This window comes from Xanthobacter autotrophicus (genome assembly GCF_029991245.1).
In the GTDB taxonomy this organism is placed as follows: domain Bacteria; phylum Pseudomonadota; class Alphaproteobacteria; order Rhizobiales; family Xanthobacteraceae; genus Xanthobacter; species Xanthobacter autotrophicus_C.
Genome location: NZ_JAIVFO010000003.1, coordinates 1 through 57671 on the forward strand (window position 1 = coordinate 1; position 57671 = coordinate 57671).

The 57671-nt window shown below is 65.9% G+C and carries 39 protein-coding genes, 1 tRNA gene and 2 pseudogenes (1 of these 42 running past the window's edge); 19 read left to right on the forward strand and 23 right to left on the reverse strand.

Translation table 11 applies throughout. The features are described from left to right. Positions 1–32: 32 nt before the first annotated feature. The 3 genes from K9U41_RS01280 (at position 33) to K9U41_RS01290 (ending at position 6574) form a co-directional block, all read left to right on the forward strand. Positions 33–947, forward strand: coding sequence for a 3-keto-5-aminohexanoate cleavage protein (locus K9U41_RS01280; RefSeq protein ID WP_282639096.1), 915 nt, complete (start codon positions 33–35; stop codon positions 945–947). A 201-nt stretch (positions 948–1148) separates the two neighbouring features. Next, complete coding sequence (locus K9U41_RS01285; protein ID WP_282639041.1) at positions 1149–5366, forward strand: amino acid adenylation domain-containing protein; 4218 nt, start codon at positions 1149–1151, stop codon at positions 5364–5366. Beyond that, entirely contained in the window at positions 5363–6574 is a 1212-nt protein-coding gene (locus K9U41_RS01290) for an MFS transporter (RefSeq protein ID WP_282639042.1), read from the forward strand. Before K9U41_RS01285 ends, K9U41_RS01290 begins: the two co-directional genes overlap by 4 nt. 245 nt (positions 6575–6819) lie before the next feature. Here the strand turns inward: K9U41_RS01290 and K9U41_RS01295 are convergent, their stop codons facing one another. The 5 genes from K9U41_RS01295 to K9U41_RS01315 form a co-directional block, all read right to left on the reverse strand. After that, positions 6820–7320: a TIGR00645 family protein gene (locus K9U41_RS01295; protein ID WP_282639044.1), complete on the reverse strand. Its 501-nt coding sequence runs from the start codon at positions 7318–7320 to the stop codon at positions 6820–6822. A gap of 193 nt (positions 7321–7513) precedes the next feature. Then, positions 7514–8401 carry a carbohydrate ABC transporter permease gene (locus tag K9U41_RS01300; RefSeq protein WP_282639045.1) on the reverse strand — a complete coding sequence of 296 codons (888 nt, stop codon included), beginning with the start codon at positions 8399–8401 and terminating at the stop codon, positions 7514–7516. 109 nt (positions 8402–8510) lie between these two features. After that, positions 8511–9362: a carbohydrate ABC transporter permease gene (locus K9U41_RS01305; protein ID WP_432715714.1), complete on the reverse strand. Its 852-nt coding sequence runs from the start codon at positions 9360–9362 to the stop codon at positions 8511–8513. 393 nt (positions 9363–9755) lie between these two features. Next, positions 9756–11069 (reverse strand): ABC transporter substrate-binding protein, encoded by a 1314-nt coding sequence (locus K9U41_RS01310; protein WP_282639047.1) that lies wholly within the window; start codon positions 11067–11069, stop codon positions 9756–9758. Between the two features lie 126 nt (positions 11070–11195). Continuing rightward, the gene (locus K9U41_RS01315; protein ID WP_282639048.1) at positions 11196–12272 is read right to left on the reverse strand and encodes an ABC transporter ATP-binding protein; all 1077 of its coding nucleotides are present in this window, start codon (positions 12270–12272) and stop codon (positions 11196–11198) included. Between the two features lie 317 nt (positions 12273–12589). Between K9U41_RS01315 and K9U41_RS01320 the strand changes: the two genes are divergently transcribed. The 3 genes from K9U41_RS01320 to K9U41_RS01330 all read left to right on the forward strand — a co-directional run bounded on the left by K9U41_RS01320 (position 12590) and on the right by K9U41_RS01330 (position 15889). Continuing rightward, the gene (locus K9U41_RS01320; protein ID WP_282639049.1) at positions 12590–13546 is read left to right on the forward strand and encodes a 2-hydroxyacid dehydrogenase; all 957 of its coding nucleotides are present in this window, start codon (positions 12590–12592) and stop codon (positions 13544–13546) included. 153 nt (positions 13547–13699) lie between these two features. Next, positions 13700–14581 (forward strand): protease inhibitor Inh/omp19 family protein, encoded by an 882-nt coding sequence (locus tag K9U41_RS01325; RefSeq protein WP_282639050.1) that lies wholly within the window; start codon positions 13700–13702, stop codon positions 14579–14581. Positions 14582–14971: 390 nt separating this feature from the next. After that, positions 14972–15889, forward strand: a complete 918-nt coding sequence (locus K9U41_RS01330; protein WP_282639051.1) for a TorF family putative porin — start codon at positions 14972–14974, stop codon at positions 15887–15889. A gap of 263 nt (positions 15890–16152) precedes the next feature. Here the strand turns inward: K9U41_RS01330 and K9U41_RS01335 are convergent, their stop codons facing one another. The 3 genes from K9U41_RS01335 to K9U41_RS01345 all read right to left on the reverse strand — a co-directional run bounded on the left by K9U41_RS01335 (position 16153) and on the right by K9U41_RS01345 (position 17134). After that, the gene (locus tag K9U41_RS01335) at positions 16153–16485 is read right to left on the reverse strand and encodes a DUF167 family protein (protein WP_282639053.1); all 333 of its coding nucleotides are present in this window, start codon (positions 16483–16485) and stop codon (positions 16153–16155) included. Between the two features lie 17 nt (positions 16486–16502). Next, on the reverse strand, positions 16503–16793 hold the full coding sequence (locus K9U41_RS01340; RefSeq protein ID WP_282639054.1) for a YggT family protein: 291 nt from the start codon (positions 16791–16793) through the stop codon (positions 16503–16505). 113 nt (positions 16794–16906) lie between these two features. Further along, positions 16907–17134 carry a hypothetical protein gene (locus K9U41_RS01345; protein WP_282639055.1) on the reverse strand — a complete coding sequence of 76 codons (228 nt, stop codon included), beginning with the start codon at positions 17132–17134 and terminating at the stop codon, positions 16907–16909. Positions 17135–17472: 338 nt separating this feature from the next. Between K9U41_RS01345 and K9U41_RS01350 the strand changes: the two genes are divergently transcribed. The 3 genes from K9U41_RS01350 to K9U41_RS01360 all read left to right on the forward strand — a co-directional run bounded on the left by K9U41_RS01350 (position 17473) and on the right by K9U41_RS01360 (position 20831). Further along, a complete protein-coding gene (locus K9U41_RS01350; RefSeq protein ID WP_282639056.1) occupies positions 17473–18426 on the forward strand; it encodes an acetyl-CoA carboxylase carboxyltransferase subunit alpha in 954 nt (317 codons plus the stop codon). A 243-nt stretch (positions 18427–18669) separates the two neighbouring features. Continuing rightward, positions 18670–19935, forward strand: a complete 1266-nt coding sequence (locus K9U41_RS01355) for a L,D-transpeptidase family protein (RefSeq protein WP_432715715.1) — start codon at positions 18670–18672, stop codon at positions 19933–19935. Positions 19936–19976: 41 nt separating this feature from the next. After that, positions 19977–20831, forward strand: coding sequence for an FkbM family methyltransferase (locus K9U41_RS01360; RefSeq protein WP_282639058.1), 855 nt, complete (start codon positions 19977–19979; stop codon positions 20829–20831). A 79-nt stretch (positions 20832–20910) separates the two neighbouring features. On the opposite strand, the gene secA is transcribed toward K9U41_RS01360, so the two are convergent. Next, positions 20911–23706, reverse strand: a complete 2796-nt coding sequence (secA, locus tag K9U41_RS01365) for a preprotein translocase subunit SecA (RefSeq protein WP_282639059.1) — start codon at positions 23704–23706, stop codon at positions 20911–20913. Positions 23707–24074: 368 nt separating this feature from the next. Between secA and K9U41_RS01370 the strand changes: the two genes are divergently transcribed. The 5 genes from K9U41_RS01370 to K9U41_RS01390 all read left to right on the forward strand — a co-directional run bounded on the left by K9U41_RS01370 (position 24075) and on the right by K9U41_RS01390 (position 36201). Further along, positions 24075–25370 carry an efflux RND transporter periplasmic adaptor subunit gene (locus K9U41_RS01370; RefSeq protein WP_282639060.1) on the forward strand — a complete coding sequence of 432 codons (1296 nt, stop codon included), beginning with the start codon at positions 24075–24077 and terminating at the stop codon, positions 25368–25370. A 28-nt stretch (positions 25371–25398) separates the two neighbouring features. Next, on the forward strand, positions 25399–28608 hold the full coding sequence (locus K9U41_RS01375; protein ID WP_282639061.1) for an efflux RND transporter permease subunit: 3210 nt from the start codon (positions 25399–25401) through the stop codon (positions 28606–28608). Between the two features lie 174 nt (positions 28609–28782). Next, positions 28783–32184, forward strand: coding sequence for a DUF2126 domain-containing protein (locus K9U41_RS01380; RefSeq protein ID WP_282639062.1), 3402 nt, complete (start codon positions 28783–28785; stop codon positions 32182–32184). A gap of 448 nt (positions 32185–32632) precedes the next feature. Next, the gene (locus K9U41_RS01385) at positions 32633–35200 is read left to right on the forward strand and encodes a circularly permuted type 2 ATP-grasp protein (protein ID WP_282639063.1); all 2568 of its coding nucleotides are present in this window, start codon (positions 32633–32635) and stop codon (positions 35198–35200) included. A 116-nt stretch (positions 35201–35316) separates the two neighbouring features. Continuing rightward, positions 35317–36201 (forward strand): transglutaminase family protein, encoded by an 885-nt coding sequence (locus K9U41_RS01390; protein WP_282639064.1) that lies wholly within the window; start codon positions 35317–35319, stop codon positions 36199–36201. 107 nt (positions 36202–36308) lie between these two features. Here K9U41_RS01390 and K9U41_RS01395 read toward each other — a convergent pair whose 3' ends face one another. Further along, positions 36309–37838 (reverse strand): malonate--CoA ligase, encoded by a 1530-nt coding sequence (locus K9U41_RS01395; protein ID WP_282639065.1) that lies wholly within the window; start codon positions 37836–37838, stop codon positions 36309–36311. 63 nt (positions 37839–37901) lie between these two features. After that, on the reverse strand, positions 37902–39272 hold the full coding sequence (locus K9U41_RS01400; protein WP_282639066.1) for a malonyl-CoA decarboxylase: 1371 nt from the start codon (positions 39270–39272) through the stop codon (positions 37902–37904). A 401-nt stretch (positions 39273–39673) separates the two neighbouring features. On the opposite strand from K9U41_RS01400, the gene K9U41_RS01405 reads away from it, so the two are divergent. Beyond that, on the forward strand, positions 39674–40348 hold the full coding sequence (locus K9U41_RS01405) for a GntR family transcriptional regulator (protein ID WP_282639067.1): 675 nt from the start codon (positions 39674–39676) through the stop codon (positions 40346–40348). 563 nt (positions 40349–40911) lie between these two features. Continuing rightward, positions 40912–40988, forward strand: a tRNA-Arg gene (locus K9U41_RS01410). 275 nt (positions 40989–41263) lie between these two features. Here the strand turns inward: K9U41_RS01410 and K9U41_RS01415 are convergent. The 7 genes and pseudogenes from K9U41_RS01415 to K9U41_RS01445 form a co-directional block, all read right to left on the reverse strand. Then, positions 41264–42103, reverse strand: a complete 840-nt coding sequence (locus K9U41_RS01415; RefSeq protein ID WP_282639068.1) for a universal stress protein — start codon at positions 42101–42103, stop codon at positions 41264–41266. A 44-nt stretch (positions 42104–42147) separates the two neighbouring features. Further along, positions 42148–42603 carry a hypothetical protein gene (locus K9U41_RS01420; RefSeq protein ID WP_282639098.1) on the reverse strand — a complete coding sequence of 152 codons (456 nt, stop codon included), beginning with the start codon at positions 42601–42603 and terminating at the stop codon, positions 42148–42150. A gap of 59 nt (positions 42604–42662) precedes the next feature. Continuing rightward, positions 42663–43376, reverse strand: a pseudogene (locus K9U41_RS01425) (MFS transporter); the annotation flags it as partial. 76 nt (positions 43377–43452) lie between these two features. Then, positions 43453–43668 (reverse strand): annotated as a pseudogene (locus K9U41_RS01430) (efflux transporter periplasmic adaptor subunit); the annotation flags it as partial. A gap of 266 nt (positions 43669–43934) precedes the next feature. Then, entirely contained in the window at positions 43935–44972 is a 1038-nt protein-coding gene (locus K9U41_RS01435) for a PDR/VanB family oxidoreductase (RefSeq protein ID WP_282639069.1), read from the reverse strand. Positions 44973–45026: 54 nt separating this feature from the next. Continuing rightward, complete coding sequence (locus K9U41_RS01440; protein WP_282639070.1) at positions 45027–45755, reverse strand: GntR family transcriptional regulator; 729 nt, start codon at positions 45753–45755, stop codon at positions 45027–45029. A gap of 13 nt (positions 45756–45768) precedes the next feature. Continuing rightward, positions 45769–46839 (reverse strand): aromatic ring-hydroxylating dioxygenase subunit alpha, encoded by a 1071-nt coding sequence (locus K9U41_RS01445; RefSeq protein ID WP_282639072.1) that lies wholly within the window; start codon positions 46837–46839, stop codon positions 45769–45771. Between the two features lie 462 nt (positions 46840–47301). Between K9U41_RS01445 and K9U41_RS01450 the strand changes: the two genes are divergently transcribed. Continuing rightward, complete coding sequence (locus tag K9U41_RS01450; RefSeq protein WP_282639074.1) at positions 47302–47910, forward strand: TetR/AcrR family transcriptional regulator; 609 nt, start codon at positions 47302–47304, stop codon at positions 47908–47910. Positions 47911–47973: 63 nt separating this feature from the next. On the opposite strand, the gene K9U41_RS01455 is transcribed toward K9U41_RS01450, so the two are convergent. From K9U41_RS01455 to K9U41_RS01475, 5 genes are all read right to left on the reverse strand, one after another. Then, complete coding sequence (locus K9U41_RS01455) at positions 47974–49473, reverse strand: benzaldehyde dehydrogenase (RefSeq protein WP_282639075.1); 1500 nt, start codon at positions 49471–49473, stop codon at positions 47974–47976. Positions 49474–49501: 28 nt separating this feature from the next. Further along, complete coding sequence (locus K9U41_RS01460; RefSeq protein ID WP_282639076.1) at positions 49502–50971, reverse strand: aldehyde dehydrogenase; 1470 nt, start codon at positions 50969–50971, stop codon at positions 49502–49504. Between the two features lie 539 nt (positions 50972–51510). Beyond that, complete coding sequence (gene gcvA / locus K9U41_RS01465) at positions 51511–52521, reverse strand: transcriptional regulator GcvA (protein ID WP_282639077.1); 1011 nt, start codon at positions 52519–52521, stop codon at positions 51511–51513. A 112-nt stretch (positions 52522–52633) separates the two neighbouring features. Continuing rightward, positions 52634–54067 carry an MFS transporter gene (locus K9U41_RS01470; protein ID WP_282639078.1) on the reverse strand — a complete coding sequence of 478 codons (1434 nt, stop codon included), beginning with the start codon at positions 54065–54067 and terminating at the stop codon, positions 52634–52636. 109 nt (positions 54068–54176) lie between these two features. Next, complete coding sequence (locus tag K9U41_RS01475; RefSeq protein WP_282639079.1) at positions 54177–55160, reverse strand: SphA family protein; 984 nt, start codon at positions 55158–55160, stop codon at positions 54177–54179. A gap of 1035 nt (positions 55161–56195) precedes the next feature. Between K9U41_RS01475 and K9U41_RS01480 the strand changes: the two genes are divergently transcribed. Together K9U41_RS01480 and K9U41_RS01485 are read left to right on the forward strand one after the other, a co-directional pair. After that, a complete protein-coding gene (locus tag K9U41_RS01480) occupies positions 56196–57320 on the forward strand; it encodes a thiolase C-terminal domain-containing protein (RefSeq protein ID WP_282639081.1) in 1125 nt (374 codons plus the stop codon). Beyond that, on the forward strand, positions 57317–57671 hold the 5' portion of the coding sequence (locus K9U41_RS01485; protein WP_282639082.1) for a Zn-ribbon domain-containing OB-fold protein. Its footprint extends 53 nt past the window's final position; 355 of the gene's 408 nt are visible here — the first part of the coding sequence; the start codon lies at positions 57317–57319; its stop codon lies off the right edge, out of view. The genes K9U41_RS01480 and K9U41_RS01485 overlap by 4 nt, the downstream gene beginning before the upstream one ends.

Below are 57671 nucleotides of genomic sequence, written 5' to 3' on the forward strand. Positions count from 1 at the left end.
CCCCCAAGGCCCCCTCCACCGCCTCCCGCAAGGTGGTGATCACCTGCGCCATCACGGGGGCGATCCACACCCCCACCATGTCGCCCCATCTGCCCATCACCCCGGACGAGATCGTCACCGAGGCCCTTGCGGCGGCGGAGGCCGGCGCGGCGATCCTGCACCTGCACGCCCGCAACCCGGAGACCGGCCAGCCGGACCAGACGCCGGAAGGCTTCGCCCGCTTCCTGCCGCGCATCAAGCAGGCGACCAACGCGGTCATCAACATCACGTCCGGCGGCAGCCCCTACATGAAGGTGGAGGAGCGCGTGCTGCCCGCCGCCACCTTTAAGCCGGAGGTGGCCTCCCTCAACATGGGCTCCATGAATTTCGGCCTGTTCCACCTCGCCGACAAGTACAAGGAGTTCAAGCACCCGTGGGAGAAGGCGCATCTGGAGAACACGCGCGACCTCGTCTTCCGCAACACCTTCAAGGATATCGAATACATCCTCTCCACCTGCTACGATAACGGCACGCGCTTCGAGTTCGAGTGCTACGACATCGGGCATCTCTACAACCTCGCCCACTTCCTCGACCGCGGGCTGGTGAAGCCGCCTTTGTTCGTGCAGTCGGTGTTCGGCCTGCTGGGCGGCATCGGCCCCCATCCGGAGGACGTGATGCACATGAAGCGTACCTGCGACCGGCTGTTCGGCGACAAGTATCGCTGGTCCGTGCTGGGGGCGGGGCGCAACCAGCTGCCCATTGCCGCCATGGCCGCCTCCATGGGCGGCAATATCCGCGTGGGGCTGGAGGATTCCCTGTGGGCCGGGCGCGGCAAATTGGCCACCTCCAACGCCGACCAGGTGAAGCTGGCGGTGAAGATCATCGAGGGCCTGGGCCTTCAGGTCGCCTCCCCCGACGAGGCCCGCCAGATCCTGGAGCTGAAGGGCGCCGACAAGACCAACATCTGACCTACCCCGGTGCCGGTTTCCACCGGCACCGGCCCGGCTGGCCCGAGAGCGGCTCTGAAAGTGAGCCGGATGGGGCGCGGAACGCGAGCTTGGCCACTTGATTGAACGCCGATTTCCTGCCTCAATCCGGCACCCGCCCCGCCGCCTGCCCCATCCAATCTCCGCGCGGCCGCGCTGCGCGCCAACATCGGGAACACCTCGATGAACGTCGCCACGGCCCCGATTCCGCTTGCCGTCGTCACCCAGCGCATCTGGCTGGAATGCAAGCGGGCACCGGACAGCTCGGCCTATTTCGTGCCGTTCGTCTATCGCCTGAACCCCGACGTGGACCCCGACCGGCTGGAGCAGGCCCTGCGCGCCACCATCGCCGCGCACCCCGCTTTGCGCTCGGTGATCCGCGAGGTGGATGGCAAGCCCTACCAGGTGGTGCTGGACACCCCGGCGCGGGTGCTGGAGCGCTCCGACAGCTGGGACTGGGCCATCACCCAGCCGTTCGACGTGGCGAACGGGCCGCTGTTCCGCTTCGTGCTGTGCGGCGACATCTTCGTCCTCAACGGCAGCCACATGGTGCTCGACGGCGGCTCCATCATGCTGCTGATGGAGGAGGTCGGCGCCCGCTATCACGGCGAGGCGGTGCTTGAACCCGGCCCCGGCCCGGCGGCGTGGGACGCCCACGAGCGCGCCTATCTGGAAAGCCCCGACCACGAGGCGGACCGCGCCTATTGGGTCGAGGCGCTGGCCCAGTCCGATTTCCACGCCGGCCTGCCGACGCGGCGCGAGAGCTACCAGGGCGAGAAGGACGGCAATCTCTATTTCTCGCTGCGCCTGCCGCAGATGAATGTCAGCCCGTTCATCACCACGCTGGCGCTGATCCAGGCGCTGATCCACCGCTACACCGAGCAGGAAATGGTGGCGGTGCTCTATCCCACGGACCTGCGCGGCAAGCCGTTCGCGCGCTCCATGGGCTCCTTCGTCAACACGCTCATCGCCACCGCCAGCTTCACGCCGGAGCTGACCTTCGCCCAGTTGGTGCAGCAGGTGCAGGAGCAGCGCCGCGCCACCCGCGAACATGACCGCCTGTCGTTCCAGGAGGTCATCGCCGGCCTGCGCAAGGCGCGCCCGTCCGACGGCATCCAGCTGCCCAACGTCTCCGTCTCCTGGGCCAAGCCCCTGTGGCCGTTCGCGCTGGGCACCCCGCTGCCGCTGGAGACGGTGGATTGCCAGAACGACCTCCTGTTCCTCGCCTTCGCCGAGGGCGAGCGGCTGGACGTGCGGCTGCAATACCAGGCCGCCCAGTTTACCCGCCGCTTCGCCGAGGAACTGGCCGCCCACCTCTCCCTGCTCGCCGATGCGGTGAGCGCCCAGCCGGACGCGCCACTGTCGAAGCTGAAGCTCGCCACCGAGGCGGAGGTGCAGCGGATCGAGACCGAGTGGACGCCGCCGCCGGCGCCCCGTCCCGATCTGCAACTGCTCCACGACGCCTTCTCCGACTGGGCCGAGCGCCAGCCGGAGGCCCCCGCGCTGCTGATGCGCGAGCGGGTGGTGACCTATGGCGAGATGGAGCGCCTGACCAACCGCATCGCCCACGGCCTGCGCCGGCGGGGGGTGAAGCCCAACACCCTGGTCGCGGTGATGATGGAGAAGGGCTGGGAGCAGGCGGTGGCCTGCATGGCCATCCTGAAGGCGGGCGCCGGCTACCTGCCCATCAATGCCGCCTGGCCGCCCGAGCGCATGGACGCCGTGAACGCGCAGGGCGAGGTGGATATCGTGCTGAGCCAGCAGCGCGTGCTGGACCGCCTCGGCCGCCCCGGCCTCGCCGTGGATGACGCCGCTTTGTGGGCGGACGAGCCGGACACCCGGCTGCCGTCCGTCAACGATATCGGCGACATCTGCTACGTGCTGTTCACCTCCGGCTCCACCGGCAAGCCCAAGGGCGTGACGCTGACCCATTTCTCCGTCATGAACAGCCTGCGCAACGCCAATGCGGAGCACGGCGTCGGGCCGGGCGACCGCTCGTTGCAGCTGTCCGATTTCAGCTTCGACCTCTCGGTCTATGACATCTTCGGCATGCTCTCCGCCGGTGCCGGCGTGGTGATCCCGGACGAGGACCGGCACCTGGAGCCGCCGCACTGGGTGGAGCTGGTGCGCCGCCATCAGGCCACCATCTGGCTGAGCGTGCCCATGTATGTGGACATGTGGGTGCAGTCGGGCGAGGCGCTGCCCTCCATCCGCGTGTTCATGATGGGCGGCGACAAGATCCCCACCGACCTGCCGGACCGCATGCGCCCGCTCGCCCCCGGCGCGGTGATCTGGAGCATCGGCGGCCCCACCGAGACCTCCATCTTCTCCAACTGGTACCGCATCGGCGCGGTGGACCCGATCTGGACCACCATCCCCTATGGCCGGGCCATGCCCAACCAGAAGATGCTGGTGCTTGATCCCGGTCTCAACCCCTGCCCGCCCTTCATGCCGGGACGGATCTTCATGGGCGGCGTCTGCCTTGCGCGGGGCTACTGGCACGATCCGGAGAAGACTGACGCCGCCTTCATCACCTATCCGGCCACCGGCGAGCGCATCTATTACACCGGCGACCTCGGCCGCTGGCTGCCCGACGGCCAGGTGGAATTCCTCGGCCGCGCCGACTTCCAGGTGAAGGTGAACGGCTTCCGGGTGGAGCTGGGCGAGATCGAGGGCGCCATCGAGGCCCTGCCCGGCGTGAAGGCCGCCATTGTGGATGGGCAGGACCAGCCCAACCGCAAGGGCAAGTTCCTGGTGGCCTATGTGGTCTTGGAGGGCGCGCTGGACGCCGCCGAGATGCGCGCCGCCCTGCAGGACAAGCTGCCCTATTACATGATCCCGCGGGTGTTCGTGCCGCTGGAGCGCATCCCGCTCTCGGCCAACGGCAAGGTGGACCGCAAGGCCCTGCCCCGTCCCGACGTGGCGCAGATGCCGGGCGAACTGCCCTACGTGCCGCCGCGCACCGAGACCGAGGCGGCGCTGGTGGACATCTGGCAGGCGGTGCTGAAGCATGAGCCGGTCGGCATCCACGACAATTTCTACGCGCTGGGCGGCGATTCGCTGCTGGCGGTGCAGCTCGGCATCAAGGCGCGGGAGGTGGGGCTGCCGCTCGATCCCACCGCGCTCCAGCGCACCCCCACCATCGCCGAGCTGGTGCAGGGCCTTGCCCCGGTGCGGGCGGTGGATGCGGGCGAGGCCACCGGCGACGAGCCGCTGTCGCCCATGCAGCGCTATTATTTCAGCTGGGCGAGCGAGCGGCCGCAGCAGTTCAACGTCTCCGCCGTGTTCCGCTGCGCGCTGGAGCCGGAGCGGCTGCGCGAAGCCCTGAAGACGCTGGTGGCGCACCACGACGCCCTGCGCCTGAGGTTCCATGACGGCCGGCAGTATTATGTGGAAACCGGCATCGAGGTGCCGCTGGAGTGCGCCGACATCCCGCTGGCCGAGGTGGCCGCGCGGGCGGCGCAGATGCAGGAGACCATCGACATCGCGCAGGGCCCGATCATGCGCGCCGGCCTGTTCACGACCGAAGAGGGCCAGCGCCTGGTGCTCATCTGCCACCATCTGGTGACCGACGGCCTCTCCTGGGGCGCGGTGGTGACGGACCTGCAGCGGGCCTATCTAGGCCAGCCGCTGGCGCCGGCAGGCGGTACCTACAAGGCGTGGGTGGAAGGCCTCATCCGCTACGCCGCCACCCCCGAGGCGGAGGCGCAATTCCCCTACTGGCTCGAGCAGCAAGGCCCGACCTTCACCCCCGACAGCGACCAGCCCGGCGCCCGGCAGCGGGACATCGTCACCTTCCAGAGCGTGATGCTGGAGGAGACGCCGCACAATCCCTACGAGCGCGTCGCCGCCGCTTTGGTGGAGGCTTCGGGGCAGGATCGCCTGATGTTGCATGTGGTGGGCCACGGGCGCGAGCCGGTGGTGGAGGGGGTCGATCCCACCCGCATCTGCGGCTGGTTCACCACCCATACGCCCATCGTGCTGTCGGGTAGCCTTGCGGACGTGGCCGGCCAGCTGCACGCCATGCCCCGGCACGGCATCGCCCATGGCGCGCTGCGCGCCTATCATCCGCGCGGGGCGGAGCTGGCGGTGCAGGACCAGGTCAAGATCCTGTACAATTTCTTCGGCGAGACCTGGGACGCCAGCTTCCACGGCGCGGTATTCGAGAAGCCGGAAGACGAGCTGCTGTACCTCAAGAACCACGCCTTCGCCGACAACCCGGCCGACTTCTGGCTGTATCTGGTCGCCGTCATCCATGAGGGCAAGCTTCAGGTGCGGTTCCAGTACTCGTCCGTCAACTACAGGGAAGAGACGATCCGCGGCCTCGCCGACCGGATGCGGGAGAGCCTGAAGGCGCACCTCCACGATCCTGTCGCCGCGCCGGTCACCGCGCCGGCATGATCGCGCTTTATCTGCTGATCCTGGTGGATTCCATCAGCGCGACGGTCATCATCCCGCTGCTCGGGCCGCTGCTGATCGATCCTGCGACGCTGGTGTTCCTGCCGGAGGCGTCGCTGCCCCTGCGCAATTTCGTCAGCGGGCTGCTGGTGGCGACCTATGTCTTCCTGATGCTGTACATGGCGCCGGTGCTGGGGCGCCTGTCGGACCAGTGGGGCCGCCGCCCGGTGCTGTTGCTGTGCGGGGCCGGCGTGCTGCTGGGCAATCTTCTGGCCGGCCTCGCCATCGACCTGCACCTGCTGCCGCTGCTGTTCCTCGGCCGGCTCATCGGCGGCGCCACCGCCGCCGCCCAGCCCACGGCCCAGGCGGCGCTGGTGGATACGGGCAGCAACAAGGCGCGGCTGCTGAGTTACAGCATGCTGTTCTCCTCGCTGGGCTTCGTGCTCGGCCCGGTGGTGGCGTCCGGCCTGTCGACCATCTCCTTCTCCGCGCCGCTGCACCTGTGCACGGCGCTGACGCTCGTCGCCCTGGTGCTGCTGTGGACCGGCTACCGGGAAGAGGACAAGCCCGGGCGCAAGGTGGACTGGTCCACCATCTCCCTCTTCGAAGGGGTACGCTGCTTCCGCGAGGCGGCGGGCGACAAAGCGGTGCGCGGCATCCTCGGCGGCTTCCTGCTGATGCAGGTGGCGTGGGGCAGTTTTTTCGTCTTCGTCTCGGTCTATCTGATGGCCGCGCCCGGCCTGCGGCTGAGCCTGCACCAGGTGGGCGCCTTCATGTCCATCATGGGGATCGGGTTCTGCATCTCCAACGCCTTGGTGCAGCCGGCCCTCTCCGAACGCTTCGGCATGCGCAGCCTCGCCGTGGCCGGCCTTGGCTTGAACGCGGCGACCATGGTGGCGTGCCTTTTGCTGGGCTCGGCCTACCAGGCCTACGCGGCGGCGCTGATTGCCGGCATCACGGTCAACATCGCCTATCCCTCCATCGTGACCATGCTGTCGGATCGCGTGCCCCCGGATCGGCAGGGCTGGATCCTGGGCATGGTCGGGTCGGCGGCGGCCATGGGGTGGGGGATTTCGTCGGTGATCTCTGGCGCCCTGGGCGGGCTGGGGCAGGCCCTGCCGGTGATGCTGGCGGCAGGGCTGATGGCGGGAGCCGCGCTGGCGATGACCGTGGCGGGCTCGGGCGGGACCACAGCCGGGACGCCCGACTGACCGCGTCCGGGTGTCTTCTCATGCCAACGGCTCCGGCCTTTGACCGGCACTGAAGCGGGTTTGATCCACACCTCGGGCGTTTCCGAATTGTGGATCTTGACACCGGTTCCGGCGACGGCCGGAGCCGGGCGCCGCGTGCCTTATACCATCGGCCTCGGCCTTTGACCGATGCCAAGAGGGTGACGCTCAAACGCCGCGCGGGCTTGGCCAAGGGCCCATGAGCCAAGCTCAAGGACTAGGGGGTATCAGTGCTTGTTGTTCGAGAGCTTGTCGGACCAGGCCAGGACGAGGCTCGACCCCACGAACACCACATGGATGATGACGAGCCACATCAGCGTGTTCTCGTTCATCCCCTTGTCAAGGTTCATGAAGGCCTTCAGCAGCTGGATCGCGGAAATGGCGACGATGGAGGCCAGCAGCTTTTGCTTGAGGCCGGTGAAATCCACCCGCGTCATCCATTCCGGCCAGTCGGGGTGGCCTTCGGGATCGATCTTGGAGACGAAGTTCTCGTAGCCCGAGAAGATGACGATCAGCACCAGGTTGCCGGTCAGCGTCAGGTCCACCAGGGCGAGGATGCCGAGGATGGTATCGCTCTCGGTGGCGCCGGTGGCGTGCGTCACGAAATGCAGCAGCTCGTTGCCGAACTTGAACAGCAGCACCAGCAGGGAGATGACGAGGCCGAGATAGAACGGCGCCATGATCCAGCGGCTGCGGAAGAGCACCGACTCGATCGCACGTTCCAGCATCGTCCCAACCCCTCCGTCCTTGCCCGCGGGAGACCTCGACCCGAGGCCCGCGTGGTGCCGCGCTGCAGCAAGGCCCAAAGGGGTGCCACGGTCGCGGCCGAAGGGCAAGCGGGCAAAGCTTCGCAGGGGCAGCTTTGCCGGCCGCGGGGACCGCCGATGCCAAGGTGGCCGGGGGTCCCCGCGGCGATGGGTCCTATTCCTTCACCGCTCCGGTCATGGACGACACGTAATAGTCCACGAAGAAGGAGTAGAGGATCACCACCGGCAGCGAGCCCAGCAGCGCGCCGGCCATCAGCGAGCCCCATTCATACACGTCCGAGCGCACCAGCTCGGTGAGCACGCCCACCGGCACGGTCTTGTTCTCCGACGACTGGATGAAGGTGAGCGCGTAGATGAACTCGTTCCACGACAGGGTGAAGGAGAAGATGCCCGCCGAGATCAGCCCCGGCACCGAGAGCGGCAGCAGCACCTTGATGAGGATCTGCCAGCGCGAGGCGCCGTCCACCAGGGCGCATTCCTCCAGCTCGAACGGGATGGAGCGGAAATAGCCCATGAGCAGCCAGGTGGAGAACGGCACCAGGAAGGTGGGGTAGGTGAGGATGAGGGCGAGCTTGGTGTCGTAGATCCCGAGCCCGAAGATCATGATGGCGAGCGGGATGAACAGGATGGAGGGCGGTACCAGATAGGCGAGGAAGATGCCGAGGCCGACCCAGCGCGACCCGTTGAACCGCAGCCGCTCGATGGCATAGGCGGCGAACACCGAGGTCACCAGCGAGATGATGGTGGCCGCCACCGAGATGTAGATGGTGTTCCACAGCCAGCTCGGATAGGAGGTCTCGAACAGCAGATACTTGATGTGCTCAAGCGTCGGCTCCACCACCCAGAGCGGCGAATAATTGTTGTAGTCCGTGAGCTGGTAGTTCGGCTTGATGGCCGTGATCGCCATCCAGTAGAACGGGAACAGCAGCACGAAGACGAACACGAGCAGCGGCAGGATGACTGTGACGAGCCGCCGGGGCAGGCTGTCGAGATAGCTCATGCCCGTGGAATTATCGGTCATCTGTTCGGGAGCGTGGGTCATGGCGTTGTCCTCGACGCGGGCGCGGCGCTTTCCCTCACCCGCATGCGGGTGAGGGTCGGGGAAAGGAAGGGTCGGGAGGGGCCGGTGCCGGCCGGGCGGGGCGTCGCCATCAGTCGGCTCCGCCCTGCTGCCACTTGCGGCGCTGCAGGCCGAAATAGCTGAACAGGATGGCCCCCAGCAGGAACGGGATCATGGCCACCGCGATGGCCGCGCCCTCGCCCAGCGAGCCGCCGGGAATGGCGCGCTGGAAGGAGAGCGTCGCCATCAGGTGGGTAGAGTTCAGCGGCCCGCCGCGGGTCAGCACGTAGATGAGCTGGAAGTCGGTGAAGGTGAACAGCACCGAGAAGGTCATCACCACCGCGATGATGGGCGAGAGCATGGGCAGCGTGATGTAGCGGAAGCGCTGCCAGTTGGTGGCGCCGTCCAGCGTCGCCGCCTCGTGGAGCGAGGGCGAGATGGTCTGCAGGCCGGCCAGCAGCGAGATGGCGACGAAGGGGATGCCGCGCCACACATTGGCGGCGATCACCGAGGCGCGGGCGTTGGCCACGTCGCCGAGGAAGTTGATGGGCGCGGAGATCAGCCCCATCTTGATGAGCGCCCAGGAAATGATCGAATACTGGCTGTCGAAGATCCACCAGAAGGCGATGGCCGAGAGCACGGTGGGCACCACCCACGGCAGCAGCACCACGGCGCGGAAGAAGGCCTTGAACGGCATGTTCTCGTTCAGGAGCAGCGCCAGCCACAGGCCGAGCGCGAACTTCAGGATCGAGGCCGCGACCGTGTAGAGGATGGTGTTGAACACCACCAGCCAGAACAGGCTGTCGCCCATGAGCGACGCGTAGTTCTCCAGGCCGATGAAGACACCGGGGCTACCGATCCGCGTGTCGGTGAAGCCGAGCCAGACGCCGAGCCCCAGCGGATAGGTGAGGAAGAACAGCAGGAACACGGCGGCCGGCAGCATGAAGAGGATGCCGATCACATGCCGGCCCTGGCCGATGCCGGCCCAGAAGGACCGTGAGGGGGACGGCTCGGTCGCAGTGACGTTGGCCATGGAAGGGATCTCCGGAGGGTCTTTGCTTCTGGCCGCTCCCCTTCGCGGGAAGGGGACAGCGGCGCGGCTTTTGGCCAGCCGCCTCAGCGTTTCGGGGAAAGCCCTCTCCCGCTTGCGGGGGAGGGGTGGGAGGGGGCGCACCTCAACGCCCGCTCCCGCCTTGCCGGGTTCGCTCCCAGCGGATGCTCCCAAAGGGATGCTCCCAAAGGGATGCTCCCAAGGGGGGCTCCCAAGGGAACCGAAGCCGGAACCGTCCGGCTTCGGGCGGGAGAGGCAGGCCGCCGAGGAGAAAGGCTCCCCGCCTCAGCGGTAGATGCGCTCGGCGCGCTGCTGGGCGCGCTTGGCGGCGTCTTCCGGGGTGCGCTGGCCGGTGGAGGCTTCCGCCACCATGTCCACCACGATCCAGTCCGCCATGGCCGCCGCCGACTTGGGCCCGAGCGGACCGGCATAGCCGTTGGGCTGGAGGGTATCGGAGGCCCTGGAATAGGCGGCGTGGATGGGCTTGGAGGTCCACACCGGGTTGCTGGCGAACGCCTTCAGCGTCTGGCAGCAATAGGCGCTCGCGCCGGTCAGCCAGGCGTTGTACTGCGGCGCGTCGAACATGAAGGACAGGTAGGCCTGCGCCGCCTTCGGATACTTGGTGTACTTGAAGATGCAGGCCTGCGTGGTCTGGTGCAGTTCCACCGATTTGCCCACCGGCCCGATGGGGAAGTTGGTGGACCGCATGTCCGCCGCCATGTCGGCGAGCTTGGGATCGTTGGCCGCCGCGTAATAGACCGACACGCCGTTCGCCGTCACCGCCAGGTCGCCGGCGATGAAGGCGCGGTTGTTGTTCACGTCGAGCCAGCTCTCGGTGCCGGGAATGAAGGTCTTGTACAGTTCGGCGGCGTAGCGCAGGCCGGCGACGGTCTCCGGCGAGTTGAGCACCACCTTGCCGTTCTCGTCGACCATGCGGCCGCCATGGCTCCACAGGATCCAGTGGCAGTAATTGTTGCCGTCGCCGACCCCGTGGCCCAGCGTGAAGCCCATGGGGTGGTTGATGGCCTTGAGCGCCTTGCCCAGCTCCAGCAGGCCCTTGGTGTCCTTGGGGAACTCGCTGAAGCCGGCCTGCTTCACCCAGCTGTCGCGATAGACCACCGCGTTGCCGATGGTAGCCAGCGGCAGGGCGACGAAGCGCTTGTTGACCTGGGCATAGACCTCGTTGCCCGGATAGTAGCCGCCGTACTTCGCGGCAAGGCCCTGGGCGAGGTCGGTCACGTCGAGCAGCTTGTCGGGATACTGCTGGGCATCGTCGAACCAGACCCAGACCATGTCGGGGCCGGAGCCCACGTTCGCGGCCACGGCGGCCTTGGGACGGATGTCCTCCCAGCTTTCCTTGTCGATGCGCACCTCGATGCCGGTGGCCTCGGTGAACTTCTTGGTATTGGCGATCCAGGCATCCTCCTCGCCCTTCACGAAGGGCGACCAGCGCAGGAGGCGCAGGGAGGCGCCGGGTTCCGGCTCGAACTTGGGCATGGACTGGCCGAGGGCCGGCGTGCCGCCCAGGAAGGGCAGGGCCATGCTGCCGGCTGCGAGACCGGCGCCGCCCATGAGCACGTCGCGTCTGGAAAGGGTCATGTGTCTTCCTCCCGTGAAGATGCGTTTATTCTGGCGTGCGGGCAGTTCTGGTGCGGCCCTGGCATTGTAGATTGGCGTCGCCGGGCCGTCTTTGCTGCCGTCCTGAGTGTGACAGGCTTGAGTGTGTCAGAGGCGCTGGCCGGTGGCCTCGTCAAAAAGATGTGTGAGGCCGGGTTGCGGTGCAATGTGGATCACCTCGCCGGGGGCGAAGGATAGGCGCTCGCGGAACAGGCAGGTGATTTCCTGGCCCTTCTGGCCAGCCTCGCCGAGGCGCGCCACCACGAGGATTTCCGAGCCGGTGGGCTCGGTCACCACCACCGTGGCCGGCACACCCTGGGCATCGAGCCGGATGTGCTCGGGCCGAAGGCCGTAGACCACCGCCTGGCCGTCGGTGAGGCCGGGCGCGGCGGGCAGGGGCATCTCGACGCCGCTGTCCGTCACCAGCCGCGGGTCCAGGCCAAGGCGCACCTTGCCCCTGACGAAGTTCATGGAGGGCGAGCCGATGAAGCCGGCCACGAACTGGTTGGCGGGCTTGTCGTAGAGGTCGAGCGGGGCGCCGATCTGCTCCACGATGCCGTCGTGCATCACCACGATCTTGTCGGCCATGGTCATGGCCTCGATCTGGTCGTGGGTGACGTAGACCGTGGTGGTCTTCAGCCGCTGGTGCAATTCCTTGATCTCGGTGCGCATCTGCACGCGCAGCTGGGCGTCGAGGTTGGAGAGCGGCTCGTCGAACAGGAACACCTGCGGGTCGCGCACGATGGCGCGGCCCATGGCGACGCGCTGGCGCTGGCCGCCGGAGAGCTGGCGGGGGTAGCGGTCGAGCAGCTTCGTGAGGTTGAGGATCTCCGCCGCGCGCTTGACCCGCGAATCGATCTCTTCCTGGGGCGCTTTGCGCAGCTTGAGGGAGAAGCCCATGTTGGCCCCCACCGTCATGTGGGGGTAGAGCGCGTAGTTCTGGAACACCATTGCGATGTCCCGTTCCTTCGGCGGCATTTCGTTGATGACGCGGTTGCCGATGAGGATCTGGCCGCCGGTAATGTTCTCGAGCCCCGCGATCATCCGCAGGAGGGTGGATTTTCCGCAGCCGGAAGGTCCCACGAGCACCACGAATTCGCCGTCGCGAATGCTGACATCCACCCCGTGGATGACAGCCGTCGCGCCATAGGCCTTCTTCACACCGCGAATGTCCACGGTCGCCATGAAGCGTCCTCTCCCTCGTGTTCGCCAGCGCGCCGGGCGGATATCCGTCCGCCTTCAACGTCGCGCGTGATCTTCATTCTGTTTCTTGGGTCCCTTTGGGGAACCTTACGCCCGTTTCGTGACGCGGCGCGATCATGGTGAAAGCCGCAGCCGGGATCAAGAGGGAATTTAAAACGATTGAACTTTCATTGAACGCCCCCGTGCGATGGGGCTAAACAGGGGTTGCACCCGGCCGGCGCCGGGATACCTTGCGACCGTTTCCCTGGCCCTCGGCATGGGTCCTGGGCCAGATCCGCCAGTGGGAACAGAGACCTGCCATGACCGATCAAGCCCGCCCCGCCGTCCTCCTGACCGGCCCCGTGATGGAGGAGGTGGTGGAGCGCCAGCTCGCCGCCCGCTTCGACCTCCTACCCCTGGACGGGCTTTCCGACGCCACCGCCGGCGCGGTGTGCGCCCTTGCCACGCGCGGCAAGGGGCGGGTGGACGAGGCGCTGATGGCGCGCCTGCCCAATCTGCGGATCGTGGGCAATTTCGGCGTCGGCTACGATACGGTGGATGCGGTCGCCGCCGCCCGGCGCGGCGTGATTGTCACCAACACGCCCGATGTACTGAACGAGGAGGTGGCGGATCTCACCCTCGGCCTGCTGCTCGCCACCGTGCGGCAGATCCCCCAGGCCGACCGCTTCGTGCGCGACGGCCGCTGGCTGAAGGGGGCCTATCCGCTCGGGCCGACCTTGCGCGGGCGCACCGTGGGCATCGTCGGCATGGGCCGCATCGGCAAGGCCATCGCCCGGCGGCTGGACGCTTTTGGGGTGCCGGTCGCCTACCACAGCCGGCGCCAGCAGCCGGACGTGGACCGGCCCTATTACGCGAGCCTGCTCGACATGGCTCGCGACGTGAGCGTGCTGGTGGTCATCGTGCCCGGCGGGGCCGCCACCCGTCATCTGGTGGATGCGGCCGTGCTCGCCGCGCTGGGGCCGGACGGCATTCTCATCAACGTTGCCCGCGGCACCGTGGTGGACGAGGCGGCGCTGCTCGACGCGCTGCAATCCCGGGCCCTCCTGGCCGCCGGCCTCGATGTGTTCGAGCAGGAGCCCCATGTTCCGGAGGCCTTCTTCGGCCTCGACAACGTGGTGCTGCTGCCGCACGTGGGCTCGTCGACGCACCATACCCGTGCCGCCATGGGCCAGCTGGTGGTGGACAACATCCTTGCCGTCATGGACGGCAAGGGGCCGCTGACCCCGGTGGCGGAGACCCCCTGGCCGAAGGCGTGAAGCGCGTTTCGGCGGCCCGTCCGGGCCTGGAAGGGCGTGTGGTCTGTCTGGCGGACGCGGGTCACCGGACCGCGATCGCGCTCTCGCGCCGGGGGGTGAACCGGCACCCCGAAAGTGGTAGCGTTTGGGCTCGTGTTCGGCATCGAGGGCAGGATGGCTCGACGGCATATGGGTCTTGCGGCGATGCTGGTGCTGGGCGCGCAGATGGGCGCCACGCAGCCGGGTGCCACCCACGAGCGTGCCACTCAGGTGCGCGTCACTCAGGTGCGCGCCGACGCCGTCGGCGCGGGCATGGGTCCGGTCCTGGCCGGCGCCCAGCTGGCGCAGCGTGGCGATGCGCCGCCGTCCGGCCCCACAGCGCCTGCTGCGGCGCCGCGTCCGCCGGCCCCTCCGCGGCTCGATCCCGCGGTGCGGGACGCCGGTGCGCGGCTCGCCGCACCGTTTCGGCTGGCCAACGCCGACGGCTCTCGGTCCTGTCCCTTCGCGCTGAAGGCGGAGCCTGCCGGACCGGGGCTTGCGGTGGAGTTTGATCGGCAGGCCTGCGCCATCATCGGCTTTTCCGCGCAGGTGGCAGCCTGGCTGCCCGACCCCTCCGGCTCCCTGCGCCTGCTCAACGCCCAGGGCCGCACCGTGGCGGAGTTCACGGAAGCCACCAACGGCAGCTACGAAGCGCTCAGGGAAGGCGACGGGGTCTATTTCCTCGCCAATCCGGCGGCCGCCGACGAGGACACCGGGATCAAGGTGGAAGAGGTCGTGGGCGAATGGGACCTCGCCCGGCAGGCGGGCACGCCGGTGTGCCGCTGGACCCTGCTGGACCAGCCCGCAACCAAGGGTAATGGCAAGGCGCTCGCCATCGCGTCGGGGTGCGATGCGGCGCTGCTGCGCTTCGGCCCCGTGGCGTGGGACATCGAGGGCGGCAATATCCTGGTGCGGGGCGACACCGACACCGCCGTGATCCGCTTCGCGCGGCAGGAAGACGGGGGCTGGGCACGGACCCCGGAGCGTGGCCGGCCGCTGCTCATGAGCCGGCCCTGATATCACCGGCCCATGAGCGGGTCTCATGGGCCATGGGCCAAGCCCGCGCGGCGCCCGGTCCTGGCAGCAGCTGGAACCCGTCTTAAGATCCGCTTTCCGGATACCCCCCGTCCGCAGCGACTCGCTGTGGCGCCGACGCGTCACCGGCCAGGGCATGGCGTATTAAGATACCTTTTCAGGGGCCTTCAAAGTCCTCCAGCGTCATATGTTTTTCGTGTCAGGAACCGGTGCCATAGCCGTTTCACCGGAGTGCGTTGCATCTTCGCAACACAGAAATCCAGCATTCATGCGGGTTTGCCCAATTGGGTAGCAACTGCTGCCTGAATTTTCCCATTGGACATGAGGCAGCAACCTGATTTTTATCAATCTAAATCGCTGCGGGGTACCGTTATGAAGAAGTTTGCAGTCGTTGCCGCCTCTCTGCTCCTGGCCGGAGCCGCTAACGCGGCCGACCTCAGCTCGCCGATGCCGGCGAAGGCTGTTCCGGCTCCCGTGGCTCCGCTCTGGGATATCGCCTTCGGCGTGACCGGTACGTCGGACTACCTCTTCCGCGGTATCAGCCAGACCAACAATAACCCCGCCATCCAGGGCTTCGTCGAGCTGCAGCTGTTCGACTGGGTGTACTTCAACGTGTGGGCGTCCAACCAGAACTGGGTGAACACCACCATTGACGGCCTGGGCTACAGCAACGGCAACAGCTCGCTGGAAGTCGATTTCGCGGGCGGCCTGCGCCACACCTGGGGCAACTTCGGCCTCGACGTCGGCGCGGTCTACTACACCTATCCCGGCAGCAGCTCCAGCCTTGACCCGTTCACCGGCCTGAACACCGGACCCGGCTCCAGCGACTTCAACTACTGGGAAATCTATGCCAAGCCGACCTACACGGTCGCGCCCTGGCTGACCCTCGGCCTGAACCTCTACTGGACCAGCGACTTCGCTTCCACCGGCACGGACGGCACCGCCCTTTCGGGGACCGTGAAGGTTCCGCTCCCCTCCTTCGGCCCCGGCGAAGCCTTCGGCTGGTATGCCTCTGGCGAGTTCGGCCATCAGTGGCTGTCCACCAGCGCCTACAATTATGAGGTCAGCTACCTCTTCACGGACCTGACCTACATCCAGACCATCCCGGGCTATAACTGGTGGAACGTGGGCGTCGCCTTCACCTACAAGGCCGCCACCCTCGACCTGCGCTATTCCGGCACCGACCTGAGCGATGACGATTGCGGCTTCATGATCAGCAACGTCAACGCCTGCGGCAACAAGTTCCTTGCGACCCTGTCGTTCGCGACCTCGCTGAACGCCCTGAAGTGATCTGAACCCGCGTCCCTGACGCCTGAAGGCGCCGCGCCAACCGCGCGGCGCCTTTTTCTTTGTCTCTCGCCTTCTTTGTCCTCTCACCGTGGTAGGGCCGACCCGTTGAGGGCATGGACGCCCACATGGCCCGGACACTTCGTATTCCAACGGCCTCGGTCGCCAACCGGCAGCGCCCGGCGGACCTTGGTCGGCGCCAGGCCGGCTTGACCAACGGCCCATGCTCCGAGCGCTCCGGGACCCCCGGGCCTATTTCCGCCCGCCTATTTCCGCCCCTTGCCGGCGGGGGCCGCCGCGGCCTCGGTGAGGGCAGCGGCCAGCGCGGTCGCGTTGCCGGCGATACGGAACGTCTTCACCCGGGCCGTGGCGCCGGAGGTGAGCCTGACCTGGGATGCGGCCACGCCTGCCGCCTGGGCCAGCACGCGGGTGACGGCCGCCGTCGCCGCGCCGTCCTCCGGCGCGGCCTTGACCCGGATCTTCAGGACAGCGCGGCCATCGGACAGTTCCGCGACGCCGTCGAGGGCATCGCGGCCGCCCCGCGGGGTGGCGCGCACGCTCACCTCCAGGCCGTCGGGCAGGAGCTTCAGGAACGACAACAGGCCCCGCCCGCCCGTCAGAACGCGATGGGGTAGATGTAGTAGGCGATGACCCGCTCGATGAAGAAGATGATCAGGATCAGCACCATGGGCGACAGGTCGAGGCCGCCGAGGTTGGGCAGGACGGAGCGGATGGGCGCGAGCACCGGCTCGGTGATCCGGTACAGGAACTCGCCCAAGCCGCGGACGAACGAATTGTGGGCGTTCACCACGTTGAACGCCACGAGCCAGGACAGCACCGCCGAGGCGATGAGCAGCCAGACATAGAGCTGAAGAACGAGAAGGATGACGTCGAGCAGCGCGCGCATCGCAGGAAGGGTCCCCGGGGAGTTGCGCGTCAGCAATAGCCCCCCGAGGCGGTTCCGAACAAGGCCGCAGGCCGTCGCGGCGGCCCGGATGGAGGTTTCCCGCCGGACCTGCGTCAGCCCGTCGCGTCCCCGTCCCGCGAGCGGCCCGGCTCCGAGAGGGCGCCGGTGCCGGGGGTGCGCTCGGGATCCATCAGGTGAGGCCGGGCGTGGGGACCGGCGGCGGGAAAGTCGTAGTCCGGCGGTGGCGCCGCAGGGGCCGGACCGCGGGAAACCGGCGCGCGGCCCGGCTTTGCGGCCTTGGGCGCGCTCTGCCTTGGAAGGGTGTGTTTGTGGGCGGCCATGGCTGCCTCCATGATGTGACCATGATTGGAGACCAACGCTCTTGCCGCCCCTTCCGTTGCAGTGCCGAATGCGAAAGCGGCGGCATGGCCTTCACGTTTAGGAGGGGTCACGCTTTAAAGGGGTTTTGGCCGGTGCCGGGGCTGACCGCCGCGACCCCGGAGCCTCTGCTCCAGCGGTGACGACCCATGACGTGCCCGGCTTGCGTGCCACCCTTGAATTGCCGCCCTTGAATTGCGGCCCTTGACGTGCCGGCCTTGACTTGCCGACCCGGCGCGGGCAGCTTCCGGCCCCGTGGGCGGCACCGGCAAGGGGCCTCCTCCAACCTTTACGGACCCTCATGCGCAGCTATCTGGACTTCGAGAAGCCGGTCGCCGAACTCGAGGCCAAGGTGGAAGAGCTGCGCGCGCTCGCTTCCGCCGGCGATGGCGTCGTCATCACCGACGAGGTGCAGCGGCTCGAGACCAAGGCCCGCGAGGCGCTCCTGGCCCTCTACGCAAATCTCACCCCCTGGCAGAAGACGCTGGTCGCGCGGCATCCGCAGCGGCCCCATTTCGCCGATTTCGCCAAGGGCCTGTTCGAGGATTTCACGCCGCTCGCCGGCGACCGCAAGTTCGGTGAGGACGAGGCCATCATCGGCGGCTTCGCCCGCTTCCGCGGCGAGGCGGTGTGCGTGCTGGGCCACGAGAAGGGCTCCACCACGGAAACCCGTATCCGGCACAATTTCGGCATGGCGCGCCCCGAGGGCTACCGCAAGGCGGCGCGCATCATGGAGCTGGCCGACCGCTTCGCCATCCCGCTGATCTCGCTGGTGGATACCGCCGGTGCCTACCCCGGCATCGGCGCCGAGGAGCGCGGCCAGGCCGAGGCCATCGCCCGCTCCACCGATGCCTGTCTCGCGCTGGGCGCGCCCAATGTGGCTCTGATCATCGGCGAGGGCGGTTCGGGCGGGGCCATCGCCATCGCCACCGCCAACAGGGTGCTGATGATGGAGCACGCCATCTACAGCGTGATCTCGCCGGAAGGCGCGGCCTCCATCCTGTGGCGCGACACCGCGAAGGCGCAGGACGCCGCCACCAACATGAAGATCACGGCGCAGGACCTGCTGAAGTTCGGCATCATCGATGCCATCGTGAAGGAGCCGCCCGGCGGTGCCCATCGCGATCCGGAGGCCACCATCGCCGCCGCCGGGGATGCCCTCGCCGAGGCGCTGTCGCAGCTCGCCGGCCTTGACGGCTCCGAAGTGCGCAAGGCGCGGCGTGACAAATTTCTCGCAATCGGCCGGTCGCTTTAACCATGAACGCACGGCAGGCGGCCAATGCCGGCCCGGCATCTCATCTTGGCCGTATTTGCCTTATTTTCTGCAGGCCTGTCCAGGCGGCGGCAACGCTGCGCGGGGCTCGTGAGGATGCTAACGCATCATCAAGGGGAAGGGGCTAACCCTGTCGGTCCATGTGGCCGGTACGGACCCAGGAGTTGCGCGGTGAACCGTTTCGCGTCGAACCGTCCGTGGGCGACGTTCTCGTCCCGCATCCGCATGGTGGCCCTGGCCGCCACCGCAGCGCTCGCGCTCGCCGCCTGCAACCAGACCGACGAAGTGGCGCGCAAGGCCAACAAGCCGCTCACGCCGGAAATGGTGTCCCTGATCGCGAAGAAGGACATGTCGCCGGCGAGCCCGATGCTCGTGCGCATCTTCAAGCAGGAAGCCGAACTCGAAGTGTGGAAGGCCACCTCCGACGGCTCCTATGCGCTGCTGAAGACCTACCCCATCTGCCGCTGGTCGGGCGAACTCGGCCCCAAGGTGCGCATGGGCGACCGGCAGGCGCCGGAGGGCTTCTACACCATCACGCCCGGGCAGATGAACCCGAATTCCAACTACTACCTGTCGTTCAATCTCGGCTTCCCCAACGCCTTTGACCGCTCCTACGGGCGGACGGGCGAGTTCCTGATGGTGCACGGCGACTGCTCGTCGGCTGGCTGCTACGCCATGACGGACGAGCAGATTTCCGAGATCTTCTCGCTGGCGCGGGAGAGCTTTGCCGGCGGCCAGCGCGCCTTCCAGGTGCAGGCCTATCCCTTCCGCATGACGCCGAAGAACCTCGCCCGCCACCGCAACAATCCGAACATGGCCTTCTGGCGCAACCTGAAGCAGGGCTACGACCACTTCGAGGTGACGAAGCAGGAGCCGAAGGTGAACGTGTGCGGGCGCGCCTATGTGTTCGACGCCGAGGCCGTGCCCGGCCGCAGCTTCGATGCCAACGCGTCCTGCCCGCCCTACCAGGTGCCGCCGCAGGTCGCGTCTGCCGTGGCCGAGAAGCAGCACAGCGACGAGGCCCAGGTGGCGGCGCTCACGCCGTCCGCGCCGCTGGCGCCGGTGCGCACCAATGCGGACGGCGGCATGCACCCGGTGTTTCTCGCCAAGCTCAAGGAGCGCGAGAGCGGCCAGATGTCGTTCGCCGAGGCGCCCGGTACGCTGCCCGAACACGTCAACCCGCCCAAGATGACGCCTGAAAAGGTGGCCCTGGACAGCGAGGCGGCGGTGGCCCCGGTGGCGACGGCCAGCGGTGCGGCTGCGGCGCCGGCCGCCCCGACCCAGACCGCAGCAGGTGCTCCCGTGCCGCCGGTCCGGCCTGCCACCGCACCCGCCGCCCAGCCGTCCGGGTCCGCGGTACCGCCCCGTTCGGACAAGTCAGCCGCGGTGGGACGCAAGCCGGCAACGCTTGCCTCCGCAGCCGGCATGATGCCGTCCGGCACGCTTGCCGGCGCAGCGTCCAGTCTGCCTACGAACAGTTTCTCCCCATAGGACTGCCGGCGCGCCCGCGTCGGTTTGCGACGGAGGCCGCCTTGACCAATCCATACATTTGCCAGTTGCGCGCCCTGCTGGCGCCCGAGCGGCTGACCGCCGTGGTGGATGTGGGGGCGAACCCCATCGACGGCGAGCCGCCCTACAAGGCCATGCTTGAGCTGGGGCTATGCCGCGTGGTCGGCTTCGAGCCGCAGCCGGACGCCCTTGCCCGGCTCAACGCGGCGAAGGGCGCGCTCGAGACCTACCTGCCCTATGCCATCGGCGCCGGTGGATGGCAGGTGCTCCATGTCTGCCAGTCCCAGGGGATGACCAGCCTCTACGAGCCGGACCCGCTCGCTCTCGCCGCTTTTCCCGGTTTGGCCGAATGGGGCCTGGTGACCAGCCGGGTGGCATTGGAGACGCGTCCCCTGGCCGCAGTGGACGAGATTGCCGACCTTGATTTCCTGAAAATGGATCTCCAGGGCGGTGAACTCGCCGTGATCGAGACCGCCGGGGCGCTGCTCGACCAGGCGGTGTGCGTGCAGGCGGAGGTCTCCTTGATCCCCCTCTACAAGGGCCAGCCCGCCTTCGGCGCGGTCGACCTCGCCCTGAGGGCGCGGGGCTTCGTCCCGCACATGCTGGCGGCAATGAGCCGGCGCATGATCCTGCCGCTGCAACGGCCGGACCGGTTCGCGGCCATCAACCAGATCGTCGAGGCTGATGCAGTCTATGTGCGCAATTTCATGGCGCCCGACGCCATGAGCGCCGAGCAGCTGAAGCAACTTGCCCTCGTCGCCCACCACGTCTACCGCTCATACGACCTGGCGCTCAATTGCGTGGACCATCTGGCCGCCCGCGGCGTGGTCCCGGCCGATGCGACCACGCGCTATCTTGCGATGATCCCGGCGGGCTGAGGGCGGCGCACCGCTGCGCCGGCCATGCTGATGGTTCGTCTGCCGCGCCGCCCGGGGCGCTGCCTCCGCTGGCCGCCCGTCAGCCGAAGCGGCCGTGGCAGTGCTTGTACTTCTTGCCGGAGCCGCAGGGGCAGGCCTCGTTGCGGCCCACCTTGCCCCAGCTCTCGGGATCGTTGGGATCGCGCTCGGCCACGGCGAGGTCGCCGGACAGGAGCGGTTCCGGCCGGCTGCCCAGCGCCGCGCCGGAGAACGCCATCTCGTCTTCCCCGGTGAAGGGGTCGGTATGATGGGCCTCCATCAGCGGCAGCTCTTCCGGCATGGGCTGCTGGGTCACGATCTCCACCCGCATGAGCTGGGCGGTGACCACCTCCCGCAGCCGGTTCAGCAGCGCGGAGAACAGGTTGAAGGCTTCCGACTTGTATTCGTTGAGCGGATCGCGCTGGGCGTAGCCGCGCAGGCCCACCACCTGCCGCAGGTGGTCGAGCATGCCGATATGCTCGCGCCAGAGATGGTCGAGGGTCTGGAGGAGAATGGACTTCTCCACATAGCGCATGATGTCCGGCCCGTACTGGGCGGTCTTGGCCGCCATCAGCTCGTCGGCACGGCGGATGATGCGCTCGGTGACCTCGGGGCCGGCGATGCCCTCTTCCGTGGCCCAGTCCTTCACCGGAAGGTCGAGGGCGAGCGTCTCCTTCAGCGCGGTGTCGAGGCCGTCCACGTCCCACTGCTCGGGATAGGCGTTCTCGGGGATGAACTTGGCCACGGTCTCGGTGATGAGGGCATGGCGCATATCCTCCACCGTCTCGGCCACGTCCTCGTCGTTCATCAGCTCCACGCGCTGCTCGAACACCACCTTGCGCTGGTCGTTCAGCACGTCGTCGTATTTGAGGACGTTCTTGCGCATGTCGTAGTTGCGCGCCTCGACCTTCTGCTGCGCCTTCTCCAGGGCCTTGTTGATCCACGGATGGATGATGGCCTCGCCTTCCTTGAGGCCGAGGCGCTGCAGCATGCCGTCGAGCCGGTCGGACCCGAAGATGCGCATCAGGTCGTCTTCCAGCGACAGGAAGAACTTGGAATGGCCGGGGTCGCCCTGGCGGCCGGAGCGGCCGCGCAGCTGGTTGTCGATGCGCCGGCTCTCGTGGCGCTCGGTGCCGAGCACGTAGAGGCCGCCGGCCTCCAGCGCCTTCTGCTTCAGCTCTTCCACCTCGGCGCGGATCTTGGCTTCCGCCGCGGCGCGCTCGGCGCCTTCGGGCAGGTCCTTCAGCTCGATCTCGATGCGCATGTCCGCCGAGCCGCCGAGCTTGATGTCGGTGCCGCGGCCGGCCATGTTGGTGGCGATGGTGATCGCTCCCGGCACGCCCGCCTGGGAGACGATGTAGGCCTCCTGCTCGTGGTAGCGCGCGTTCAGCACCGCGAAGCTCTTGCCGGAGCGGTCGTTGATGAGAAGTTCGCGGCCGCTGAAGGCGGTCGGGTCGGAAAAGTCCTTCTGCCGGAAGCCGGCCTGCTTCAGCAGCTCGGCCAGAAGCTCGGACTTCTCGATGGAGGTGGTGCCCACCAGCGCCGGCTGGCTGCGCTCCGCGCACTCCTTGATCAGCTCGATGATGGCCGCGTACTTCTCGCCGGCGGTGCGATAGACCTCGTCATCGTCGTCGATGCGGGAGATGTGCACGTTGGTGGGGATCTCCACCACCTCGAGCTTGTAGATGTCGGCGAATTCCGCCGCCTCGGTGTTGGCGGTGCCGGTCATGCCGGACAGCTTCTCGTAGAGGCGGAAATAATTCTGGAAGGTGATGGAGGCCAGCGTCTGGTTCTCGGGCTGGACCTGGACGTGCTCCTTGGCCTCCAGCGCCTGGTGCAGGCCTTCCGAATAGCGCCGGCCCGGCATCATGCGGCCGGTGAACTCGTCGATGATCACCACTTCGTCGTTGCGGACGATGTAGTCCTTGTCGCGCTGGAACAGGGTGTGCGCGCGCAGGGCCTGGTTCACGTGGTGGACCACCGAGACATTCTCGATGTCATAGAGGGAGTCCGACTTCAGCACCCCCGCCGCGCTGAGCATCTGCTCCATCTTTTCCATGCCGGCTTCGGTCATGGAGACGGAGCGCTGCTTCTCGTCCACCTCGTAGTCTTCCTTGGCGAGGCGCGGAATATAGGCGTCGATGGTGTTGTAGAAGTCGGAGCGGTCGTCGAGCGGGCCGGAGATGATGAGGGGCGTGCGCGCCTCGTCGATGAGGATGGAATCCACCTCGTCCACGATGGCGTAGAAATGCGAGCGCTGGACCATCTGGCCGCGCTCGTACTTCATGTTGTCGCGCAGATAGTCGAAGCCCAGCTCGTTGTTGGTGGCATAGGTGACGTCGCTGGCATAGGCCACGCGCCGCTCGTCGTCGTCGAGCCCGTGCACGATGATGCCGGTGGACAGGCCGAGGAAGCGGTAGAGCCGCCCCATCCATTCGGCGTCGCGCTTGGCGAGGTAGTCATTCACCGTCACCACATGCACGCCCTTGCCGGCCAGGGCGTTGAGATAGACCGGGAGGGTGGCAACCAGCGTCTTGCCTTCGCCGGTCTTCATCTCGGCGATGCCGCCTTCATGCAGCACCATGCCGCCGATGAGCTGCACATCGAACGGGCGCATGCCCAGGGCGCGCTTGGCGCCTTCGCGCACGGTGGCGAAGGCGGGCACCAGCAGGTCGTCGAGGGTCTTGCCCTCGGCCAGCTGGCGGCGGAAATCGATGGTGCGGGCCCGGAGTTGATCGTCCGAGAGGGCTTCCAGCTCCTGTTCCAGCGCATTGATGGCCTGAACGCGGGGACGGTATCCCTTCACCCGGCGATCGTTCGCGGAGCCGAAGAGCTTGCGGGCAAGTCCACCTAACATGGGTTGTGTCTCTGTTCCGATCCGTCAGGTCACAAGGAGGGCGGAGACGAGCCGCCGGACCCTCCGGAAAATGATGCGCCGTTGGACACCTTCAATGCGGCGTCAGCAAGTCCGAAGGGACGGGGCCGGGCGCAGCGGCAATGCGCGCAGCCCAGATCCCGCTCCTCAAGTCCCGCTTCCGTTTATCGGGCAGCGTGCCACGCGGACACTTATGAACGGGTCAGGGCAATGTCAATGCGAGCGGCGGCCGCCGCGGCCGTTGCCGTTAGGTCTTCAGGCCGCGGGCGCGGTTCAGCCCATTCCCCTCATGGACACGTCATGACCCGGTGCTTAGTATCCGGCGCAACTGCGATATGGGGGAATGCGGTATGGTGGGGGGGATCGGGGTGTCCGGCGGGCTGCGCCACGGCATGGTGGCGCTTGGCGCGGCTTTTCTGCTCTCGGCCTGCGAGGAAAAGAATACCTACGTACCGCCTCCCCCCGCTGCCGTTACCGTTGCCCCCGTTCTGGAGAAGCCGGTCACCCGCTTCCTCGAGCTGACCGGCAATACCGCCGCCATCAATTCGGTGGACTTGGAGGCGCGCGTCCAGGGCTTCCTCACTGAGATCAACTACAAGGACGGCGCCCTCGCCAAGAAGGGCACCGTTCTGTTCGTGATCGAGCAGGACCAGTACAAGGCCCAGGTGGACCAGGCCAAGGCCCAGCTCGCCGCCAACCAGGCCGCGCAGGTGCAGGCCGAGGCCGAATTCAACCGGCAGGCGCAGCTCGCCAAGCAGGACTTCGCCTCCCAGGCCACCCTCGACCAGGCCCGCGCCAAGCGCGATTCGGCGGTGGCCGAGGTGGCGAACGCCCAGGCCTCCCTGGTGCTGGCCCAGATCAATCTCGGCTATACCCAGATCACCGCGCCGTTCGACGGCGCCGTCACCGCCCACCTTCAGGACGTGGGCGCGCTGGTCGGCTATGGCGGCCCCACCAAGCTTGCCACCGTGGTCCAGCTCAACCCAATCTGGGTCTGGTTCACCCTGAGCGAGCAGGAAGTGCTGCGCATCAAGGAGCACCTCGCCAGGCAGGGCCGCTCGCTGGTTTCCCTCACCCGCGACGTGCCGGACCTCGACATCGAGATCGGCCTCCAGACCGAGACCGGCTATCCCCATCAGGGCAAGATCGACTATGTGGCGCCGCAGGTGGACCCCAACCTCGGCACGCTGACCGTGCGCGGCTTGTTCCAGAACGACGATTTCGCGCTGCTGCCGGGCCTGTTCGCGCGGGTGCGGGTGCCGCTGGGTGCGGCGCAGACCACCGTGCTGGTGCCCGATGCAGCGCTCAACGCCAACCAGCTCGGGCCCTATGTCCTGACTGTGAGCGCCGACAATGTGGTCTCCCAGACCCAGGTGACCCTCGGCCAGCTCCAGGCCGACGGGCTGCGCGCCATCCAGACCGGCCTGAAGGCCGGCGACCGCATCATCATCAGCGGCATCCAGCGCGCGGTGCCGGGCTCCAAGGTGAAGGTGGAGGAGGGCACGATCGTCGGCATCGCGCCGCCCGCCATCGACCTGGGCAACAAGCCGCTGGCCAAGCCTGCCGGCGTCGCGCCCGCCGATGCCCCCGCCAAGGCTGCGCCCACGGTGCCGCCGTCCGCGGCACCTTCGACACCGAAGAACTGACCCGCTCTCGAAGAAAGAGGCTGCGCCCATGGTATCGCGCTTTTTCATCGAGCGGCCGGTCCTCTCGAACGTGCTCGCACTGGTCTTCGTGCTGATCGGGCTGGTCTCGCTGTCGCGGCTGCCGGTGTCGCAGTATCCCAACATCGTGCCGCCCACGGTCTCCGTCTCGACCTCCTATCCGGGCGCCTCCGCCAAGACCATGATCGACACCGTCGCCCTGCCCATCGAGCAGCAGGTGAACGGCGTCGAGGGCATGCTGTACATGCAGTCGTGGTCGGCCTCCGACGGCACCTACACGCTGGTCGTCACCTTCGAGATCGGCGCCGATCCCAACATGGCGCAGGTGCTGGTGCAGAACCGCGTCAACATCGCCCTCGCCTCGCTGCCCACGGCGGTGCAGGCGCAGGGCGTCACCATCCTGCAGAAGGGCACCTCGATCCTCGAGTTCGTGACCCTGATCTCGCCGGACGGGCGCTATGACGGGCTGTTCCTGAACAATTACGCCATCATCAACATCCAGAACGAGCTGGAGCGTGTCGAGGGCGTCGCCAACGTGGGCATCTTCGGTGCCGGCACCTATGCCCTGCGCATCTGGATGGACCCGGACCGCATGCAGGCCTTCGGCCTCACTCCCCAGGACATCTCCAACGCCATCCAGAAGCAGAGCCAGATCGTCACCCCCGGCCAGCTCGGCATTCCGCCGGCGCCGGACAATGCCGCGTTCCAGTATACGGTGAACATCGCCGGCCGCCTCGACGACGCCAAGGACTATGAGAACATCATCGTCAAGGTGGACAATTCGGACGGCGGCCGCATCGTCCGCATCCGCGATATCGGCCGGGTGGAGCTGGGCGCGCAGAGCTATTCCAAGGACTTCACCCAGGACAACAAGCCCGCCGCCGGCATCGGCATCTTCCAGCTGCCCGCCGCCAACGCCCTCGACGTGGCGGCGCGCGTCTCCAAGAAAATGGAGGAGCTGAAGAAGGACTTCCCAGAAGGCCTCGAATACAGCATCCCCTTCAACACCACCCTGTTCGTGTCCGCCTCCATCGACGAGGTCTGGAAGACCCTGTTCGAGGCGGCGCTCCTGGTGCTGGTGGTGATCCTGCTGTTCCTGCAGGACTGGCGGGCCACCCTGGTGCCGGCCACCACCGTGCCGGTGACCATCATCGGCGCGTTCGCGGCCATGGACGCCATGGGCTTCACCATCAACCTGTCCACGCTGTTCGCCATCATCCTGGCCATCGGCATCGTGGTGGACGACGCCATCGTCATCGTGGAGGGCGTGGCCCGCCACATCGAGGAGGGCATGGCGGGCCAGCCGGCCGCCGAAAAGGCCATGGACGAGCTGTTCGGCCCGGTGGTGGGCATCACGCTGGTGCTCATGAGCGTGTTCCTGCCGGCCTCGTTCATTCCCGGCCTCACCGGGCAGATGTTCAAGCAGTTCGCGCTGGTCATCGCCGCCACGGCCTTCATCTCGGCCATCAATGCGGCGACGCTGAAGCCTACCCAGTGCGCCCTGTGGCTGCGCCAGCCGGTGCCGCCGGAAAAACGCAACGTCATCTTTCGCGGCTTCAACAAGATCTACGCCAGGGCGGAGCATGGCTATGCGGGCCTCATCTCCCGCATGGTGCATCACTCCAAGCTCATGGTGATCATCGCCCTGGGGCTCATGGGTGTCGCCGCCTACGGCCTCACCCGCGTGCCCACCTCCTTCCTGCCCATCGAGGACCAGGGCTATTTCCTCGCCCACGTGCAGCTGCCGGACGCCTCGAACCTCAACCGCACCAAGAAGGTGATGGCGGATGTCAGCGATCGCATCCGCAAGGTGCCGGGGGTCGAGACGGTGCTCGCCATCTCCGGCATCTCGGTGCTGGACAATTCATCCACGCTGGCCAATGCGGGCGTGACCTACATCACCCTGAAGCCGTGGTCGGAGCGCTATGCCACCACCGGCCAGGACCTGCTCTCGCTCTACATCAACCTGAACAAGGCGGTGGCGGACGTGGTGCAGGCGGAGGTGCTGATCCTGCTGCCGCCGGCCATCCAGGGCATCGGCAACGCCGCCGGCTTCACCATGCAGCCCCAGCTGCGCAACGGCAATTTCGACTACCGGCTGCTGGAGCAGATCACCACCTCCATGGTGGACAAGGCTTCGGCCCAGTCCGCCCTCCAGCACGTCTCCTCGTCGTTCCGCGCCGGGGCGCCGCAGGTGGAGGTGGAGGTCAACCGGGTCAAGGCGGAGACGCTGGGAGTCACGGTGGGGCAGGTGTTCGACACCATCTCGTCCTATCTCGGCTCCACCTACGTCAACCAGATCAACAAGTTCGGCAACGTCTTCCAGGTCTATGTGCAGGCCGAATCGGGTTATCGCATCACCCCGACCGACCTCACCAACCTGAAGGTGCGCACACCCAAGGGACAGATGATCCCGCTGGGCACCCTCGCCACCGTGAAGATGGTGCAGGGCCCGCCGCTGATCTCCCTCTACAACCTGTATCCCAGCTCCACCGTGGTGGGCGGCACCGCCGAGGGCTTCTCCTCGGGCCAGGCGCTCTCGCTCATGGAACAGATCGCCACCGCGACGCTGCCGCCGGGCACGGGCTTCGAGTGGACCGCCATGTCCTACCAGGAGAAGGCGGTCGGCAATCAGATCTACTACGTGTTCGGCCTCGCCATCCTGCTGGTCTATTTCGTGCTGGCCGGCCAGTATGAGAGCTGGATCCAGCCCATGGCGGTGATCCTGGCGGTGCCGCTGGCGCTGCTCGGCACGGTGGGCGCGCTGGTGGGCCTCGGCATCTCCAACAACCTCTACACCCAGATCGGCCTGGTGCTGCTGATCGCCCTTGCCTCGAAGAACGCCATCCTGATCGTGGAATATGCGCGCGAGAAACGGGCGGAGGGGATGGACATCATGGATGCGGCGGTGGAGGCCTCGCGGCTCCGGTTCCGCCCCATCCTCATGACTTCGTTCGCCTTCATCCTGGGCGTGCTGCCGCTGGTGTTCGCCACCGGTGCCGGTGCCAATTCCCGCAAGTCCATCGGCATCGCCGTGGTCTCGGGCATGCTGGCCTCCACCTGCCTCGCGGTGCTGTTCGTGCCGTCGTTCTATACGGTGCTGCAGCGGTTCGAGGAGAAGATGAAGGGCCGGAAGAAGCCCGCGGGCCATGCGCCGCCCGAGCCGCCGGAAACCCCCGCAGCTGATGCGGGGGTGCCACCCGCGCCCGCATCTGCCTGATCGGGGCGCGACGGTCCTGCCGAAACCCGTGACATCTGCCCATTGTGCGGGCAGATGTCGCCGCAAAGTCGCGCTTTCTCCCTATAACGGCCTTGTCTAACCTTGGCCGGAAACCGCCCACCCCACCCCTTGGGCTGCCCGTAAGGCCACAGCCCGCAGGACCAGGTGCCATATATGTCGATCCTCGCGAGCCTGCATCACGTTACGAGCTACAAGTACGAGCGCCCGGTCACCATGGGGCCGCAGACCATCCGGCTGCGTCCGGCGCCGCACAGCCGTACCGAGATCCCAGCCTATTCGCTCAAGATTTCACCTGCCGAACATTTCATCAACTGGCAGCAGGACCCGTTCGGCAACTGGCTCGCGCGCATCGTGTTCCCGGAGAAGGTGGAGGAGTTCAAGGTCGAGGTGGACCTCCTCGCCAAGCTCGACGTGCTCAATCCGTTCGACTTTTTCGTCGAGGACTATGCCGAGAATTTTCCCTTCACCTACACCCCCGAGCTGAAGGCGGAGCTGGCGCCCTATCTTGAGCTGGAGAACGAGGGCGCCCCCTTCGACGCCTTCGTCGCCGGCGTCTCGCTCGAGCCGCGCCGCATCGTGGATTTCCTCGTGGAGATCAACCAGCTCCTCCAGAAGGAGATCGGCTACGTCATCCGCATGGAGCCGGGCGTCCAGACCCCGGACGAGACCCTCACCAAGAAACTCGGCTCCTGCCGCGACACCGGCTGGCTGCTGGTGCAGGTGCTGCGCCATCTCGGCCTCGCCGCGCGATTCGTCTCCGGCTACCTGATCCAGCTGAAGCCCGACGTGGCGGCCCTCGACGGCCCCTCCGGCACCGACGTGGACTTCACCGACCTGCACGCCTGGTGCGAGGTCTATGTGCCGGGCGCGGGCTGGATCGGCCTCGACCCCACCTCGGGCCTGCTCTGCGGCGAGGGCCACATCCCGCTCGCCGCGACCCCGCACTACCGCTCCGCCGCCCCCATCACCGGCTATCTGATGGAGAAGACGGAGACCGAGTTCGGCTTCGACATGAGCGTCGCCCGCGTGGCCGAGGCGCCGCGCGTGACGCTGCCGTTCTCGGACGAGACCTGGGCCGCCCTCGACGAGCTGGGCCAGAAGGTGGACGAAGACCTCAAGGCCGGCGACGTGCGCCTGACCATGGGCGGCGAGCCCACCTTCGTCTCCATCGACGATTATGAATCGCCGGAGTGGAACACCGAGGCCCTGGGCCCGCAGAAGCGGGTGCGCGCCGACGACCTCATCCGCCGCCTGCGCAGGCGTTTCTCCACCGGAGGCGTGCTGCATTACGGCCAGGGCAAGTGGTATCCGGGGGAGACGCTGCCGCGCTGGTCGTTCGACCTGTTCTGGCGCAAGGACGGCCAGCCCATCTGGACCCGCGAGGACCTGATCGCGGACGAGAAGGTGGATTACGGCGCCACCGCCGCCGATGCCGAGCGGTTCTGCAAGGCCGTGGCCGAGAAGCTTGCCGTGGGCGAGCAGTTCGTGCACCCGGCGTTCGAGGACAACATCTATTTCATGTGGAAGGAGCAGTGCCTTCCCGAGAACATCGCCCCCGGCGACGAGCGCATGGCCGACGAGGTGCAGCGCCGCATGCTGGCGCGCACCTTCAACCAGGGGCTCGCCAACGCCACCGGCTCGGTGCTGCCGCTGGCGCGGGTGCGGACGCCGCAGGGGTCGGTCTGGCGCTCGGAAGCCTGGACCTTCCGCCGCGAATTCCTGTTCCTGATCCCCGGCGAGAGCCCGATCGGATACCGGCTGCCGCTGGAATCCATGCTGTATCTGGCGCCCACGCGCTATCCCTACATCGTGCCCACCGACCCGTTCGAGCCGCGCAACCCGCTGCCCGACGCCGAGGCCTTCACCGGCCGCTACCGTGGCGAGCCGGCGGGCGATGTTGTCGGTGAGCCGGCGAGCGATGCCCGCGAACGCTATCGCATCGCGCCCCGCACCGAGGCCTACGGCACCGGCGAGCGCGCGCAGGAGCTGGTGCGCCAGTATCTCGCCAAGAATTCCACCCAGGTGTTCACCGAGGACACCCGCACCGCGCTCTGCGTGGAGCCGCGGGGCGGGCGCCTGTGCGTCTTCCTGCCGCCGGTGGAGGTTCTGGAAGACTATCTGGATCTCATCGCCGCCATCGAGCAGGTGGCCATCGAGCTGAACACGCCGATTCATTTCGAAGGGTATCCGCCGCCGTTCGACTACCGCCTCCACCTGATCCGCCTGTCGCCGGATCCGGGCGTGCTGGAAGTCAACGTCCATCCGTCGGATACTTGGGAAGGCTGCGTCGAGATCACCCGCATCCTCTATGAGGAGGCTCGCCAGGCGCGTCTCGGCACCGAAAAGTTCATGGTGGACGGCCGCCACACCGGCACCGGCGGCGGCAACCATGTGGTGGTGGGCGGCGCCACGCCCGCCGACAGCCCGTTCCTTCGCCGTCCGGACCTGCTGAAGAGCCTGCTGCTGTTCTGGCAGCGCCATCCTTCCTTGTCCTACATGTTCTCGGGCCTCTTCATCGGCCCCACCTCGCAGCATCCGCGGGTGGACGAGGCGCGGCACGACAGCCTCTACGAACTGGAGATCGCGCTCTCCAAGATCCCGCTGCCGGGTGCCGAGGTTCCGCCGGCCCCCTGGCTGGTGGACCGCCTGCTGCGCAACATCCTGGTGGATGTCACCGGCAACACCCACCGTACCGAAATCTCCATCGACAAGCTCTATTCGCCGGACGGCCCCACCGGCCGCCTGGGCCTCGTGGAGTTCCGCTGCTTCGAGATGCCGCCGGACTGGCGCATGAGCCTGGCCCAGCAACTGCTGCTGCGTGCCCTCGTTGCCCGGCTGTGGCACAAGCCGGTCACCGGCAAGTGCGCGCGCTGGGGCACCATCCTCAACGACCGCTTCATGCTGCCCCATTATGTGTGGGCCGATTTCGTGGACGTGCTGGAGGACCTCTCGGACGCCGGCTACAGCTTCGATCCGGAGTGGTTCCGCGCCCAGTTCGAGTTCCGCTTCCCGGCCTATGGCAAGGTGCAGCGGGGCGGCGTGGACGTGGAGATCCGCCAGGCGCTCGAATGCTGGCACGTGCTGGGTGAAGAGGGCGTCGTCGGCGGCACCGCGCGCTATGTGGACTCCTCGGTGGAGCGCCTGCAGGTGAAGGTGGAGGGCTTCAACCCCGCCCGCCACATCGTCACCTGCAACGGGCGGCGGCTGCCGCTGGCGCCGACCGGCCGCAACGGCACCTTCGTCGCGGGCGTGCGCTACAAGGCGTGGCAGCCCTGGTCGGGCCTGCATCCCACCATCCCGGTCCAGGCGCCGCTCACCTTCGACGTGGTGGACACCTGGAGCGAGCGTTCGCGCGGCGGATGCCGCTATAACGTGTCGCACCCCGGTGGACGCAGCTACGAGACCTTCCCGGTCAATTCCTATGAAGCCGAGGCGCGCCGCCTCGCCCGCTTCCAGGATTACGGCCACACGCCCGGCACCACGCCGGTGCCGGAGGAGAACGCGCCGGACGAGTTCCCCACCACCCTCGACCTGCGCCGCCCCATCGGCGCCTAGGCTCCCACCGGCCGCAGCTGCGCCCCATCGCCATCCCCGCAAAGGGAGGCGATGGGGTTCGGTGCCGCGGGTTTGCCCGTGCGGTCCGGTGTCGGCCGGACCAGGCGGGAGACACGATGGGATGACCCACCTGGCGGGTTGAAAATTGAATAAAAACAAGAGGCTGGTGCATCGATCGCTCGGATCGCTCCCGTCTGGGCGGGCGCGCATTGGCCTGCAACCCGGCCTCTTTCGGCACACCGAAGGCCGGTCAAACCCGGGGCCGGCCGAGGTGTCCCGCGCAGGAGACGTTCTCGACCTCCTCCAAAGAAGAGTGCATCCGGCGTCGGGGCGGTCATAATGGGGTGTTCGGGAACGCCGGGCACCGTGAGCAGGCTGCCATCGGATTGCGGTGCAATTTGATCGGTAAAATGTTCTCTTCTCATAGGTTTAGAGGCGGATTGAGATTTTGGACGGAATCGCTGCGGACATTCCGCCCAAAACGCATCCGGCCGTGGAAGGGGTGATCGTGTCGGGGGCCGAGCAGCGGAGCGAGGTGTTCGAACGGGCGGCGGCGGAAAGCCTCATCGGAGGCTACCGGACCCTGCCCGGCATCCGCGACGAGATGATGGACCAGGACGGCCAGCCGCGCCGCCACTGGATGCCCTTCCTCGCTGCCCTCGCGGAACTCGGCTCCGAAGAGCTGCGCCGGCGCTTTTCCGCCGCCGACCGCTACCTGCGCGATTCGGGCGTCTTCTACCGCGTCTATGACGATACCGGCGGCGGCGAGCGGCCCTGGTCGCTCAGCCACATGCCGCTGCTCATCGAGGACGCGGACTGGCAGGTGCTCTCCGCCGGCCTCATCGAGCGCGCCGAACTGCTGGAAGTGGTGCTCCAGGACCTTTACGGCGCCGGCCATCTCGTCGCCGACGGCGACCTGCCCGCCGCCGCCGTGGCCGGCAGCCCCGAATTCCTGCGGCCGCTGGTGGGCATCAAGCCCGAGGGCGGGCGTTTCCTGCGGGTCTATGCCGCCGATGTGGGGCGCGGTCCGGATGGCCGCTGGTGGGTGCTGGCGGATCGCACCCAGGCGCCATCGGGCGCCGGCTATGCGCTGGAGAACCGCCTCGCCTCCACCCGTGCCCTGCCGGATGTGTCGCGCAACCTCAACATGCAGCGGGTTGCCTCCTTCTTCCAGGCGCTGCGCACCTCGCTGATGAAGCTCGACCGGACCGGGGAGGGGCGCATCGGCCTGCTCAGCCCGGGTCCGCTCAACGAGACCTATTTCGAGCACGCGCTGCTGGCGCGCTATCTCGGCTTCCTGCTGGTGGAAGGCGAGGACCTGACCGTGCGCGGCGACACGCTCCATGTGCGCACGGTGGCGGGGCTGCGGCGCATCGACGTGCTGCTGCGCCGGCTCGATGCCGATTTCGCCGATCCGCTGGAGCTGAATTCCGGCTCGCGCCTCGGCGTGCCGGGCCTGGTGCAGGCGGTGCGCATGGGCGGGGTGTCGCTGGCCAATGCGCTTGGCACCGGCATCATCGAGGCGCCGGCCCTGCTCGCCTTCCTGCCGCGCATCGCCACCCGCGTGTTCGGCCGGCCCCTGAAGCTGCCGCATGTGGCCACCTGGTGGTGCGGCCAGCCCGCGGAACGGGCGCAGGTGATGGAGCATCTCGACGAGCTGGTCATCTCCTCGGCCTTCGGCCGCGCCCTGCCGGGCCTGCCGGACGGCGGCTCGGTGCTGGGCGCCGACCTGACCGCCATCGACCGGCGGCGGCTGTCCACCCTGCTGGCGCGGCGCGGCGGCGACGTGGTGGGCCAGGACATCGCGCGCCTGTCCACCACCCCGGTGTGGACCGGCGAGAAGCTGACGCCCCGCCCCTTCATGCTGCGCGTCTTCCTTGCCGCCACCGAGAAGGGCTGGACGGTGATGCCCGGCGGCTTCTGCCGCATCTCCTCCGCTCCCGATGCCCGCGCCGTCTCCATGCAGAAGGGCGACCGCTCGGCGGACGTGTGGGTGCTGGCCGAGGCCGAGGTGGCGGACACCACGCTTTTGCCAAGCTCCGCCAACGTGAAGGTGCGCCGCTCCTCCGGCACGCTGCCGAGCCGGGCGGCGGACAACCTGTTCTGGCTCGGGCGCTATGTGGAGCGCGCCGAGGCGACCCTGCGGCTGTCGCGGGTGCTGGTGGGGCGGCTCGCGGAGAGCGGGGACAGCGGCACCAGCCCCCTGGTCACGCGCCTGCTCGGCCTTCTGGGCGCCTGGGGCGCCATGCCGCGCGATCTCGCCCGCGCCACGCCGGCGCGCTATGCGGTGGCGGTGCTCACCCGCCGCGACGTGCCCGGCGCCCTGCCGCAACTGGTGCAGGCGGCCCGGGCCTCGGCATCGGTGATCCGCGACCGCTTCTCACCCGACGCCTGGCGCGCCCTGGTGGACCTTGAGGCCTGCGTGGATGCGCCCATTCCCAGCGCGCCGTCCGAGGCGGATGCGGCGGAGCGGGCGGATGCCGCCCTGCGCATCATCGCCGCCTTCTACGGCCTCGCCTCCGAGAACATGAACCGGCTGACCGGCTGGCGGTTTCTGGAGCTGGGCCGGCGCACCGAGCGGGCCATCGGCACCCTGCGCTTCGCCCGCACCTTCGGCGAGATGGGCGCGCCGCTCGGCTCCCTCGATGCCTTGCTCCAGGTGGCGGACAGCCTCATCACCTACCGCACCCGCTACGTGATGATGGAGGCGCGGGGGCCGGTGCTCGACCTGGTGCTGCTTGATCCGGACAATCCGCGCTCGGTGGCGTTCCAGGTGCACCGCATGGCCAACCACCTGAAGGTGCTGCCGGGCCGCGACCAGGATGCGCCGCCGCCGCTGTGGGAGCGCCTGGTCGCCCGCATGCAGGCGGAGCTGGCCGCGAGCACGGCGGAGAGCTTCGAGCCGGCCTGGTTCGACGCCATGGAAAAGATGCTGATGGAGCTTTCCGACGAGATCGCCGCCCATTATTTCCTCCAGGGTCATTCCCCGGAGATGACCCACTCGCTTTCCATGTGAGCGGTCCATCCGAGCGCTTCATCTGAGGGCTTCTTGCAAGCGCGCAGCCCACGCGGCGATTGAGCAAAGGGGATCCCGGATGTGTTGCGTCCGAGGGGTCCGCGAGGAAGGGACAGATGCTCTACGACATCCGCCAGACCACCACCTACAGCTATCAGGTGCCCGTCCGGGTGGTGCGGCAGGTGCTGCGCATGACGCCGGTGGATCGCATCGGCCACCAGCACGTCATCGCCCATATCCTCGACATCGATCCCGATCCGGCGGAGCTGGAGCACGGCATCGACTTCTTCGGCAACGGCCTCACCTGGCTCACCCTGGACCAGCCCCACGACCATCTCTCGCTCACCACCCGCAGCCGCGTGGACGTGACCTCCACCGCCCTGCCGGACCCGGCCGAGACGCTGCTGGTGGACGATGTGCGCGCCGCGGCGCTGGAGGAGGCGGACCTGGGTCCGGATGCTGCGGCCCACGGCCTGTTTCCGAGCCGCGCCGTGCCGCTCGACGCCGATATCACGGAGTGGACCGCCACCAGCTTCCGCGGCGACCGCCCGGTGCTGGAGGCGGGGCTGGAGCTGATGCACCGGGTCTACGAGGATTTCACCTACGAGCCCGGCGCGACCCATGTGGCCACCCCGCCCCACGAGGCGTTCGCCGCCAGGGCCGGGGTGTGCCAGGACTTCGCCCAGGTGATGATTGCCGGCCTGCGCGGCCTCGGCCTGCCGGCGCGCTATGTGTCGGGCTATCTGCGCACCATCCCGCCGGAAGGCCAGCCGCGCCTCGAGGGGGCGGACGCAACCCATGCCTGGGTGGAGATCTGGTGCGGGCCGGAGGCCGGCTGGATCGGCCTTGATCCCACCAATGACATTGCGGTGGGGGACGACCACATCATCCTCGCGGTCGGCCGCGACTATGCCGATGTGGCGCCGGTGGACGGGGTGATCGTCACCTCCGGCGACCATCGCCTGTCCGTGGGCGTGGACGTGGCCCCCGTGGTGCGGTGAGGTAGCCTATACCATCGGCTCGGTCTTCGACCGATGCCAAGTGGGTAACGCTCAAATGCCGCGCGGGCTTGACCCATGCTCATGAGACGAGCTCATGGGCACGGGTATCACGCCACGGCGCGGAAGATGTCCTTGTAGGTGTCGCGCAGCACGTTCTTCTGCACCTTGCCCATGGTGTTGCGCGGCAGCTCCGGCACGAAGAACACGCGCTTGGGCTGCTTGAACTTGGCGAGACGGTGCTCCAGCGCGGCGTGGATATCCGCCTCGGTCAGGCTGGCGCCCGCCACCTTCACCACCACGGCGGTGACCCCCTCGCCGAAATCGGGGTGGGGCACGCCGATCACCGCGCTTTCCGCCACGCCGGGAATGGCGTCGATCTCGCCTTCCACTTCCTTGGGATAGACGTTGAAACCGCCGGTGATGACGAGGTCCTTGCCCCGGCCGACGATGTGCACGTAGCCCTTCGCATCGATCTTGCCGAGATCGCCGGTGATGAAGAAGCCGTCGCGGAATTCCGCCGCCGTCTTCTCCGGCATGCGCCAGTAGCCCTTGAAGACGTTGGGGCCCTTCACCTCGATCATGCCGATGTCGTCGGTGGGCAGCACCCGCCCGGTCTCCGGATCGGTCACGCGCAGCGAAACGTCGGGCAGGGGGAAGCCCACGGTGCCGGCGATGCGCTCGCCGTCATAGGGGTTGGAGGTGTTCATGCCGGTCTCGGTCATGCCGTAGCGCTCGAGAATGGCGTGGCCGGTGCGCTCGAAGAAGGCGCGATGGGTCTCCGCCAAAAGCGGCGCCGAGCCGGAGACGAACAGGCGCATCTTCGCCGTCGCCTCTTTGGTGAGGCCCGGCTGGTCGAGGAGGCGGGTGTAGAAGGTGGGCACGCCCATCAGGCTCGTCACCGTGCCCGCCGCCATCAGTTCCAGCGCCTCGCGCGGATCGAACTTCGCCCGGAAGACCATGGCGGCGCCGGCCAGAAGCACGATGTTGGAGGCCACGAACAGCCCGTGGGTGTGGAAGATGGGCAGGGCGTGGAGCAGCACGTCGTCGCCCGTGAACCGCCATTCGTCCTTCAGCGTCAGGGCGTTGGACAAGAGGTTGTCGTGGCTCAGCATGGCGCCCTTGGCGCGGCCCGTGGTGCCGGAGGTGTAGAGGATGCCGCCGAGGTCTTCCGGCCCGCGCGGCACGTCGGCGAAATCCGCGGGCAGGTGCGCCGCCCCGTCCGTTAGCGACCCGGTGCCGTCGGCGCCCAGGGTCTCGATGGAGGGCACGCCGAGGCGGGTCGCCAGGGCGCGGGCGTCCGCCTCGATGTGAGGCGGGCAGACGAACACGGTGGGTTCCGCGTCCGAGAGGAAATATTCCACCTCGTTCAGCGTATAGGCGGTGTTGAGCGGCAGGTAGACGCCACCCGCCCGCACCGTGGCGAGATAGAGCGCGAGGGCCGGCCAGGATTTCTCCACCTGCACCGCCACCCGGTCGCCGGGCTTCACCCCTCGCGCCACCAGCAAATGGGCAAGGCGGGCGGAGAGGGCCAGCGCGTCGCCATAGGTCTCCACCCGCCCGTCGGCGAGGGTGGCGAGCGGGGTGGAGAGGGCAGGCATGGCGGCGCGGATGGCGCCGAAGAGATGGTTTTCGCTCATCGTGTCTCTCGTGCCATCGGCCCTGTCTTGCGAAGGGCCGATCCGTTTTTGGGTCGATCCGCCTCAGGTGGTGGGGACGAGGGCGCGGCTGGCGGCCTCGGCCTTCAGCAGCTTTTTCACGGGTCCGCTCGCCACCACCTCGCCCTTGCCGAGGAAGGCTTCGTGGTTCTTCTCGATGTCGGCCAGCACATAGCGGTAGTTCACCATGAGCCCGGCGGCCTGGGCGATGCCCTTGGGCGAGAGGTCGCCCATGGGGTTGATGCGTTCCAGCCGCGCCCCATTGCCCAGGTGGAAGCGTGCCACCGGGTCCACCGGCTTGCCCTTGGCGGTGCGGGCGACGAGGAAATAATACGCCGCCGCCGCTGAAAACACCGGCGCCAGCGCCTCGCGCGTTTCCACCTTTTCGGCCCAATCCGGCGTATCGAGCACGGCCAGCGCCTCGCGGTCGGCGGCGGTGAGGGCAGGGGAGTTCTCCGCCTTGCGCTCGGCATCCAGCCAGGCGCGGAAGCCGGGCACGGGCGAAAGCGTGACGAAGGTGGAGAGCGAGGGGATCTCGCGGGAAATCTCCTCCACCACCTGCTTGATCAGGAAATTGCCGAAGGAGACGCCGCCGAGCCCGCGCTGGCAGTTGGAGATGGAATAGAACACCGCGGTGGTGGCCTTTTCGGGCTCCAGATGCGCGCGCGACTGGTCCAGCACCGGGGCGATGGCGCCCGGAATGTCCTTGGTCAGCGCCACTTCCACGAAGATCAGCGGCTCGTCCACGAGGGCCGGGTGGAAGAAGGCGTAGCAGCGCCGGTCCGGCGTATCCACGCGGGCGCGCAGGTCGTTCCAGTCGCGGATGGCGTGCACCGCCTCATAGCGGATGATCTTTTCCAGCACGTTGGCGGGCGTCGACCAGTCGATGCGGCGCAGCACGAGAAACCCCCGGTTGAACCAGGATGAGAAGAGGTGCCCGAAATCCCGGTCCACGGCGGCCAGATCGCGGCGATGGACGAGGGCGTCCATGAGGTTTTCGCGCATGCGCACGAGGGAGAGGGTTGCGCCGGGGCCGAGGTTGAACCGGCGGAACAATTCCTGCCGCCGCGGCTCGCTGGCGAGGTGCAGCTCCGCCGCCGCCGCGTCCGAGCCGGTGCGGCCGTAACTCTCGATGGCCTTTTCAAGCCGTGTGCGGTCCGGCCCGAAGGCTTCGGCGAGCGCTTCGAAGAAGGCGATGCGCTCGCCGGTCTTCATGCGGGCGTAGCGGTCGAGAATGTCGGAGGCCAGCGCCACGCCGGAGGCCTCGCCGCGGCCGGAGAGCAACTGCTCGCACCGCTCCACCAGGGTCGCCGCCTTGGTGGCGCCGGACACCCGGCTCGACCGGTCGAGGAGCGAGCGCCCCCGTTCCGCGATGGAGGTGAGGAGATCGCCGAAGAAGGTCGTGTTGGAACTCATCGCATCGCCCCGCCGTGGTCTCAGAGCCCGCTGCCGAAGCGCCTATGGGAATGCGGGAAGCCGGCGATGGCAAGGCGCGCGTGCGCCGCACGCTCCATCTCTTTCGGCTGAGAGCGTCCGGGCGACACCAACGGCCGGTGAGGCGGCTCATCTGCCCTTGGGTCACGCCGGCGCGGCGCCTGAGCGATGCCCTCTCGGCAGCGCTCAAAGACAGGAGGCCGTTGGGATGAGGTGGCGCGCGGAAGACCCCGCGAGGCAGGAAAGGGCATGGCGACCTCTGCCGTAAACATGCATTGAATCAAAAGCAGATTGGATTGCCTGTCAAGAATCTTGTATGCAAGATATATATTATTGCATTCTATGCGCCGGCGCGGCATTTCCGGAGCGAATGGAGGCGGACGGTGCGCGGCGAGCAGACCCCGAGGCTCAGGGAGGCGCTGGAGGACGACATCGTCTCCGGCCGGCTGCGGCCGGGCCAGAAGCTCGACGAGGTGGGCCTGGCGGAGCGCTTCGGCGTGTCGAGAACGCCGATCCGTGAGGCTTTGATCCAGCTTTCCGCTTCGGGACTGATCGAGATCCGTCCGCGCCGCGGCGCCTTCGTGGCGCTGCTCGGCCCCCGCGAGCTGCTGGAATCCTTTGAACTGATGGCGGAACTGGAAGCCGCCTGCGCGCGCCTCGCCGCCCAGCGCATGGGGGCCGCGGATCGCGCCACCCTCGCGGGCGCCCTTGCCGCCTGTGGCGCGGCGGTCGCGTCGGGGGATTCCTGCGCCTATTATTCGGCCAATGCGGCGTTCCACGCCGCCATCTATGCCGCCACCGGCAATCGCGTGATCCATGGCGAGGCCCTGCGCCTGCAACGGGCGTTGCAGCCTTATCGTCGGCTGCAACTCCATGTGCCGCGCCGCATGGAGACCTCTTTGGCCGAGCACGAGGCCATCATGGCGGCGCTTTCTGCCGGCGACGGCATGGAGGCCGCGGAGCGGATGCGCGCCCATGTTCTGGTCCAGGGCGAGCGCTTCATGGCCCTGCTCGCGGCCTTGCAGGCGGAAGCCGAGGCTTTGGCCGCGCCCGGGTAGCCGGCGGATGTTTCCGGCCGGCTCCCTGTCCTTGTCGTCGGGCTTGTCCTTGTCCTCGCGCAGGTGTGCGGGCGCTGGCCGCGCTCGCATGTCTTCATGCCGAATCAGACGGCAAGGCCGCGGTTCAGGAGGTCCATTCGCCATGAGTGGGGATGCCGCGATCGCCCGTCCCGACACCTGTTGCCGCCCGCGCCGGCTTCCAGTATGAAGACCGAATTGGCGTCCCCGCCACGCACCTTAGCCCAGCTCGATCGCGCGCTGTCCTCCGAAGGCAGTGTCAAATCGGCTGGCGTGAAAAGTGTGAAGAGAAGCGTTTTTGAATTCAATGGCTTGCGAGGGATTGGCTGAAGGGCTTAACTTTCGCAGGGAATCCGCGTAAGCACTGCGCAGGCAGCAGGCACCCGTAGCTCAGCTGGATAGAGCGCCGCCCTCCGAAGGCACGTGTCAAGTCGGCTGATGTGAAAAGTGTGGAGAGAAGCGGTTTTAAATTCAATGACTTGCGAGATCGGGGCCGAAGGCTTCACTTTCGCAAGAAACCCGAGTAAGCACTGCGTAAGCAGCAGGCACCCGTAGCTCAGCTGGATAGAGCGCCGCCCTCCGAAGGCGGAGGCCACACGTTCGAATCGTGTCGGGTGCGCCATTACAACCCATAGTTGGTCTTGCTGCGGGGCGCTGGTCCTTGAGCGACGAGTCTGGGGTTCGGGCGTTCGAATCTTCCCCAGCGGACCATATAGCTAACTGAAATAACGAGGATTTTCAGGCGACTTTGCTGAGAGACGCCGGCTGTTTTGAGATCGCCGGCAATTTGTCCGGTTCGGTCAAGATCACGGTCGCGTCCTTGCAAGCAACCCGCTAGCCGGGCCGGTTGGAGCCAAGCCTCGCCTCAATCGCGCCTTTGCCCGGATCTCCATCAGCTCAATGGGAGATGAGCAAGGGGATCGGCGAATGCGCCAGGAGCGAACGCGTCACGCCGCCGAGCACGATCTCCCGGGCGCGTGCATGGCTGTAAGCGCCGAGCACGATCATGTCGTGCTCATTGGACGCAGCGTATTCCAAGATGACCTCGGGGATCGCCCGCCCGTGTGACTGCACGGGATCGACGGTCAGGCGGACACCGTGGCGCAGCAGGAACATTGCCACCTCCACTCCGGGCTCCTCTCCCGCGGGGATACTTGCCTGCGGGTCCACGATGAGCACCGTTACCGATGACGCGAGCGCCAGCAAAGGCAGGGCGTCGCCGATGGCCCGGCGCGATTCCCGGCTTGCATTCCAGCCGATGAGAATGCGCTGTGGTGGTTCAATGTTGCGCCAGTTCTCCGGCACGAGCAGGAAGGGGACGCCGGTCGCAAGCTGCACCACATCGGCTGGCGGCCCGTCGTCGAGCCAAGAATCTTTTGGAGGCGCAGCGACAACGAGATCCGCGTGCAGGGCGCCGAGGCGGCGTTCATCTTCTCCGCGGGGAGCGTGGACACGGAATTCGCAGGGCACACCTTGCCGGGCGGTGTGCTTTTCAAAGATGTCCCGCGCTTCGCGGATCAGGTCGTCCTTGCGGGCTTGTTGATGGTGCAGAAGGTTGGCGATCGCCGCTTGCCCGCGGACGTGGGAGGCAGCCAGCCCCCCGCCGATGTCCGGGGGAAGCAGGAAGATTCCGATGAGGTGCGCGCCGTGGCGCCGCGCGAGATTGGTCGCATAATCCACCCGCGTTTCGCGCGACGGACTGGTATCAATGAGAACAGCGATTGTCTTGATATCCATGGATCTTACCCTGTGATGCCCATTCGCCGCATCGTGCGGCTGCTCTACGCGGCCGCGCGCCTTGCTCGCCCGGCCATCCAGAAGGCCGCTTGAGCGATGATGCCGGAGCCGGCAAGCACGAGAGCGGCAGCCAGGGCCGGGTCGGATCCGACACCGGCCAAAGCCGTGCACAGGGCGCCGACGGCCATCTGCATGGCGCCGTAGAGCCCCGAGGCGGAGCCGGCGACGCGGGGATTGACGCTGAGGGCTTCGGCCAGCGCGGCGGGCGCCGCGGTGCCCACGCCCACGGAGAACGTGAAGACGGTGCCGATGGCCAGCGGCACAGTAAGCCGGTCGCACAGCACGACGGCGAGCAGGACAAAGGCGGCGGCAACGCTGACACCATTGGCGCCCACCAGCAGGCGGCCGACGGAAACACGGGCGATGAGCCGGCTCGCCAATACGCTGCCCACCCACACGCCGAGCACCAGGAGCGCGATATAACCCCCGACGCGGGCCATGGGCTGGTGCAGTTCGCCGATGAAGATGAGGGGGCCGCCGCGACGAAGCCATAGAGGGAGGTGGTGGCGCAGCCGCCGCCCACCGCATAGCCCCAGAAGGCTGGCGCCCGCAACAGTTGGCCGTAGCTCTCCATTAGACCGATGGCGGCGCCCTCGGTTGTCCGTCCGGTCTCCGGCAGGAGACGCCAGGTGAGCAGGAGGTTGGCCACGCCGAGCAGGGTCAAGGCGAGAAAGATGGAGCGCCATCCCGCCGCATCGGCGAGGAGGCCGCCCACCAGCGGCGCCATGCCCGGACCGACCGTGATCATGAGATTCATCAAGGCGAGGCCGCGGGTGGTGTCCGCCGGCGCGGAGGTATCGCGCACGATGGCGCGCGCCAGCACAAGCCCGGCGCAGCCGCCCAGGGACTGGAAGAGCCGCGCGGCGATGAGGGCGTTGACGCTCGGCGCAAGCATGGCCGCGAGGCCGGCGGAGGTGTAGAGCGAGAGCCCCGCCATCAATACGGGCCGGCGCCCGAACCGGTCGGCCAGCGGCCCGTAGACGAGCTGCCCGCCGGCGAGGCCGAGGATGTAGAGGCTGATGGTGAGCTGCATGGCCGCCATCCCGCCGCCGAGATCCGCCTGGGCGATGGGCAGCGCCGGCACGAAGACGTGCATGGCGAGAGTGCCGGAAAAGGCCAGGAGCGCCAGCAGCCAGAGCGGCACCGTCGCGCCGGGCGGGGCGTCCCCCTTCGGGTGCCCTGATGTCAGCGCGGCATTCACGGAAACAGTCATGGCATTCCGTCCTCATGCCGCGGCTGAAGGCGGAACGGTCCTTGTGGCCACCCGCCGGCAGCAAGGCGCACCGCCCTCACCGGGCCGGCCGGGAGGCCTGCGCGGACCGGGCGTTCGGCGTGTCCGCGAGCATGGCTTTGCCGGCCGCAGGGGAGACAGTCTCGATCTCCACGGTGGCGGTGAGGCCGGCCACGAGGCGGATGTCGGGCGGCACGTCCTCCAGCGCGATGTGCACCGGCACGCGCTGGGCGAGGCGCACCCAGTTGAAGGTCGGGTTGATGTTGGCGAGCAGGACCCGCCGACACCTTCTCCGCCCCGTCTTCGCCGCCGTCACCCACCAGGCGGAGGGTGCGGAACCGGCCTTTCTCATCCGCATTCACGATCGGCCCCTGCAGGAGCGGCTCGCTTTTTTCGAGGCCTCGGAGACCTGATTTGTACGGGCACGCCGGAGGGCGTTGGCGCGGTGGTTCCCGGTGCGGTGCTGCTCGTGGTCGGCGCGGCGAAAGCGGGGGGTGCCAGACAGGCTCCGGTCGCGAGGTGACTTCCGCCAATGGCGGGTCAAGCAGGTGCTGCGCAGGCCACCAACCGCGAAGCCCGCAGTTCCGACCCGGAAAGCAAGCGCTCGTCTCCACGCCAGGCGGGCTCCACCGCGATCGTCCCCCCTGAGACGCGCGAAACGCAGGCACAGATGCGGTGATTGGAAGCATGCTCTGCATCGGAGAAGAAGACGTCACGGTGATCGAGGCTGCCGGACAGTTCCAGCACTTCCATCTGGCAAAGACCACACTCTCCGCGCCGGCAATCGCTGAGGACACGGACGCCGGCAGCTTCAAGAGCGTCCAGCATGGTGGTTCCGGCGGGGACCTCCACCGTCACGCCGAGGCGGGGCACGCAGACGGTGAAGGGTTCCGTGGCAAAGCGTCCGCTGGAGCCGAAGGTCTCATAGTGTAGCCGGTCTCTCCTGCGGCCACTGTGCTGCCAAGCGCGGCGCACGGCTTCCAGAAGGCCGAGCGGGCCGCAGATGTAGGCTTCGCCTTCGGGATCCAGGCGAGCGATCTCGGCCGCGACGTCTGCTCGCCCTTCGTCGTCCGTAAAGACGTGGAGATCATTTCCAAGCAGTGCGTGTAGTTCATCCAGATAGGCCAGCGCCGTGCGCGAACGGCCTAGATAGAGCACGTGGAAGCGTCCGGCGCGTCGCTTAAGGGCCATGGCCATTCCCAGGATTGGGGTGATGCCAATGCCGCCCGCGATCAGGAGATATTCGCTCGCATCGCGCGAGAGCTGGAATTGGCTGTCGGGATTGGTGACCTGAAGCCGCGCACCCGCCGGAAGGGACCACATGTAGCGCGAGCCCCCGCGACCGGTATCCTCGCGCTTGACGGCGATCCGCCATGTTCCATCGCGCGGTGCGTCGCCGATGAGAGAGTAGTGACGGATGGCGCTCTTCCCCTCGATCACCGCTTGAACCTGAAGGTGGCTGCCTGTCGGATAGGCGCCTGCGCCGCCTCCTGGCTCCAGGGTAAACTCCCGGATGCCGGGAGCGACCTCCCGCGTGGCTTTAATGGCAACGGTGATCCACTCCGTGCTCTTTCGCATGGCTTTTCCTCCAGATTTCTTGATGTTCGACGCGGTATCTGGCGAGCGGGCGGCTTAAGTCCGCTGGCGGCGGCGGATGAGGGCTCCGCCGGGAATGTGCTGCAGGATGGTGCGATCGCGTAGCGCCAGCTCAAGGTTACGCCGCGCGAGGCGCGCATGTTCACGCATCAGGGCTTCGGCGCGGGCGCCCTCGCGATTGGCGATGGCTTCCACCACGGCGCGGTGCTGCTCCTGGGCCAGGGTCAGGATCAGGCGTGCCTCAGGCAGCACACTTTGCGCTTGAAGGAAGCCGCTCGGTGATGCGAAGGGCAGTGCCGCCGCCCGGCCCAGGCTCTGGGCGAGAATGGGGCTGTCCGCCGCCTCCGCGAGGAGAGTGTGGAACTGCTCGTTCAGCACCACGTATTCCGCGAATGTAGCCTCGACGCCGCGGTCGTCTCCGAGCAGATCGTCGATACGCGCGATCGTGTCACGCAGATCGGCGAGCGTGCCTTCGGCGACACCGTGCTCGGCGGCGATGCGCGCGGTGAGGCCTTCGAGAGTGCCGCGCACTTCGATGGCATCGCGAATGTCGCGTTCCGTGAAGCTGCGCACGGCAAAGCCGCCGCCCGGCAGGCTCTCGAGCAGCCCCTCGTCGGCTAGCCGCATCAGCGCTGCCCGCACCGGCGTGCGGGAGGCGCCGATCCGGTCCGATACCGACAGTTCCGAGACCCGTTCGCCTGGCCGCACCTCGCCGTTGAGGATGAGCTCTCGCAGGCGCAAAAGCGTGTTGACCGATTGGGACATGGGAGGGCCGTGCCTATTCGGCAGCCGCGGGGAGAAAAATACCCGCCTGCTCCTCGGCGATCATGCGGTCGATGATGCGTCGCGCCCACATGGCTCCGGCATCGATGTTGAGATTGTAGAAAGCGTGGTCGGGATTCTCGTCGATGGCGCGCTGCTGGGCTTCGACGATGATCTCGTCTTCACGAAAGACCTTGGTGATGGCATCACGGATTTCGGTGGTGATGCGCTGCTCGGCGATCCCGTAATCGCGGACATTGGCCCAGAAATAGTGGCTGGTTTTCTCGGTCGCGGGCGTGATGGTGTTGATCACCAACATGCTCACGCCTTCACGCCGATCGCCCTGCGGCGCACCGGTGCCGGTCGGGGCGACGCCGACGTCGATCGCGACCGTGCAGGGCGCCTCGAAGCGGATGATCTGCCAGCGATCCACGCGGCCGACATTCTTCTGGATCTTGCCCAATTGAGCCCGCCAGAACGGCGGGGGATCAATGTCGATCATCCACCGGGTGACCGTGGCGGTGTTCTCGCCATGGGTGACGTCGAAGGGGGCCTCGGCTACCGCATCGTTGCCGATACTGCTGCCGTGGATGAACGTCTCATGGGTGAGATCCATAAGGTTATCCACGATCAAGCGGTAGTCACAGGCTGCATGGATGACCTTGCCGTCCCCTGCCCAAGCGGGATCCCGGTTCCAGTGCAGGTCCGGCACCAATGCCGGGTCGGCGAGAGCGGGATCGCCGGGCCATACCCAGATGAAACGATGTCGCTCCACGACCGGAAAGGCGCGCACCTGCGCTGCGGGATTGATGGTGTCCTGCGACGGCATGAACGTGCAGTTTCCCTGGTCATTGAATACAATACCATGGTACGCACATTGAATATTGTCCCCCTTTAGCTGTCCCATGGAGAGTGGGACAAGGCGATGCCAGCATGCATCCTGCAGCGCGGCGATATCTCCATTCTCCTTACGATACAGGACAATCTTTTGATTACAAATGACTCTTGAAAGAAGCTCGCGCTTGACCTCGGCGTCCCAGGCGGCGGCATACCAAGCGTTGACCGGGAAAGTGGAGTAGGTATTCATGGGCTCCTCCTACACAGTTTGTATCCTTTATGTATACATACCATGCAGCGCAGATTGGCTCAAGCGCTCGTTCGTGTCGTGCCGGTGAGAAGTGAGGAGCTGTAGGTCGGTGGCCTGGCCCGTGACGACGTACTCGGAGCATGGATTGACGGAGATCGACAGGCTCACGCTTCGAAGGTCGCCTTTTTTGGATCCTGGCTCGCTTCCTGATCGATCAAGATTGGTCGTCCGACGAAGGAAAGATCCTGTTCCGCCTTTGTTCAATCACTTGGCGGGCGCTTCACCGGCCAAGGCGGAGGGTCGCCCGACGGTTTCATTTGATCGGATTGTGTACTAGAGGGCAAAATGCCCGGCAGCGGCTCGAAGTTTCTGCCACTGGCCGGCGCTCGCGAGCGGATCCGGGCTCCGGTCCGACCCTGGCGCCGCGGCCGAGGTTTCCAGCGCCCACGAGATAGAGGTCCCATGCTAAGTCGTGAAGGTCGTCCAACACTTCGTTACGAGCAGCAGAAGGCGACCCGGGAGCGGCTCCTCAAAGCGGCCTTCGACGTCTTTTCGGAGAAGGGCTATCACCTGTCGACCATCAAGGAGATGGTGGACAAGGCGGGCACCAGCCGGGCGACATTTTACCTGCATTTCAAGACCAAGGCGGAAGCCCTGGTGGCGGGCTGGAAGGAGATTCAGCAGCCCAAGATGATTGCCCTCTGGGAGGAACTCGACAACATCGCTTCACCCGATTTCGGCGACATTCGCGCTTGGATCGAAAAGATGCTCGATAGCTGGGAGGCGGACCGCCGGTTGACCATCGCCTCCAACCAGGCCGTCGCCCTGGAGCCGGAACTGGCGGGCGAGTGGCTTGCCGGGATGCGCGAGTATCTCGGCGCTGTTCCTCGGTGCCTCGAGCGGATGGCGAAGCATCGCAGAGAAGCCGAAATGAATTTCCTCCTTCTTTGCGCGCAGATGGACCGCGTGGTGTTTCTTTGGCTTTCAGGAGCCTTTCCCGCTAGCCGGGAGCAGATCATCGACGCGCTCGCCGACCAATGGGCTAAGGGCCTTCAGATTAAGAAACGGTAATTCCGCAAGACCTCCACGGAACGGTTGGTGTCGCGGTTTGCCCAACGAGAGCATCCGCGGCCCTTAAAGCGGGTAGAGCGGTGGCTTCTCCTTGATGGTCATCCATTGCCACTGGGTGAATTCGTCCCAATTGGCCGGTCCGCCGTGACGCGAGCCGTTGCCGGAGGCACCGAAGCCGCCCATCGGCATGGTGCCGTCATCGTGCACCGTCTGGTCGTTGATGTGGAGCAGGCCGACATTCAGTTGATCGGCAATTCTCTTCGCCCGTTCAATCGATGGGCTGAGGATGCCAGCGCTCAGGCCATACTCGGTGTCGTTGGCGAGACGTACGGCCTGTTCGTCGTCCTCGAAGGCGGTGATCGATACTACGGGGCCGAAGATCTCCTCTCGGAACGCAGGCATTTCGGGTGTCACGCGGTCGAGCACCGTGGGATTGAAGAAATTTCCTTGCCCCGGCCCGCCGGCCAGCAGCCGCGCGCCGGCCGCGATGCTGTCGTCGACGATCCTCCGTACGCGCTCCAGCTGGACACGGTTGATGAGGGGCCCGAGAGCCACCTCTTCAGTGAACGGGTTGCCGACCGGCAGCGCGCGGGCTTTTTCCGCCATCCGCTCGGCATAGGCCTCGGCGAGGGATTTGTGGACAAGGTGGCGTCCCGCGCTCATGCAGATCTGGCCCTGGTGGAGCCAGGAGGCCCAGGCACCATTCGAAACGGCCCGGTCGAGATCGGCGTCATCGAGGATGATGAGCGCATTCTTCCCGCCCAGCTCCAGCGCCACCTTCTTCAGGTGGCCACCTGCCAAAGCCCCGATCTTGCGCCCGACTGCCGTGGAGCCGGTGAACGAGATCATGGCAATGTCGGGGTCCGCGACGAGGGCTTCGCCAGCTTCCACGTCGCCCGGCAGCACGTGCAGAAGATCCTCCGGTAGGCCGGCTTCCGCAAATATGGAAGCCAGCAGCAGCCCGCCGGAGACAGGCGTGCGCGGATCGGGCTTCAGAACGACGGCATTCCCCATCGCGAGTGCTGCTAAGATGGCCCGGCCCGTGAGGATGAAGGGAAAATTGAAGGGTGTGATGACGCCTACTACGCCGTGCGGGACACGCCGCGCCAGGGAAAGGCTGCCTCCGTCCGCGGGTAGGACAAGGCCCCGCGGCTGGGTCTGGACGGCCGCAGCCTCGTGGAGAAGATGGACCACCGACGTGATCTCGAACTGGGCCTTGAGCTTTACGGCCCCGGTCTCCCGCACGATCCAATCGCGAATGAGCGCGGCGCGGCTTTCCACGAGGGTCGCGGCACGGCGAAAGCTGGCGCCGCGCTCTTGGTACGGCAGGGCGATCCACCCGTGTTGCGCGGCACGCGCGGCGCGAGCAGCGCGTCGCACGTCCTGCGTCGAAGCCCGCCCCACCTCCGCAAGAAGATCTCCGGTGGCGGGTTCTTCCACCTGGATGGTGCCGCCGGAAAGCGTGGTCCATCCGCCGCTCCAGCCCTTGCAGTGCCAGGGGTGCACTTCGCTCGTCGCGTTCACGGCCGATCCTTTCGTTTCCAACATTCTCTTGTTCCCCACCGGGGTGGAACCGTCGGCAGCTCCGCCTTCAAATCTTCATGACGAACGGATTGGCCACCGGGGCGGCATAGTTCATCCAGACGCTCTTGACCTGGACGAAATTACGGATCGCATCAATGCCGTTCTCGCGGCCGAGCCCGCTGTTCTTGTAGCCGCCGAAGGGCACCATGTAGCTGAGCGCGCGATAGGCGTTTACCCAGACGGTGCCGGCCTCCAGGCGGTTGGAGACTTCAAATGCCCGGCGAAGATCGCGCGTCCAGACGCCAGCAGCCAGCCCATAGAGGGTGTCGTTGGCGATCCTGATTGCATCTTCGGTGTCGCGGAACCTCATCACGCAAAGGACGGGCCCGAAGATCTCCTCGCGCGCAATGCGCATCTCACTGGTGACCTCGGAGAAGATGGTGGGGGGGACAAACCATCCTCTCTCGAAGGGATTGTCGCCGCCGAGGCGGCGGCGCGCGCCCTCGGCGAGGCCAACGCAGATATAATCGTTGACCCTGTCATACTGCGCCTTGGTCGTGATCGGCCCGATCTGCGTGTGCGGATCAAACGGATCGCCGACCTTGACCGAAGCCATCATTGTGACGAGCTTCTCGATGAAACGTTCATAGATGCTGTCCTCGACTAGGAGGCGGGATCCGGCAATGCAGCTCTGGCCGGAAGCGCCGAAGATACCGGCGATGGCGCCGTTGGCCGCGGCCTCCAGATCGGCGTCCGCGAAGACGATATTGGCAGACTTTCCGCCGAGCTCGAGGTCGACATGCTTGAAGCCCCTGGCCGCGGCTTCGTTGATGGCGCGCCCGGCAATCTCCCCGCCCGTGAAGCAAATCCTGGAGACGAGCGGATGGCGCACGAGCGCATCCCCCACCTCCGCGCCATAGCCCGTGACAACGTTGACGACGCCGGGCGGAAATCCCGCCTCCTCAACCGCCCGCGCAAATTCGAGGGCGGAGGCGGAAGCGTGCTCCGACGGCTTGAGCACAATCGTGCAACCGGCCGCAAGCGCCGGCGCGATCTTATTTGCAGCGAGCAACAGGGGAGAGTTCCAAGGCGTGAGAGCCGCGACGACCCCGATCGGCTCGTGTCTCGTATAGGTGAAGAATCCGGGTCGTTCGACGGGGGGCACCGTACCTTCGAGCTTGTCCGCGAGCCCGCCATAATAGTAGAAATATTGTGGGAGATAAGCGGCTTGGGCTTGCATCTCGGCAAGGAGCTTGCCGTTGTCCTGAGCTTCGATCCGCCCAAGATGGCCGGCATCACGCGTGAGGATGTCGCCGAGACGCCGCATGAGCGCGCCACGCGCGGTGGCACTGATGCCAGCCCATGGCTGGCTTTGCAGCGCTGCGTGGGCCGCCTGCACCGCCCTGTCGGCATCTTTGGTGTCACCCCGGGGAATGCTTGCCCACACCTGCTCGGACCAAGGTTCAAGGGATGGGATCCGTTCGCCTGAGGCCGCGTCTTCCCAAGCGTTATCGATGAACATCTTGTAGATCTTCACATAGTCCTCCCTCGCGCCCGCAGCCGATTGTGGCTATCGGTCTCGGGCTCAGGCGAGCTTTGAAACGTTTGCTCCGGTGAGAGCCAACGGGCGGCAACCCCAGCACGCAGTCACACGCAGGTACCACCCCCGCCCGTGGGCAGTGGATGCTGTTTGCCCGCCCAAGGGCGGAGGCTTACCAGCGGCTCTGGAAGGCGCGATCATCGGTGAGGCAGCGCTCTTTGCGAAGGTTTTGCATCGCTTTCGCTTTTCATCCATAGCGGCGCGTGCTCCTTCGCCGTTTTAGAGGACGCTTCACCGAGCAAATTGGTTCAATTTGCACGGATCGCGCTCTAAGCGCGGGGTTCTGAACTTATACTATCTGCTATCTGCTCTTCATCACTTCACGCGACGGATTTGGACATTTCAGGGCCTGGCGGTCAACCGAGCTATTCTCATTTTAAGTGAGAAAAATTCACTGATGGCCTCCCGTGTGCGCTCGCCGCGCTTCCTTGCGCGCGCAACGTGGCGGGCAATGCCCCATCGACCGGAGCGTTTCATCATTGAGCACGAAAGGGGTGTATGGGCAGGGCAGAAGACTTGACCGGCGCCGAATAGTGGCCGCTCCGGTCCGTCGTGATGGGTTTGGACGAGGTTATTACACCCGCGATCTCCTGCGCCTTGATATTGCAGGCACGTGCCTCGGCGAGCACCCAGCCGCGAAAACGTGTCAATACAGCATTGCGGCCAGCGCGATCGGACCAGAGCAAATTGTAGCTGTCCGTGTCAGGGACAAAGGTGGGAAAGGGGACGACAAGCTTGCCGCTGGCCAGATCGTCTATCAGCAGCTGAACCTGGCCCACGGCGACCCCGAGCCCTTCCGCTGCCGCCTGGTAGGCCAGACTCGAACTATCGAAACGGAGCCGCTGCGCTCCCGAAAGATCCGGCTGTTCAATGGCGTTCAGCCAGACCTTCCAATTGTTGGGACGCGCCGAAGTATGGAGCAGCGTGTGGTGTCGCAGGTCTTCCACGCGTCGTAGCGGGAAAGGGCCGTCGAGGAGGGCCGGACTGCAAACCGGCACGAGATCTGGACGGAAGAGTTGCGTGCTTTTGGCATGGGGCGTGTCCTCCTGGCCGAGGCGGATGGCGACGTCCACCGGCTCGCACCGGAAGTCCACGCGGCCGAGCGCCGTGGTGATCTGGAGATTTCGATCAGGCTGAATCGCATGATACGACAACAGCCTGGGGGTCAGCCAACGCAAGACGAAGGTCAACGACGTGGACACGCGCAATGGCTGTCCTTCTGGAATATCCATGAGGGCCTCGGTCGCTCCTGCAATCTGCGCGATGGTTTCGCTGATGGTCTTCAGATATGAGCTGCCTTCGGCGGTGAGCTGGACTTTCCGCGTGGCGCGAACGAAAAGCTGGATACCAAGAAACTCTTCGAGCGTACGGATTTGCCGGCTCACCGCGCCAGGCGTTACATTCAGCTCTTGCGCTGCTGCAGCGAAGCTCAGGTGGCGTCCTGCGCACTCGAAGGTCCGAAGGGCGTTGAGAGGTGGTATGCGCATGTTCGGTCTCCGCAATTGCCAGTCCGCCGCGCGGCCGACCTACGTTCAGGCGAGGTAGAGCCTGAGACCGCTTCCGGCCTCAGGCCAATGTCCGGCGACTACGCCTCAACTCTCAGCCCGCAGTCTCGGGCCGCAGAACTTGGGCGGGACTTCTCGGATTCACACTGATGCGTTCCAGGAGCGCATATCCGATCGCGAACAGAACCACGAGCGAGCCGTAGCCGATGCGTTGACTCTGGGTCGCAGCGGTTACAACTCCGACCGTCATCGGGGCGAGAAAGGCAGTGGCCGTTCCCGAGAGGGCGAACAGCCCGAAGAACTGGGCGACGAGATGAGGCGGAGAAAGCCGGGCCATGAACGCGCGCGCCGATATGAAGCACATGGCGGCAAAAATGTTCAGGACCAGTGAAATGAGAATGTAGGTGAGTTCCGGCCAAGTCTTGAAGATCGGTCCTTCCCAGACCGGCCGCGCCAGCTCCGGATCGGAGTAGAAAAAGATTTCCTGGCGCCCGATGCTGACAGCCAGCAGCACGGACAGCATGGCGCAGGCCACGCCGAAAGACAGAGTGAACTTCGAGCCATAGCGATCATCCATGCGCCCGCCGAGAAGGCTGCCCAAAATACCGCCGGCAGCCATCACCAAAAGCATGATGGCGAGTTCCGTCGGTCCCCATCCAAAGATGCCCGCGGCATAGATGCCGTAGAACATGAGAGCGCCGACAAGGGCGTCGTTGACGAACATCCGGGCGATGAGAAGGCGGCCGACATCGGGATAGGATTTGAGGTGGGACAATGTCTTCTTTACTTCCACCAGGCCGCTGCGCATAGCGGAGATCAGCGTTATGCCGCTGCGCGGCGTGTCGGGAGAGAAGGCGAGCAGCATGCCGACGCCGAAAGCCATCCCCACCGCTGTCAGCGGTCCAACGATCCGGATATCCTCAAAAGACGCTTGGCTCAGGTGGAAGAGCGGCTCCGAGAAAAAGGTCCAGTTCGAGCGCCCCGGCAGGGTAAAGCAGACGAGGACCAATAGGGTCAGGATCAGCGACGACCCCTGGCCCAGTGCCCCCGTGAGACCTGAGACGAAACCCAGCTTGTTCGGTGGCGCGACAGTCGTGACCATCGCGTTCTGAAACAGAATATTGTATTCGATCAGAAAATTGAGAACCCCGAGAAGGAGCAGCGCCTGAAGGACGCCGATGGGACCGCCAGGATAAACGAACCACAGGCTCGCCATCAGTGGTACCATCAACATGGCACCGAATGCGATCCAAGGCTTTCGCGCACCGCCGCGATCGGCAATGGCCCCGATAAACGGCGCGGCGAGGCCGATGGCGAGACCTGAGGCCATGACCCCGAAGCCGTAGAGCGTCTGCCCTCTCACGGGATCACCAACCACGTGCTCAGTAAAATAGGGCGCAAAGAGAAAAATGCTGACAAGAAGAATATAGGGTACGCGGCCAGCCTCCATGAGCGCCCAGCTCACGTATCCGATGGTTGTACGCTCACGATCTGCCGGCGGTCCACCATCGTTATTCATGATTTTCATTTCTTCCTCCAAAAAATATGGCTGTCTGTTTCAGCTCTTATTGGTCATTCGGACACGGGTACCATGAAGAGCGAAAGCGGCCTGAAGGCCAGCCTGCGCTGATCGTTATTTAGAGCTTGGTGACCAAGCGGACCGTAAGACCCATCGATTCTGTGTTGTTTTCTCCCCACACCGTAAAGAGGCCCTTGAACATGATGTTGAAGGGTCGCTGGTCGACGAAGAAGTCGTAGGCCACAAGCGGCCCGATATTAACCGCGCTTGCTCGGTTTCCGTTGTTACCAACGGCGACTCCAAACAAAGTGTCGTCTGAAATTTGCCGAAATCCAGTTCCGGTAAGCCCGTATTGAAGAGGGCCTTTTCTTTCTGTCAGCGCGAAATCGAGACTGATCACCGGGCCAGTCGTATAGTTTGTTTCCGTATTTTCGGTGTAAAAATTGAAGAACATCCGCGCACTGAATTCTGTCGCGTCTCCAAAAGTCGGGCCAAGCCAGCTTTTCGTGGTATGAGTGATACCAATATTTGGCGAGAATGTGTAAAAATTCGACCCGATATTGATCCCCTGCTCGGCATTGTATGCGCCTGTCGGGAAGTTCATCCCGAAGCCCACGAGGAAAGCTGTTCCGTATGGAATCGGGATCGGCGCAGGGGGTTGACTGGCGAAGTCTGCGCTCGGGACGAATTTGCTCCAGACGAAGATGTCCGAATAGGTGTCACGCAGCCCCTGTGCACAACGCTTGGTCGCTTCAGTCAAGCCGAAGCATGTCTCTTGAACACCGACGAAGATGGAAGACGCGAGGCGGCCACCCAATACGTCAAGGTCATAGACATGGAGCCATCCCAAGCCGCCGAACTCCACATTTCCGGTCGCGGGCAGCCAGTCATCAGCCGTATACCATCCCGTCAGGTCGATGCCTCCGGCGACGGCTGCGCCATAGTTGCCGGGCGGCGGCAGGAGGGCCGAGCGGATGTCCGTCCCTCCAATGGGGCCTGCCGGCGAAATGGATTCGGCGGCATGCACCACAGGCGCTCCCAGCCCCAACGCGACACAAAAGATCGCAGATGACAGACTTCCTTTGTCGAATAGTTCCTTCAAGGTCCCCTCCCAAAGTCCGGTTATATTCTTCCCATCGGGTTGAATTATTTTTGATACGCGTCGGCGTACAGAATTTTTGTTCATATTATACAGTATAATTTCGGATATGACGTTTGTGCAAAATCCACTCGGAACAACTTATAATTTGTAATAATTAAACGTATTGCGTAATTTTTATGAATTTATACCATGATAAATCTATCATATATACTTGTAACTATAATATCGTTAAATAAAATATAAGGCATTAAATCGTGGATTCTATAATGAATAGCCGTACGCGCCCAAGGTTCTGCTTTATCTGTTATTTAAGTTTGAGGGGCATCGCAATATCTGCAAGCGTAGAAAATTTCGCGCTTACGAACGGAGTCTTCTTGCGTGTGATGATGCCTTGAATTTCGCTAAAGTTCCCGTCGCTTCCATGCTGGTCTCGTCGGCACGAAACGATCTTCCCACGATGGGGCCTAGTTAACGGCTTAGCCATTCGAGACATTGAATCCTCCCTCGTGTTTCTTATCCCGGCCTATGCGTGCTCTTTGAGCACACGGGCCGAATTTGTCGTCATCGTTATGCACGCAATAGACGTGTGTCAAGTGAGTGGACATGGATCAATGGCGGGTGTGGCGAGGCGCTGGGATCTTCAAAGTCGCCTTACCGTGGATCGCGCTCTAAAACATTGATAGAGGACGCCTTGTCCGAGCAGCTTGGGTGCAAGCTGGTCGGCGCGGGATCTAGGGGTGCGGGGAGCGGGGGCTGTTGCAAGCTCCCTTCCTCCGAGCGACGACACCGCGCCACTCCGCCGGCTTTGGTGAGTTTTGCTCAATAAAGGCCGCCAATTTGTCGTTTGACATCAATAGCCCAAGCGCGGAAATTCTTTCCGAAGATCACAGTTTATACCGTTGGCTCCGGTCTTCCGCCGGCGCCAAGTGGGTTCGTTCAAGCGCCACGCTGGCTTGACCAGAAGACCCTAAATCAAATTCAGGGCCTCCGGTCTCAGTCTTACTGAATATCGAAGATCTTAACACGAGGATCATTATGCCGGATTGGGACTTGCGGGATAAGGCCTGCATTGTTGGTGTCGGTTCGACCGCCTATGGCGTGTTCCCGGAAACCGACGCGGTGGGCCTGGGAATCGATGCCCTTCGGGCGGCCGTGGACGATGCCGGCATTACTTTCAACGATATTGACGGCGTCATTCTCAATCGCTTGCCCTACGACCGGTTCGCCGAGGTCGCTAATCTGCAAACGCCTTTCCTGATGCCCACCGAAGCCCACGGCCGCTTCTCGGCGATTGCCTTGAACATGGCTGTGGAGGCGCTGGCAACCGGCCAAGCCAAGACAATCGCGCTCGTCTATGGCAATGACGGGCGATCCTCAAAGATGAAATACGGCGGCGGTGCCGGCTTTTGGGCTCCCTGGGGCTTCACCTCCCCCGGCGCCAGCCACGCCATGATGTATCGTCGGCATATGGCGCGCTTCGGGACCACGCCGGAAGATCTCGCGCATGTGGCCACGGCGTTTCGCCACCACGCGACCATGAATCCCAATGCGGTGATGCAGAAGCCAATCACCATCCCGGATCATCAGGCAAGCCGCCATGTCTGCGACCCGCTGCGTCTGCTCGATTATTGCCTCATCAATGACGGTGGTGTCGCCTGGATCATGACCACTTCCGAGCGCGCCAAGGACATGAAGCAGAAGCCGGTCTACGTATCGGGCTACGCGCGTCAGGACGACTTCTCGCAAAACAGCTATCCGGCAGACGATTTTTGGTATCCCGCGCTGCAGAAAGTCGCGACGCAGATCTACGAGCGTGCCGGCATAGGCCGGGACGACATCGATGGACTGATGATTTACGACAATTTCTCGCCCACCGTGCTGTTTGCGCTTGAAGGCCTCGGCTTCTGCAAGCAGGGCGAGGGTGGCGCCTTCGTCCGCGACGGCACGCTGCAACTCGGCAAGGGCCGCTGGCCGACCAATACGAGTGGCGGCCACCTGTCCGAAAGCTACATGCAGGGGTGGGCGCTGATCGTCGAGGGCGTGCGCCAGCTCCGCGGCGGCCAAGTTCCCCCTGAACGCCAGATCGCCAATGCCAAGGCGCTGCAATTCCTGCTAGCCACGCCGGTTTCAGCCTCCATCATCCTGAGGAACGACGCATGAGCTACGTGAAGCCGCTGCCCGAGCCCGACAAATGGAGCGGGCCATTCTTCGAGGCTGCTCGCAACGAGAGGCTCGCGGCACAGCGCTGCACGGCGACTGGCAAATTCTTCTTTCCGCCTGCGCCCGTCTCCCCCTTCACCCGTGACAAGAACTGGTCTTGGGAGACGCTCTCCGGCAGGGGAAAGATCGCCTCGTTCGTGGTGATGCACCAGAAATATTTCCCCGGCTTTGCCGACGAGATTCCCTACGCCGTCATTGAGGTTGAGCTCGACGAGGGCGTCCGGTTGATCTCCAACATCATCGAGCTGGGCAGCCTCACGCTCGAGGTCGGCATGCCAGTGGAAGTGGTTT

Coding starts and splice junctions, on each gene's coding strand:
- K9U41_RS01285 (WP_282639041.1), top strand. CDS start 1,149: ATGAACGTCGCCACGGCCCCGATTCCGCTTGCCGTCGTCACCCAGCGC.
- K9U41_RS01290 (WP_282639042.1), top strand. CDS start 5,363: ATGATCGCGCTTTATCTGCTGATCCTGGTGGATTCCATCAGCGCGACG.
- K9U41_RS01295 (WP_282639044.1), bottom strand. CDS start 7,320: ATGCTGGAACGTGCGATCGAGTCGGTGCTCTTCCGCAGCCGCTGGATC.
- K9U41_RS01300 (WP_282639045.1), bottom strand. CDS start 8,401: ATGACCCACGCTCCCGAACAGATGACCGATAATTCCACGGGCATGAGC.
- K9U41_RS01305 (WP_432715714.1), bottom strand. CDS start 9,362: ATGCTGCCGGCCGCCGTGTTCCTGCTGTTCTTCCTCACCTATCCGCTG.
- K9U41_RS01310 (WP_282639047.1), bottom strand. CDS start 11,069: ATGACCCTTTCCAGACGCGACGTGCTCATGGGCGGCGCCGGTCTCGCA.
- K9U41_RS01315 (WP_282639048.1), bottom strand. CDS start 12,272: ATGGCGACCGTGGACATTCGCGGTGTGAAGAAGGCCTATGGCGCGACG.
- K9U41_RS01320 (WP_282639049.1), top strand. CDS start 12,590: ATGACCGATCAAGCCCGCCCCGCCGTCCTCCTGACCGGCCCCGTGATG.
- K9U41_RS01325 (WP_282639050.1), top strand. CDS start 13,700: ATGGCTCGACGGCATATGGGTCTTGCGGCGATGCTGGTGCTGGGCGCG.
- K9U41_RS01330 (WP_282639051.1), top strand. CDS start 14,972: ATGAAGAAGTTTGCAGTCGTTGCCGCCTCTCTGCTCCTGGCCGGAGCC.
- K9U41_RS01340 (WP_282639054.1), bottom strand. CDS start 16,793: ATGCGCGCGCTGCTCGACGTCATCCTTCTCGTTCTTCAGCTCTATGTC.
- K9U41_RS01345 (WP_282639055.1), bottom strand. CDS start 17,134: ATGGCCGCCCACAAACACACCCTTCCAAGGCAGAGCGCGCCCAAGGCC.
- K9U41_RS01350 (WP_282639056.1), top strand. CDS start 17,473: ATGCGCAGCTATCTGGACTTCGAGAAGCCGGTCGCCGAACTCGAGGCC.
- K9U41_RS01355 (WP_432715715.1), top strand. CDS start 18,670: ATGGTGGCCCTGGCCGCCACCGCAGCGCTCGCGCTCGCCGCCTGCAAC.
- secA (WP_282639059.1), bottom strand. CDS start 23,706: ATGTTAGGTGGACTTGCCCGCAAGCTCTTCGGCTCCGCGAACGATCGC.
- K9U41_RS01370 (WP_282639060.1), top strand. CDS start 24,075: ATGGTGGGGGGGATCGGGGTGTCCGGCGGGCTGCGCCACGGCATGGTG.
- K9U41_RS01375 (WP_282639061.1), top strand. CDS start 25,399: ATGGTATCGCGCTTTTTCATCGAGCGGCCGGTCCTCTCGAACGTGCTC.
- K9U41_RS01380 (WP_282639062.1), top strand. CDS start 28,783: ATGTCGATCCTCGCGAGCCTGCATCACGTTACGAGCTACAAGTACGAG.
- K9U41_RS01390 (WP_282639064.1), top strand. CDS start 35,317: ATGCTCTACGACATCCGCCAGACCACCACCTACAGCTATCAGGTGCCC.
- K9U41_RS01395 (WP_282639065.1), bottom strand. CDS start 37,838: ATGAGCGAAAACCATCTCTTCGGCGCCATCCGCGCCGCCATGCCTGCC.
- K9U41_RS01400 (WP_282639066.1), bottom strand. CDS start 39,272: ATGAGTTCCAACACGACCTTCTTCGGCGATCTCCTCACCTCCATCGCG.
- K9U41_RS01415 (WP_282639068.1), bottom strand. CDS start 42,103: ATGGATATCAAGACAATCGCTGTTCTCATTGATACCAGTCCGTCGCGC.
- K9U41_RS01420 (WP_282639098.1), bottom strand. CDS start 42,603: ATGGCCCGCGTCGGGGGTTATATCGCGCTCCTGGTGCTCGGCGTGTGG.
- K9U41_RS01435 (WP_282639069.1), bottom strand. CDS start 44,972: ATGCGAAAGAGCACGGAGTGGATCACCGTTGCCATTAAAGCCACGCGG.
- K9U41_RS01440 (WP_282639070.1), bottom strand. CDS start 45,755: ATGTCCCAATCGGTCAACACGCTTTTGCGCCTGCGAGAGCTCATCCTC.
- K9U41_RS01445 (WP_282639072.1), bottom strand. CDS start 46,839: ATGAATACCTACTCCACTTTCCCGGTCAACGCTTGGTATGCCGCCGCC.
- K9U41_RS01450 (WP_282639074.1), top strand. CDS start 47,302: ATGCTAAGTCGTGAAGGTCGTCCAACACTTCGTTACGAGCAGCAGAAG.
- gcvA (WP_282639077.1), bottom strand. CDS start 52,521: ATGCGCATACCACCTCTCAACGCCCTTCGGACCTTCGAGTGCGCAGGA.
- K9U41_RS01470 (WP_282639078.1), bottom strand. CDS start 54,067: ATGAAAATCATGAATAACGATGGTGGACCGCCGGCAGATCGTGAGCGT.
- K9U41_RS01480 (WP_282639081.1), top strand. CDS start 56,196: ATGCCGGATTGGGACTTGCGGGATAAGGCCTGCATTGTTGGTGTCGGT.